General features: G+C 29.2%; 56 protein-coding genes and 2 pseudogenes (1 of these 58 running past the window's edge). 9 read left to right on the forward strand and 49 right to left on the reverse strand.

Features of this window, described 5'->3' with window-relative positions:
• Both L3B96_RS23740 and L3B96_RS23745 read left to right on the forward strand, forming a co-directional pair.
• Positions 1-453, forward strand: a 453-nt coding sequence (locus tag L3B96_RS23740) for a PEP-utilizing enzyme (RefSeq protein WP_238948728.1), incomplete at its 5' end; no start/stop codon positions are given.
• A 393-nt stretch (positions 454-846) separates the two neighbouring features.
• Entirely contained in the window at positions 847-1,170 is a 324-nt protein-coding gene (locus L3B96_RS23745; RefSeq protein ID WP_238948729.1) for a hypothetical protein, read from the forward strand.
• A gap of 371 nt (positions 1,171-1,541) precedes the next feature.
• Here the strand turns inward: L3B96_RS23745 and L3B96_RS23750 are convergent, their stop codons facing one another.
• From L3B96_RS23750 to L3B96_RS23800, 11 genes are all read right to left on the reverse strand, one after another.
• Positions 1,542-5,723, reverse strand: coding sequence for a GH32 C-terminal domain-containing protein (locus L3B96_RS23750; protein WP_238948730.1), 4,182 nt, complete (start codon positions 5,721-5,723; stop codon positions 1,542-1,544).
• A 318-nt stretch (positions 5,724-6,041) separates the two neighbouring features.
• The gene (gene manZ / locus L3B96_RS23755; RefSeq protein WP_238948731.1) at positions 6,042-6,863 is read right to left on the reverse strand and encodes a PTS mannose transporter subunit IID; all 822 of its coding nucleotides are present in this window, start codon (positions 6,861-6,863) and stop codon (positions 6,042-6,044) included.
• A 21-nt stretch (positions 6,864-6,884) separates the two neighbouring features.
• Positions 6,885-7,676 carry a PTS mannose/fructose/sorbose transporter subunit IIC gene (locus L3B96_RS23760; protein ID WP_238948732.1) on the reverse strand — a complete coding sequence of 264 codons (792 nt, stop codon included), beginning with the start codon at positions 7,674-7,676 and terminating at the stop codon, positions 6,885-6,887.
• Positions 7,677-7,728: 52 nt separating this feature from the next.
• Entirely contained in the window at positions 7,729-8,220 is a 492-nt protein-coding gene (locus L3B96_RS23765) for a mannose/fructose/sorbose PTS transporter subunit IIB (protein ID WP_238948733.1), read from the reverse strand.
• A gap of 69 nt (positions 8,221-8,289) precedes the next feature.
• On the reverse strand, positions 8,290-8,712 hold the full coding sequence (locus tag L3B96_RS23770) for a mannose/fructose/sorbose PTS transporter subunit IIA (RefSeq protein ID WP_238948768.1): 423 nt from the start codon (positions 8,710-8,712) through the stop codon (positions 8,290-8,292).
• Positions 8,713-9,180: 468 nt separating this feature from the next.
• Positions 9,181-11,976, reverse strand: coding sequence for a sigma-54-dependent transcriptional regulator (locus L3B96_RS23775; protein WP_238948734.1), 2,796 nt, complete (start codon positions 11,974-11,976; stop codon positions 9,181-9,183).
• 252 nt (positions 11,977-12,228) lie between these two features.
• Positions 12,229-13,176, reverse strand: coding sequence for a carbohydrate kinase (locus tag L3B96_RS23780; protein ID WP_238948735.1), 948 nt, complete (start codon positions 13,174-13,176; stop codon positions 12,229-12,231).
• A gap of 160 nt (positions 13,177-13,336) precedes the next feature.
• A complete protein-coding gene (locus L3B96_RS23785; protein ID WP_238948736.1) occupies positions 13,337-14,824 on the reverse strand; it encodes a glycoside hydrolase family 32 protein in 1,488 nt (495 codons plus the stop codon).
• Between the two features lie 66 nt (positions 14,825-14,890).
• Positions 14,891-16,507 carry an extracellular solute-binding protein gene (locus L3B96_RS23790; RefSeq protein WP_238948737.1) on the reverse strand — a complete coding sequence of 539 codons (1,617 nt, stop codon included), beginning with the start codon at positions 16,505-16,507 and terminating at the stop codon, positions 14,891-14,893.
• 34 nt (positions 16,508-16,541) lie between these two features.
• Positions 16,542-17,444: a carbohydrate ABC transporter permease gene (locus tag L3B96_RS23795; RefSeq protein ID WP_026886975.1), complete on the reverse strand. Its 903-nt coding sequence runs from the start codon at positions 17,442-17,444 to the stop codon at positions 16,542-16,544.
• A 7-nt stretch (positions 17,445-17,451) separates the two neighbouring features.
• Positions 17,452-18,444, reverse strand: a complete 993-nt coding sequence (locus tag L3B96_RS23800; RefSeq protein WP_238948738.1) for an ABC transporter permease subunit — start codon at positions 18,442-18,444, stop codon at positions 17,452-17,454.
• Positions 18,445-18,779: 335 nt separating this feature from the next.
• Between L3B96_RS23800 and L3B96_RS23805 the strand changes: the two genes are divergently transcribed.
• Entirely contained in the window at positions 18,780-19,844 is a 1,065-nt protein-coding gene (locus L3B96_RS23805) for a LacI family DNA-binding transcriptional regulator (protein WP_238948739.1), read from the forward strand.
• A 138-nt stretch (positions 19,845-19,982) separates the two neighbouring features.
• Here the strand turns inward: L3B96_RS23805 and L3B96_RS23810 are convergent, their stop codons facing one another.
• The 4 genes from L3B96_RS23810 to L3B96_RS23825 form a co-directional block, all read right to left on the reverse strand.
• Positions 19,983-21,335 (reverse strand): TolC family protein, encoded by a 1,353-nt coding sequence (locus L3B96_RS23810; protein ID WP_238948740.1) that lies wholly within the window; start codon positions 21,333-21,335, stop codon positions 19,983-19,985.
• A gap of 75 nt (positions 21,336-21,410) precedes the next feature.
• Positions 21,411-22,625: an ABC transporter permease gene (locus tag L3B96_RS23815; protein ID WP_238948741.1), complete on the reverse strand. Its 1,215-nt coding sequence runs from the start codon at positions 22,623-22,625 to the stop codon at positions 21,411-21,413.
• Positions 22,600-23,790 carry an ABC transporter permease gene (locus tag L3B96_RS23820; protein WP_238948742.1) on the reverse strand — a complete coding sequence of 397 codons (1,191 nt, stop codon included), beginning with the start codon at positions 23,788-23,790 and terminating at the stop codon, positions 22,600-22,602. The genes L3B96_RS23815 and L3B96_RS23820 overlap by 26 nt, the downstream gene beginning before the upstream one ends.
• 13 nt (positions 23,791-23,803) lie before the next feature.
• The gene (locus tag L3B96_RS23825; RefSeq protein ID WP_238948743.1) at positions 23,804-24,853 is read right to left on the reverse strand and encodes an efflux RND transporter periplasmic adaptor subunit; all 1,050 of its coding nucleotides are present in this window, start codon (positions 24,851-24,853) and stop codon (positions 23,804-23,806) included.
• Between the two features lie 249 nt (positions 24,854-25,102).
• Between L3B96_RS23825 and L3B96_RS23830 the strand changes: the two genes are divergently transcribed.
• The 3 genes from L3B96_RS23830 to L3B96_RS23840 all read left to right on the forward strand — a co-directional run bounded on the left by L3B96_RS23830 (position 25,103) and on the right by L3B96_RS23840 (position 26,887).
• The gene (locus L3B96_RS23830) at positions 25,103-25,660 is read left to right on the forward strand and encodes a TetR/AcrR family transcriptional regulator (protein WP_238948744.1); all 558 of its coding nucleotides are present in this window, start codon (positions 25,103-25,105) and stop codon (positions 25,658-25,660) included.
• A gap of 368 nt (positions 25,661-26,028) precedes the next feature.
• Positions 26,029-26,442 (forward strand): polyketide cyclase, encoded by a 414-nt coding sequence (locus L3B96_RS23835; protein WP_238948745.1) that lies wholly within the window; start codon positions 26,029-26,031, stop codon positions 26,440-26,442.
• A gap of 1 nt (position 26,443) precedes the next feature.
• Entirely contained in the window at positions 26,444-26,887 is a 444-nt protein-coding gene (locus tag L3B96_RS23840; protein WP_238948746.1) for a MarR family transcriptional regulator, read from the forward strand.
• 230 nt (positions 26,888-27,117) lie between these two features.
• Here L3B96_RS23840 and L3B96_RS23845 read toward each other — a convergent pair whose 3' ends face one another.
• The 10 genes and pseudogenes from L3B96_RS23845 to L3B96_RS23890 form a co-directional block, all read right to left on the reverse strand.
• Entirely contained in the window at positions 27,118-27,672 is a 555-nt protein-coding gene (locus tag L3B96_RS23845; RefSeq protein ID WP_238948747.1) for a GNAT family protein, read from the reverse strand.
• Positions 27,673-27,795: 123 nt separating this feature from the next.
• A pseudogene (locus L3B96_RS23850) lies at positions 27,796-28,098 on the reverse strand (AraC family transcriptional regulator); the annotation flags it as partial.
• A gap of 417 nt (positions 28,099-28,515) precedes the next feature.
• Positions 28,516-29,208 (reverse strand): DUF2812 domain-containing protein, encoded by a 693-nt coding sequence (locus L3B96_RS23855; RefSeq protein WP_238948748.1) that lies wholly within the window; start codon positions 29,206-29,208, stop codon positions 28,516-28,518.
• 24 nt (positions 29,209-29,232) lie between these two features.
• A complete protein-coding gene (locus L3B96_RS23860) occupies positions 29,233-29,565 on the reverse strand; it encodes a PadR family transcriptional regulator (RefSeq protein ID WP_026886994.1) in 333 nt (110 codons plus the stop codon).
• A 473-nt stretch (positions 29,566-30,038) separates the two neighbouring features.
• Positions 30,039-31,130 (reverse strand): DUF4179 domain-containing protein, encoded by a 1,092-nt coding sequence (locus tag L3B96_RS23865; RefSeq protein WP_238948749.1) that lies wholly within the window; start codon positions 31,128-31,130, stop codon positions 30,039-30,041.
• A gap of 13 nt (positions 31,131-31,143) precedes the next feature.
• The gene (locus L3B96_RS23870) at positions 31,144-31,677 is read right to left on the reverse strand and encodes a sigma-70 family RNA polymerase sigma factor (RefSeq protein ID WP_238948750.1); all 534 of its coding nucleotides are present in this window, start codon (positions 31,675-31,677) and stop codon (positions 31,144-31,146) included.
• 441 nt (positions 31,678-32,118) lie between these two features.
• Positions 32,119-32,982: a GNAT family N-acetyltransferase gene (locus L3B96_RS23875; RefSeq protein WP_238948751.1), complete on the reverse strand. Its 864-nt coding sequence runs from the start codon at positions 32,980-32,982 to the stop codon at positions 32,119-32,121.
• Between the two features lie 12 nt (positions 32,983-32,994).
• Entirely contained in the window at positions 32,995-33,759 is a 765-nt protein-coding gene (locus L3B96_RS23880; RefSeq protein ID WP_238948752.1) for a DUF2087 domain-containing protein, read from the reverse strand.
• A 110-nt stretch (positions 33,760-33,869) separates the two neighbouring features.
• Positions 33,870-34,064 (reverse strand): annotated as a pseudogene (locus L3B96_RS23885) (helix-turn-helix transcriptional regulator); the annotation flags it as partial.
• Positions 34,065-34,235: 171 nt separating this feature from the next.
• Positions 34,236-35,171, reverse strand: coding sequence for an AraC family transcriptional regulator (locus tag L3B96_RS23890; protein ID WP_238948753.1), 936 nt, complete (start codon positions 35,169-35,171; stop codon positions 34,236-34,238).
• Positions 35,172-35,376: 205 nt separating this feature from the next.
• On the opposite strand from L3B96_RS23890, the gene L3B96_RS23895 reads away from it, so the two are divergent.
• Entirely contained in the window at positions 35,377-36,117 is a 741-nt protein-coding gene (locus L3B96_RS23895) for an SDR family oxidoreductase (protein ID WP_238948754.1), read from the forward strand.
• Between the two features lie 217 nt (positions 36,118-36,334).
• On the opposite strand, the gene L3B96_RS23900 is transcribed toward L3B96_RS23895, so the two are convergent.
• From L3B96_RS23900 to L3B96_RS23945, 10 genes are all read right to left on the reverse strand, one after another.
• Entirely contained in the window at positions 36,335-36,886 is a 552-nt protein-coding gene (locus L3B96_RS23900; protein ID WP_238900904.1) for a helix-turn-helix transcriptional regulator, read from the reverse strand.
• A 341-nt stretch (positions 36,887-37,227) separates the two neighbouring features.
• Positions 37,228-37,770 carry a nitroreductase family protein gene (locus L3B96_RS23905; protein ID WP_238900905.1) on the reverse strand — a complete coding sequence of 181 codons (543 nt, stop codon included), beginning with the start codon at positions 37,768-37,770 and terminating at the stop codon, positions 37,228-37,230.
• Between the two features lie 107 nt (positions 37,771-37,877).
• Positions 37,878-38,372: a GNAT family protein gene (locus L3B96_RS23910; RefSeq protein WP_238900906.1), complete on the reverse strand. Its 495-nt coding sequence runs from the start codon at positions 38,370-38,372 to the stop codon at positions 37,878-37,880.
• A gap of 36 nt (positions 38,373-38,408) precedes the next feature.
• Entirely contained in the window at positions 38,409-38,642 is a 234-nt protein-coding gene (locus L3B96_RS23915) for a hypothetical protein (RefSeq protein ID WP_238900907.1), read from the reverse strand.
• Positions 38,629-39,228, reverse strand: a complete 600-nt coding sequence (locus L3B96_RS23920; RefSeq protein WP_238900908.1) for a sugar O-acetyltransferase — start codon at positions 39,226-39,228, stop codon at positions 38,629-38,631. The genes L3B96_RS23915 and L3B96_RS23920 overlap by 14 nt, the downstream gene beginning before the upstream one ends.
• A gap of 87 nt (positions 39,229-39,315) precedes the next feature.
• Entirely contained in the window at positions 39,316-40,026 is a 711-nt protein-coding gene (locus tag L3B96_RS23925) for a MurR/RpiR family transcriptional regulator (protein WP_238948755.1), read from the reverse strand.
• Positions 40,027-40,115: 89 nt separating this feature from the next.
• Positions 40,116-40,733 (reverse strand): hypothetical protein, encoded by a 618-nt coding sequence (locus tag L3B96_RS23930; protein ID WP_238948756.1) that lies wholly within the window; start codon positions 40,731-40,733, stop codon positions 40,116-40,118.
• 201 nt (positions 40,734-40,934) lie between these two features.
• Positions 40,935-41,453, reverse strand: coding sequence for a VanZ family protein (locus L3B96_RS23935; RefSeq protein WP_238948757.1), 519 nt, complete (start codon positions 41,451-41,453; stop codon positions 40,935-40,937).
• 420 nt (positions 41,454-41,873) lie between these two features.
• The gene (locus tag L3B96_RS23940; protein WP_077856362.1) at positions 41,874-42,590 is read right to left on the reverse strand and encodes a pentapeptide repeat-containing protein; all 717 of its coding nucleotides are present in this window, start codon (positions 42,588-42,590) and stop codon (positions 41,874-41,876) included.
• Between the two features lie 14 nt (positions 42,591-42,604).
• A complete protein-coding gene (locus tag L3B96_RS23945; RefSeq protein WP_077856361.1) occupies positions 42,605-42,934 on the reverse strand; it encodes a PadR family transcriptional regulator in 330 nt (109 codons plus the stop codon).
• Positions 42,935-43,412: 478 nt separating this feature from the next.
• Between L3B96_RS23945 and L3B96_RS23950 the strand changes: the two genes are divergently transcribed.
• Together L3B96_RS23950 and L3B96_RS23955 are read left to right on the forward strand one after the other, a co-directional pair.
• Positions 43,413-43,835 (forward strand): MarR family transcriptional regulator, encoded by a 423-nt coding sequence (locus L3B96_RS23950; protein ID WP_238948758.1) that lies wholly within the window; start codon positions 43,413-43,415, stop codon positions 43,833-43,835.
• Positions 43,836-43,838: 3 nt separating this feature from the next.
• Positions 43,839-45,041 (forward strand): MFS transporter, encoded by a 1,203-nt coding sequence (locus L3B96_RS23955; RefSeq protein WP_238948759.1) that lies wholly within the window; start codon positions 43,839-43,841, stop codon positions 45,039-45,041.
• Between the two features lie 253 nt (positions 45,042-45,294).
• Here L3B96_RS23955 and L3B96_RS23960 read toward each other — a convergent pair whose 3' ends face one another.
• The 14 genes from L3B96_RS23960 to L3B96_RS24020 all read right to left on the reverse strand — a co-directional run.
• Entirely contained in the window at positions 45,295-45,555 is a 261-nt protein-coding gene (locus L3B96_RS23960; RefSeq protein WP_238948760.1) for a hypothetical protein, read from the reverse strand.
• Between the two features lie 324 nt (positions 45,556-45,879).
• The gene (locus L3B96_RS23965) at positions 45,880-46,563 is read right to left on the reverse strand and encodes a rhamnogalacturonan acetylesterase (RefSeq protein ID WP_238948761.1); all 684 of its coding nucleotides are present in this window, start codon (positions 46,561-46,563) and stop codon (positions 45,880-45,882) included.
• Between the two features lie 55 nt (positions 46,564-46,618).
• Positions 46,619-46,909 carry a hypothetical protein gene (locus L3B96_RS23970; protein ID WP_238948762.1) on the reverse strand — a complete coding sequence of 97 codons (291 nt, stop codon included), beginning with the start codon at positions 46,907-46,909 and terminating at the stop codon, positions 46,619-46,621.
• 665 nt (positions 46,910-47,574) lie between these two features.
• Positions 47,575-48,645 (reverse strand): galactose ABC transporter substrate-binding protein, encoded by a 1,071-nt coding sequence (locus tag L3B96_RS23975; protein WP_238948763.1) that lies wholly within the window; start codon positions 48,643-48,645, stop codon positions 47,575-47,577.
• Between the two features lie 272 nt (positions 48,646-48,917).
• The gene (locus L3B96_RS23980) at positions 48,918-49,493 is read right to left on the reverse strand and encodes a hypothetical protein (protein WP_139355909.1); all 576 of its coding nucleotides are present in this window, start codon (positions 49,491-49,493) and stop codon (positions 48,918-48,920) included.
• 825 nt (positions 49,494-50,318) lie between these two features.
• A complete protein-coding gene (locus tag L3B96_RS23985; protein WP_238948764.1) occupies positions 50,319-51,032 on the reverse strand; it encodes a histidine phosphatase family protein in 714 nt (237 codons plus the stop codon).
• A 582-nt stretch (positions 51,033-51,614) separates the two neighbouring features.
• Positions 51,615-52,874: an ATP-binding protein gene (locus L3B96_RS23990; protein WP_238948769.1), complete on the reverse strand. Its 1,260-nt coding sequence runs from the start codon at positions 52,872-52,874 to the stop codon at positions 51,615-51,617.
• 53 nt (positions 52,875-52,927) lie between these two features.
• Positions 52,928-53,056, reverse strand: a complete 129-nt coding sequence (locus L3B96_RS27375) for a hypothetical protein (protein ID WP_275297346.1) — start codon at positions 53,054-53,056, stop codon at positions 52,928-52,930.
• A 398-nt stretch (positions 53,057-53,454) separates the two neighbouring features.
• Positions 53,455-54,102 carry a cyclase family protein gene (locus L3B96_RS23995; RefSeq protein WP_238948770.1) on the reverse strand — a complete coding sequence of 216 codons (648 nt, stop codon included), beginning with the start codon at positions 54,100-54,102 and terminating at the stop codon, positions 53,455-53,457.
• A gap of 141 nt (positions 54,103-54,243) precedes the next feature.
• Positions 54,244-54,783 (reverse strand): hypothetical protein, encoded by a 540-nt coding sequence (locus tag L3B96_RS24000; protein ID WP_238901111.1) that lies wholly within the window; start codon positions 54,781-54,783, stop codon positions 54,244-54,246.
• Between the two features lie 122 nt (positions 54,784-54,905).
• Positions 54,906-55,427 (reverse strand): GNAT family N-acetyltransferase, encoded by a 522-nt coding sequence (locus L3B96_RS24005; RefSeq protein ID WP_238948765.1) that lies wholly within the window; start codon positions 55,425-55,427, stop codon positions 54,906-54,908.
• A gap of 277 nt (positions 55,428-55,704) precedes the next feature.
• Positions 55,705-56,247 carry a signal peptidase I gene (gene lepB, locus L3B96_RS24010; protein WP_017211890.1) on the reverse strand — a complete coding sequence of 181 codons (543 nt, stop codon included), beginning with the start codon at positions 56,245-56,247 and terminating at the stop codon, positions 55,705-55,707.
• 191 nt (positions 56,248-56,438) lie between these two features.
• Positions 56,439-56,939: a GNAT family N-acetyltransferase gene (locus tag L3B96_RS24015; RefSeq protein WP_238948766.1), complete on the reverse strand. Its 501-nt coding sequence runs from the start codon at positions 56,937-56,939 to the stop codon at positions 56,439-56,441.
• A 174-nt stretch (positions 56,940-57,113) separates the two neighbouring features.
• Positions 57,114-57,671: the 3' portion of an FtsX-like permease family protein gene (locus tag L3B96_RS24020; protein WP_238948767.1), read on the reverse strand. The gene runs 33 nt beyond the window's last position; only the last 558 of its 591 coding nucleotides appear in the window; its start codon lies beyond the right edge, outside the window — the gene reads right to left on this strand; its stop codon occupies positions 57,114-57,116.

Genomic DNA, 57,671 nt, shown 5'->3' on the forward strand with positions numbered 1-57,671 from the left:
CAAGGATTTATCATAGATGTTTTTTTATTTTATTTAGTTGTAAAATTATTCAAGTATTTTTGCACTATTATAGCTAATAGAAGAGTTGATTACTATGATGAATCTATGCCTATTACTACACAAGATTCTGAAACTCTTAAAGGTTTTGCAGGAGCATCAGGAAAAATCGAAGGAGTTGTGCGTATTTTAACAAATCCTGAGGAAGGAGAAAACCTTAAAAAAGGCGAAATCTTGGTTGCGTCAACTACTAATGTTGGATGGACACCTCTTTTTCCTAAGGCTTCAGCAATAATTACTGACATTGGAGCACCGTTATCCCATGCTGCTATAGTAGCCAGAGAGCTTGGTATTCCAGCTGTTGTAGGATGTGGCAATGCGACTACAAGGCTTAAGACAGGAGATAAAGTTATAGTTGACGGCGGTCATGGAGTGGTACAAATTTTAAATAATTGATTAAAATAAATTTACTCTTACCTATCAAGCTCAATGTTCCCAAATGACGTATTCGTTGACTTAAAGCCACTTTGGAGCGCTGACCCAGATGTAAAGATTTATAGCGTAGCATAATTTCTTGAAACATAACGTAATTTATCCGTGCATCACTATTTGATGCACGGATTTTTTATAAGAATAGCTAGACCAAATCACCTTTCGTATTTGTACCTTCCTTTTTGAGCTCACCCATTATATATGTATTTTTCTTTATAATCCCTAATACTTTAACATTGTGCAATAATTTACTTGACATCTTATATTTTCGAATAGTTTTTTTTAAGTTTCACATAATAAGAATTAAATGAGTTAATATGTTATTTATTATAAGGAACTTGAAAGGTGGATAATCTAATGAAAAAATTTATTGCTATATTTTCTATTTTTCTATTTTTGTCATTTAATATAAAAAGTCCAATTGTTATGGCACAACCTTTAAATAAAACCTTGTCTGAAGGTATCTATAGAATGAAAGACTTAGACTTAATGGAAAATATTATATACAATATTCAAAATGGCTCTTCCGCAACCATTTTTATGATCATAATAGATGATAACGAGCAGATAATAGAATCACGTCGCTTGCCAGCAAACTCAGCTAAATACAACATTGGTCCTTTCAAATATGATGATAAACTTGTAATATTAGGTCCAGGTTCAATAACCCTCACAGAGTAATAGCATCAAACTACTTGAAGTATACAAGGATGGTTAGCCACAGATGCTAATGCTAGAAAAGATACTATAAATTTTAGTATTCTAAGAAATGTACACTCAATGTTCGAAACTTTTCCACTAGAACAAATAAATTCAGCGTATGAAAAAATGATGACTGCTAAGGTTTACTTTAGAGCTGTTTTAACTACGGAATAGTTTAATTAGAATTTTTTTTATAGAAACAAATTCAATAAAAACTACAAACTATATGTTTCTTTTCTTCATTACAAAGACAATACTACCTTTCAGTTTGAGATAGTATTGTCTCATTTTCTTACAGTAATTTAAATATAATTAGGCTTAAATTTCTCTACTTCCACACAATCAAAACTTTACTTTTTTATATTTTCATTTACTTTTTCTGCTGTTTCTGTCACGCCGGATTCAGTTGCATCTGCTCCTGTTGTTTTATCTCCTGAAGTATCAGTTCCAGCTACATCTGTTGCTACTATTTCAGCCGATGTAGTTTTATCTCCTGTCATCGCGATTTCCGTTTTCTCTATTCCTGCTGTTTCATCTACTGTTACTGCCGCTCCTGTTGTTGTCTCAGTTTTCGCTATTTCACTTCCTATAGAATTGCTATTAAGTACTATATTCCTGAACTCGGATGCTCCATTCCATACATTTAATCCAAATTTCCCTGTTGTATAATAATCTTGAGTTATATCACATACCTTTTTACTATTTATCCAATAAATAATATGATCTCCATTTAGCTCAACTTTTAAATGATATCTATTATATTGTGCTTCTGGAACATCACCCTCTGCAAATGTAACCTCTTTCATGCCGCCAGTTCCATCCGGAACTTGTCCAAACAATCTATAATGACCCCATTTTCCAACATTAGCTATAATTCCTCCATCTCTAAAGTAATTATCGCCTTGAGCAAGTAATACAACTCCTGCTACATCACCATTTGCTGGATTTTGATTATGCCAGTCACCTAAAATTTTAGAATCTGTATCTAAAATATAAGTTCCTTGGCTTGTATCTATATTCTGGTCTGAAATTGCAAAACCATTGTTGTTCTTGCCACCATCTACTACATAACTATCATCAGAAACATGTAAGTCTTCTGGTGTATTATCAAAAGTTAAACCTGAACCTGAAACACTTGTTTCAGTGCTTGGAGTATTGTTTTTAAGGGTTACATTTTTAAATGATGTAGATCCTCCATAAACATTTAATCCAAATCTTCCTGTTGTAAAATCTTGATTAGTATCGCAAACTAATTCGTTATTAATCCAATACTTAATATGTGTACCATTTACTTCGGCTCTTAATTTATATATATTATCTTCTGTTTTTGGAACTATACCGCTATTTAAATCTTTAACTGTTGGATTGCCATTTGCATCAAGTCCTGTGAATTCAAATACTCTATATTCTCCATTTTTATTTACATTTGCTATAATAGATCCTTCTTTTGGATTTGCAGTTTGAGATAATAGCACAAGACCTGCAGTATTTCCATCTGATACATCTGCATTAACTTCTAATGTGGATGCTACTTCACTATTATAAGTTTGCTCTGCTACCGCAAATCCATCGCCTGAACTATTTCCTATATAGCTATCATCCTTTACATACCAGTCTCCAACAGTAGCAAAATTAGTTAAACTTGCAATTATACTACTTGGGTTACTATCATATACGTTTATATTAATTGTTTTCCTTGACTTTTGATCCTTAGACACAGCAGTTAAAGTTGTGCTTCCTACACTTCTTGTTCTAAATGTTGTTTTTTCATCATCTTGACTTACAATTTCTAAGACATCATGATTAAATTCCCAAGTAACACCTTGCTCTGCTGTTTCTGGAACCGTAGCTGTATAAATAGTAAATTCATCACCTACTTTTTTGCCTAGATCACCTTCACTCAATGATACTAATGCAGAATCTTTACCAGCAACCTCATTATTCCAAATACTACTTAATGGGTAATATTGAATTGTAGCTATTGAACTTCCACCAACTGAATATACTTCAACGCCATCACTAGAACGATTAGGGAAAATTTGAGCTGAACCAGTTACTTCACCATTGTTTCCATACACTTCTACTGACGCTGCATCTACAAAAATGTGTAATTGGATCTTGCCATCAGATGTTTTACCCATCTTTTGACTATAAGCTTGTAAAAATTTATCTGCACTTGGTGACTTTCCTGATTTTGAACGGTCAAGTGTTACTTCTTCAGTTTGAGTATTATATTTAACTATAGTTTCCTGATCTGCAGATTTTCCAACTCTTAATTTAAATCCAACTTCTGTTGTATTTTCATCTGGTGCAAACTCTGCTACAATTTCATATTGGCTACCTGATAAATTACTCATAACATTAGGCTGATCTGGAGAAATTGTAACATTATTAAAAGTCGTAGTTGATTTACGTAAAGTTTTATATTCGTCTATTGGTTGTTGTATTAAACGAATTCCTGCATCTGTGTTAACTAATTTTAATTCAGTTTGTAAATCAAAAGATCCATTAAAAGTCTTTGTTATAGGAGCAACATTATTACAGTAATCCCAGTTATTCATCCAATTAATCATAATTCTTCGTCCATCTGGTGTACCGTTTTCATTCGTACCATAATAAGTTTGGGCAGCATATGAGTCTTTAGCAAAATTCATAGGTAAATGTTCATCATTATCAGTAACGAATTTCCATACGCCATCTACTTCTTTGAAATCTCCAACTCGATAATATCTGCCACCTTCACTTAATACCCATTTATATGTTCCAGTATCTCCAACTTCTAATTTATATATATCTGGACACTCTGTTTGAATTTCATCTTGCATTCCTTCTGGATGCCAATCTTTTAAATTATCTGATGAGAAAAATCTTAATGGACCTCCTGCTACTACCATAAACCATTTTCTAGCTTCTTCATTATAGAATACTTTAGGATCTCTAAATGCAGAATTATTTAATGGATCACTTTCTGCTGCAATAACAGGATTACCTTCATACTTAATCCATGTTCTTCCATTATCCTTACTATAAGCAATACTTTGTTTTTGTCTTTCTGCACCATTATCCATATAATCTTGAGTATAAATCGCGACTAATCCTCCGCCTGCAATTCCATCAAAGAAACCAGTAGTATTATCCTTATCTATAACTGCTGATCCTGAGTAAATTGTTCCACCATCGTCTGGTGCTAAAGCAATAGGTAACTCTGTCCAATGAATCAAATCTTTACTGACAGCATGTCCCCAATGCATTGGCCCCCATACTGAGGCATCTGGATTATACTGATAAAATAAATGATATTCTCCATTAAAGTAAACCATTCCATTTGGGTCATTTGCCCAAGCTTTAGCCGGGGAATAGTGATACTGTTCACGATAATTTTCTAAATAATTAGTTGAAGTACTCGAATCAACATCTTTATTAATACTCTGATTAAATATAGTCGTAGCCGATGCAAGTGCCATTAATGCTGAATCTATATCTTTTTGCGTAGAACCTGTATTATCTGAAACTGCTTGTGCTGCATCAATAGCTGCTTTAAATATGACCTTTGATCCCACTGAATATTGCCCTACATCAGTTCCTTCTACTGCCGCTTCATATTTTGTTTTTGCAATTGTTATTGCATTTATTAGCGCTTCTTTATTAACTTGAGTGCTGCTGCTACCGCTGCTACTATGGTGAGACTTTCCACTACTTGTAGTACTTGTTGAGTTGCTTTGGTCGCTAGCTGTTGTTGTATTTGATTTATTATTATCTGATGTTTTATCGCTGTTACCTTGAGTACTTGTTTCAGCTACTTTAACTCCATTTGAATTAAATGTCTTAGTTGGTACTAAATCTGAACCTATTGCTTCTCCACTCTGTGCAAATGTATGAGTTGTTCCATTTATTGTTATGTCTCCAACCCTCATAGCTCCTGTAGCTTCATCTAAATAATAAGTTTTTCCATCTATTTTTACTACTCCAGTTTGCATTGTTCCTGATGTATCTGAAAAATACCACGTACTATTATCACTAATCCAGCCTGTCTTCATTGCTCCTGATGGCTGCATATAATACCATGTACCACTATCATTTACCCAGCCTGTTTTCATTGTTCCTGAATTATCTAAATAGTACCACGCGCCATTATCGTTAACCCAACCTGTCTTCATTTCTCCTGATGGTTGCATATAGTACCATGTACCACTATCATTTACCCAGCCTGTTTTCATTGTTCCTGAATTATCTAAATAGTACCACGCGCCATTATCGTTAACCCAACCTGTCTTCATTTCTCCTGATGGTTGCATATAGTACCATGTACCACTATCATTTACCCAGCCTATTTTCATTGTTCCTGAATTATCTAGATAGTACCACGCGCCATTATCGTTAACCCAACCTGTCTTCATTTCTCCCGAATCACTTAAATAGTTCCAATTCCCTTTATTTTGTATCCAAGCTGCTGATGCACTTACTGAAGTAAATGTTGCTGTTGTCATGGTTGCAACTGTTATCGCTATTAACTTTAACTTTAATTTTTTCATTTTTTTACCCCTTTTATCATTATTTTTTAGAAGTGTTTATCCTTTGATTCTATAAATATAATTATTTTAGTAATGTTAAATTTGTACTTCATAAGAATTTACTATACTATATGAACTCCTCTACTTTAGGCAACGTTTACTTTACGATTAAATTCACTATATAATCATGAGAATATTGTTGTTAATACAAGTATAGACTACCCTACTAATTTAATTAATGTTAGACTTTTAATCTATAATATTAATTAGGTAATCTATACTGCTATAATAAATTTCAATTTAAAATGGTTTACTTAAAATAAGATTATGAATTAATGTTTATTGTAATATTCCAGACGCAACTCCTAAAATCCCTACTGCGAACAATCCAAAGATTATTAATAATGGATTCACGTTCTTCTTTAATAGATACATACATAAAAATGTTAGTAAAAGTGGAACTAATCCTGGCATTAAGCTGTCTAGTACACTTTGAATAGTTGTAACTACTTCTTTTCCATCAGCTTGTGTATATTTAGAGAGAACAAAAGGTATATTAACAGTTGTCCATTTTGAAACAAGACCACCTATAACAAGTAATCCAAGTACTGAAGCACCTTCTGTAAGATATCTAAGCTTATTTCCTCCCATATCAGCAACTAATTGAGTTCCTTTTTCATATCCATAGAACATTCCATACCAGTTTGTTGCAAGTCTTATTGCATTGAATCCTATGAAGAAAATTAATGGTCCAATTATGCTTCCTGTAAGTGCAAGTCCTGCCCCTAATGCTGCAAGTACAGGTCTTAGTGTTCCCCAGAATATTGGATCTCCAACTCCAGCAAGTGGTCCCATAAGACCAATCTTAACACCACTTATTGATCCCTCATCTATATCTGCCCCATTTGCCTTTTGTTCTTCCATGGCTGCTGTTATTCCCATGATTGGCGTTGCCATAAATGGTTGTGTATTAAAGAATTCTAAATGTCTTTTAAGTGCTGCACTTAATTCGTCACCTTTATATAATTTCTTCAAAGCTGGAATTAATGTAACACAAAAACCTATTGCTTGCATTCTTTCAAAATTAAATGATCCCAATAAGAAATTTGAACGAATAAACATTTTTACTATATCACTTTTATTTAATTTCTTTTCACTCATTATTTTATCTCCTTTCTGTAATTACATTAAGTCTGAATCATCGATATCATCAATACTTCCAGTTCCAGCTACTGCTACTTTACCTTCATTAGCTATTGATTTGATATGGAATATTGCTGCAATAACACCTACAGCACCAAAACCAATTAAATTGAAGTTTGTAAATGCTGCTAACAAGAATCCGATAAAGAAGAATGGTAGTAATGATTTACTATTCATCATATTCATTACCATTGCATAACCAACAACTACTATAAATCCACCTGACACTTGAAGCCCTCTTGTAATAACTTGTGGTATAGCTGCAAGCGCTGCATTTACTGCATCTGTTCCTGCAAGTACTCCTACTATGGCTGCTGGTATAGCTACACGTATTGCTTGAAGTGATAACCCTAGTATATGACACATTTCTATCCCTCTTGTGTTACCCTTTTCAGCATATTTATCAGCTAAGTGTTGGAAAAATACAGTTATTGTTCTCACAAATATAGTAAGAACTTGTCCTGCTGCTGCTATTGGTACCGCTACTGCTATACCTGCTCCAATTGATTGTTTACCGATTATAACAAGTATTGCTGAAATTACACTTGCAAGCGCCGCATCTGGTGCCATAGCTGCACCAACATTCATCCATCCTAATGCTAACATTTCAAGTGTTCCACCTAGTATAATTCCTGTTTTAATATCCCCTAGTACAAATCCAACCAATGTACACGCAATTATTGGTCTATGAAATTGTGCCTCATCAAGTACACTTGCCATACCAGTAATTGCTGCAACTATTACTAATAAAATTAATTGTAAAGTGCTCATTTATAATTCCTCTCTTTCTTTTTTTAATTTATATAAAAAAGTTTTTATATACTTATATAAATTGTAATTCTTTTAATCTGTCCATTAAGTTTATCTTAGTATCTTTTGCTAGTTTCCTTACCTCTAATTCGATACCTTTTTCATTAAGCTTTTTAAACGCCTCAATATCAATATCATTCATGCATAATGCATTTGTAACCTGTTTATCACCAGCCTTATAGCACATCCCTCCAACGTTTACAGATTTAATAGGTACTCCGCCTTCAACCATCCTTAATACATCTGTAGGGTTTGTAAATAAAAATAAAGTTTTAAAACTGTCAAATTTAGGATTATTATATGCTTCAATTGCTTTTGCTATTGGAAGCACATATGCTTTTATTCCTGGAGGTGCTACTTGAATCACTAATTGTTTTCTTAAGTCATCCGCTGCAACTTCATCACTGCAGGCAAATATTCTGTTACACCCACTCTCCTTAGTCCAAACTGTCGCTACTTGTCCATGTATTAATCTGTCGTCTATTCTTATAAAGCTAATTTCCATTTTTTATCTCCTATCTTTCAATTTTTATATTTACTTAAATTGCGATTATCATAATATTTTACAAACAATTTATATAATTTCTTCATCTTCATCTATATTGATATTTTTAGTTAAAACCTTTATAGCCTCTTTTCCAGAGTTTTCTGCTACTCTTAACAATTCTGTTATGCTTGAAAAATCTCTACTTCCTAGAACCTCTAAAATCATTGGCAGATTAACACCTGCTACAATTTCCATATTCTCATGTTGCATTGCAATTATACTTGCCGCATTAAATGGACTTCCTCCAAACAGGTCTACCATAAATAGTACTCCGTCTGTTGAATCTAACTCTTTTATAAGAGTGTTATATTTTTCTACAAGTGATTCAATTCCTTCACCTGGTTTAAATGTAACGGCACCTACATTTTCTTGATCTCCAAAAATCATTTCTGCTGATTTAAGAATTTCCTCTGAAAATATACCATGGGTACCTATAATTACTGAGATCATTACTCTATCATCCTTTCTTGCTACATATATTATTTTCATACTTATATACTTAGCAATTCCCATGCCAATCAAGGATGTAAATAAAAAAATCATCCATAAATAAGGCTATAACTACCTTTTCTGATACTTAAATATTTTTAATTACACTATGAATTTAAGATTTACATACTTCAAATCACATTTAACACAGTTTATTAAATAATTTTGTAGAATTAACACACATGTATATAAAAATTAACTGCCACTAACACACGATCCTTTTAGATCCATGTATTAATGGCAGTTAACTTTTATATTTCGTATTTTTAAGTCATATTTTTTTTATATATTACGATTAAGTTTGTAAATCCTAGTTTTAATCGAGCACTCAGCTTAATGGAGTTTTAAGCTTAAAATTATTATCACAACATATATACTAATTTAAATTTAATTTTAAGTTTTAGTCAAAGTCCTATGCTAAACCAAATTTCATTTAATAATATCAGCAATATAATAAATTTCATCATCTGTTAGATTTATTGATAATGCATTTTTGAAAATCAAACTCGCTTCCTTCAATGCTTCTATAGTTTCTTTGTGAAAATTTATTTTGTCATCATCATATACTAATCCATTATTCAGTACCATTCTTTCTAATGCGCATGCAACATGAAACATGATTCGTAATTTAACTGGATTTTCAAAGTTTACACTCAATAACCTTTCAGTAATATTCAAAAATTCATCTAATAGAGAATAAATTTTTTTTGGATTAAGAAATGTTATAAATTCAGCAATAGTTTGCGTACAGAGATTTTCAAATATTATTTGCTTATCTCCCGTATTTTTTATAGTTTCTATCTTTTTGCCTTTGATAATACTTATTAATATATTCTCCCCTGTTCCATCGATTAATTGTTCTATAGATATAAATGGAATTCCAAGATTAGGATTTGCAATACCTATAATAGCCAAAATATTATTTTCTTCCTGAATCTTCTTAATTGACTTAGTTAAGTTCTTAAGTCCAAGTGAAATAATATTAACATTCTTAACACCTATATTATTTGTAACCATTTCTACCAACTCCTTAAGCTTTATAGCTGCCCCTTTTCCAGTAGAACATACAGTAATTATAACCTTATTTTTTTCCTTAGTTTCTTGAATTGCCTGCGTGTTAATATTATTAGTGTATCCCCTAAAATCAGTAAGTAAATACGAATATACTGAATTTAAATCAACGTCACAAACCGAACACTTTCTAACAGCTTCTAGAACTAGTGGAGTTGAAACCATATCAATACTTTTTATGTTTATCCCTGTTTTTTCTGTAATAACATCTGCAAAACTGTTTAACGATCCCATATCTACTAAAAGCAATACGCCTTTTCCCTCATCAACTTGCTTAACTTTTTCTATAACATTTTCTAAAACATCCGATGGTGATCTTTCAAGAGGCATATCAACAGCAAGAATATTATCAGCTTCAAATAGCTTTTTAGCTACACTAACCATGCTAGTTGCAATTCCTGACCCATGTGATGCTACTACAATTCCAACTCTTTCTTGACGAGATGATTCTCGTATTGAATTTAATAATAATGCTAAATATTCAATCTCAACATTAGGTATACTTAGATTAAAGTTCTTCTCAATGAGTGCATGAATTTCTTTAGCAACCTCATATTCTTTACTTTCAATTGATATCGATAAATCAATATTGGACTCATAAGAAACAGTATTCTTCTTAATCCTATTAAATAGTGCACTAAAATGAAGGCTTGTTGCATAAATAAATCTTTCATTTAATTTTCTATTCAATCTGTTTTCTGCTAGTATTTTTATCTTTTCTGAAAATTCCACAATATTTTTATCAACAATCTTTAATAGGCCTTCTCTACGACTTATATCATTGTTGAATCGATCATAGAATTGTTTTAAGTGAATGCTAATATCTGTAGTAATAAATCTCTTTATTTCTTCATCATTCATGCCCTCTTCTTGAAGCACAGAAGTTTTACTCTCTATTATTCTATAAATATTAAATGGTGTTTCATAATCATCTGTTTCTAAAAATTTTCTATTTCCATCTGGCTGAATAGTAATATTATTAGGAATCATATTCCATATAGTCGTTTTATCTTTAGTTTGATTTCCAAAAGCTAATATTCCACTTTTTATATTTGGAGGTAATGTACTTAAATTTATTTCAATATCCTTATTTGTGTTAATACAATTAAAAAATCCCTTTGCACAAACCAATTGTATATTAGATTTTAGCTGTCCGACATTTCCGTAATTAGTGCTGCCTATGAGAGCTTTAATTGCTTCCGAAGAAATCTTAATAGTTTTGTTCACTCTCTGTGCTTCTTTGGAAAGTAAATATTGTACAAGCTCCAATTTTTCATTAATAGGTCTTTCATCAAAAGGTGGAATAGTTATTGTTATAGGGATTCTTCTAATAAAAGTCTTAAGCAGCGTAGAATTTGGATCCTCTGTTGTAGCTCCAATTAATAGCACATTTGCTTTATGCTGTCTATCTGTTTCGCCTAATTTGTTATAGGTTCCCGTATCCATAAAATAAAATACCATTTCTTGCCCTTCTGGAGGTAATCTATGTATCTCATCTAGAAACAATATACCTCCATCAGCTTTTTCAACTATTCCTTCCTTTTCTTTTTCAGCTCCTGTAAAAGCTCCTTTGACATGTCCAAATATATGTGATAGAAGAAGTTGAGGATTATTAGAATAGTCAGCACAATTAAATATTATAAATGGCGAATCCTCTTGTGACTGTTTTATATTTCTATAGTATTTGTACATCATATTAGCAAATAAACTTTTACCAACACCAGTACTACCGATTATTAGAGTATGCAACCCATTCGGTGGATATAATAAAGCAGCCTTTGCTTGTTCTATTTGATTTTTCAAACTTGTATTAAATCCTATTAACGAGTCGAAAGGTGATTTATCTTCTTTATCCTCTAACAAATTGATAAAATCATTAATTTCTATCCCCTCTTCACATTCATCATTTAAGTTCACATTTAATATTCTAATAAACTGTTCTCTATCAAAATATAGAACAGGTCTATTCCTAATTTTAATTATTTTCCTTTCCCTACAAAGAACATTAAGATCTCTAGAAGCATTGCTTCTTAATATTCCCAAGTGTTCAGCAACTTGCTGAGCACTAAATCCCTTGATTTTAAATAATTTTTCTTTAGTAAATTCCCTAGAATTTGATAATATATACTTATAAATCTTATCAATTTGCTTCATAGCATTATCACTTTCCTCTAATCCCTAGTTTTAATTTTTAGTACTTATCCTTATATATCCAAAGCTATAAATAACACTTCTATTCAATTTTCCAACTAAGTACTTACTTAATTTCTTATTTAAAGCAATTATTGTGCCAAACAAGAGTGTAAATAAAGCATATTATAATAAATTTAAGCTTAAACCAGCTTCACTTAATAAAAATATTTACTCTTTACACTCTTTTTTTAATTTACACAATACAGATTTTCATTAAAATAAATTTCTTACTTCACTTAAAATAGGCATTGATGCTATTGCTCCATAATTTGTACATGTAATAGCACCTACTTTATTTGCAAATAAAATTGTGTCTTTCCATTCTTCAGAACTTATATTTTGTTTATTTTCAATATCAGATACTTGTTTTAATACTGCTCCAACAAATGCATCTCCAGCACCAGTTGAATCTACTTGCTTAATTTCAATGGATGGAATTATTTCATGTTGTCCATCAACACTTAAGTATGTTCCTTCAGATCCTAGCGTAATAGTTACAACCTTAACGCCTAATTCATGCAATTTATTAACTCCTGCTGTTATATCTTTTTCTTTAGTTAATAGAAATAGCTCTTCATCACTTAGCTTAGCAAAATCACTTTTTCTTATGAACTCAACACTATCTTCAATAAACATTTCTAATTTATCTGGTGTTATTAATGCATCACGATAATTTGGATCAAAAGATACATATATATTATTCGATTTTGCATATTCTAATAATTTAAAATATGTTTTCTTTAATTCACCCTCTAAAAATCCTGTAGCAGAACCAAAATGAAGGATATCCGAGTTAGTTATTTTTGATAAGTCAATATTATTAAATGAATATTCTCCATCACTGCCTCTTAGAAAATCAAAATTACGCTCACCATTTGCATCTATGCCGACTAGTGCTATTGTTGTACTACCTTTTTCTACCGCCATTTCAGTATTTATATTTAAATCTTTTAACAATTCTATTAAATGTTTTCCAAAGTAATCGTCGCCAACTTGTCCTAAAAAATAAGCATTTCCATCTAATTTAGAAATACATGCTGCAACATTTGCTGGCGCTCCACCTGCTTTTTTCTCAAACTTTTCTCCATCTTTTAATCCTTTATTATCAACACAAACCATGTCAATTAAAAGCTCTCCTATACAAAAAATGTTTTTACTCATCTTAATCCTCCATATATCTTAGTTTATCTTTATTAAACTATAGAAATTTGCTTTGGAAACTAATATTTATTTGAAATTTTCCACTTATCTATGTATTTAAAAGTGGCTAAATTATAAAGCCTAATTTAGTCACTTTTTTAAACACCTCTAAATATAATCCCTAATTTAAAACAATACTATGCTTTTCAATACTTACTTCTGCCTCCCCCTTAGCACAAAACGAGATATCTGTTGCATCTAAGTTAGTATAAAAAGTAGATGTCATTACTTGTTCACCATCATTTGCAAATATTTCAACAGAATATTTATCTATAATTAATCTTAGCTTAATCTTTCCATTTTGATTTCTTATATTCATTTCTCTCTTATGCAGTGTATCACCAAGTTTCCCTGAATAGCTTCTGTCAAATGAAACGATATCTTTTCTTGGATCAAAAGTAATTAATGTTTCATAGTCTTTATTTTTAGCGATTTTAATTATAAACTCTTCACAGTTTGCACCATCAATTTCTATAGTCATATCTAATTCTCGGCCTGATATTCCTTCTAATTCCACATTATCTTTAATTAATACATTCTCGTATTTAACAGAATTCTTATAGTAATTTCTAATTTCTCTAATTGGATTTTGGATTAATTGTCCATCTTTTATTGTTAGTTCTCTAGGAATGCTCATCATTCCGCACCACTTAAAGTCACTTGGAACAATATTATTTTCCCATGATTGCATCCATCCTATCATAATTCTTCTTCCATCTTCTGCTTCTAGAGTTTGAGGGGCATAAAAATCTAAGCCAAAATCTATAGTCCCATAATTCTCTCTATTAAACTTATGATTTTCCTTATCATATTTCCCAATTAAGTACACCGTATTATGTCCATTATGGAATCTTAGCCCATCTGCCTTTACTTCCATTGGTGAAATAATCATAATATTATTTCCATCAATCTTAAAAAAGTCTGGACATTCCCACATGCTTCCTATCTCATTTTCACTTCTATCAAGAATGCCAACAAAGTTCCATTCTTTTAAATCATTTGATTTATATAAAAGAATTTGTCCACTTCCATCAGCATGCCTGCTAGCTACTACAGAATAAAACCCATCATCTTCTTTCCATATCTTAGGGTCTCTGAAATCTTCTAAATTGCTACCTTCTGGTAAAGAATAACTTGTTATCACAGGATTACAAGTTAGCTTTTCATAATTTACTCCATCTCCAATTGCAATACATTGAGTTTGCCTAATTATATGAGCCCCATCTTCTTGAACTTTGTCCAACACACCAGTATACATAAGTATTTGCTTTCCATCTGACTCTACTGCACTTCCAGAAAAACATCCTCCCATATCATATTCCTGATCTGGCGCAAGAGCTGTTGGTAACTGCTCCCACTTTATAAAGTCCTTTGTCTTACTATGCCCCCAATGCATTGGTCCCCATTTAGTATCATATGGATGATATTGATAGAAAAGATGATATTGTCCTTCGAACTTTGAAAATCCATTTGGATCATTAATCCAGCCTATTGGTGAACATAGATGAAATGATGGTTTCTGTCCCTCCGGAATATGCTTTATAGCTTCTTCTTCAAAAACCCTTGCTTTATTTAAAATTTCACTACTATTTCTCACTATATTATTCATAATCATTTCCTTTCAATCGCCTTAAATATTATATAAGCGACCATTCAAGTCGCTTATATAAGTTTTTTATTTTGCAAAGTATGAATCTAAATATTTTTGTTTAATTTCTAATATTTTTGATAAACCTTGATTATCCATTTCTTTTAAATAAGAGTCCCATTCTTCATCTATACCACCATTTAAAATCCATTCAGCTTTCTTACGTTCTGTATATGCCTTTACTGCTGTTTCATATTGAGTAAGTTTTTCTATATCTTCTTGAGACATAAATACAGGTGGATAATTGTAATCAGCTTTCATATCTTTAACATAAGTTTTATGAAGTATATCTAATCTTTCTTGGGCATCATCTGGAGATGTTGTATACTTTCCATAATAACTATCAAGAACTGCTAATGGTCCTGAAACAAATTGATTTGCACGAACTTCCCATGGTGATGCTGTACCTAATTGTAAATGCTTTAAAGTTTTATTTTCTGTTAACTCAAATACATTTTGATTTTTCTCATCACCATATGTTCCCCAGTTATCTTGTATTGATTGAAGAGGATCATATAACTTATCTATCCATTTTGCTGTTAATTCTAAATTTTTATTTGCCGATGTTACAACACATCTTCCTAAATCAAACCCATATCCATTTGATCTAGTAGCATTAACAGTTCCATTAGGACCTGCAAGTGCTGGAAGTGGAATATAATCATCTTTATTCACAGCTACATTAGCTCTATCCCATGTGAAAAACATACCGTAACGATCATTTTTTCCTTTTGCTACAAAAGTATCCCACTTTTGAGTAAATGCTTCTGGATCTATAAGACCTTCTTCTTGAAGTTTATGAAGCCATTTTATGCCTTCTTTATATCCATCTTGAACTGTTGAATAAACAACTTTTTTATCATTATTTACCATATAATGATCTCCATTGTCTCCCAATCCAAAAGCCCCAAGTATAAATCCTGGATCTTCATTTCCGCCAACAGCATTAATAATAAATGACATTGGAATTACATCTGTTTTCCCTTCAGGGTGTTTATCTTTAAATGCTTTTAAAACTGTAACTAATTCATCAGTTGTTTTTGGTACTTGAAGCCCTAATTCATCAAGCCATTTTTTATTTATCCATGGAATATCTCCAACAGCTTGAATAGCTTCCTTTCCACTTCCTAATTCCTCTATCCATGGGAATGAATAAATATGGCCATCAGGTGCAGTAATCATTTTCTTATACTCTGGTTTTTCTTCTAGAACTTTTGATAAATTTGGCATATCCTTTGTTATTAAATCTTCAACTGGAATAATAACTCCTTGTTTTGAATAACGAAGTAAATCATTATTGTTCATACCAGCATTAAATACTACATCTGGAAGTGTATCTTTTTTTGATAATGCTAAATTCTTTTTATCAGGAAATTGATCATCTGTATAGCACGTCCAATCGATATGCACATTTGTTTCTTTCTCTAATCTTTGAAAAATAATTCTTTCATTTGGGTCTTGAGTCGAAATTGATGGCGCACTTGTAAGCATTTTTAAAGTAGCTGTTTCTTTTAATGGAAATGAAACATCCTTTAATGTAGCTGTATCTGTTTTCTTGCTTGAGCTACCACATGCTGTAAATGATAATACTGTTAACATAGCTAAAGAAATACTAACCAACTTTCTAATTTTATTTTTCCTCATATTATTTCCCCATCCTTTTTCTATATATATTTTTTTATCCCTTCACTGATCCTGCCATTATTCCCTTATCAAAATACTTTTGGAAAAATGGATACATAACTAGTAAAGGTAAACTTGAAACAACAATAGTGGAGTATTTTAGCAATTGTGCCATTTTAGCCATTGCTGCTGCACTTTGAACATCTGCAATCATACCAGGTCTTGGTGTATTTTGAATTAAGATTGATCTAATTACTAATTGCAGAGGTTGCAATTTAGTATCATCTAAATAAATCATAGCATCAAAGTAACTATTCCATTGAGCTACAAATTGATATAAAAGTAATACTGCAATAATTGGTTTACATACTGGAATCATTATTTTAAAGAAATGTGTAATATCACTTGCACCATCTATAGCAGATGCTTCTCTTAACTCTTTTGGTAAGCTTTGAAAATAAGTTCTTGCGAGTATAATATTCCATACATTAATTGCACCTGGAAGTAAAATCGCCCACACTGTGTTAAGAAGCTTTAGATTGTCAACCAAAAGATATGTTGGCATCAACCCTCCGCCAAAAAACATAGTAATAATATATAAAGTAGTAATAATTTTTTTCCCCACAAAATCTGGTCTAGATAATGGGTATGCAGCTAAAAGTGTGGCTCCAACTGAAATTACCGCATAAGCAGTAGAATAGAATACGGAATTCAAAAATCCTCTTAAAAGCATATCGTCTTTAAATACTCTTGTATATCCTTCTATTGACCATTTACTAAAATCAAATGTTATTCCTTGATTGTTTAATGTATTGGGATCCATAAAAGAAGCGACAACTATATATATAAGTGGTATAATAATAGCTAATACAAAAAGTATTACACCTACATAACCACTTATTGTAATAGATTTATCAGAAAATGATAATTTTTTGAATTTTTTCATTTTCATTTTCATATTCATCTTATATTCCTTCTCCCTCGTTTAATTTTTTAACAATTGAATTCACAACTATTAATAGAACTATATTAATAACTGAATTAAACAAACCTACGGCTGTTGAAAAACTATAATCTCCATTTAGAAGACCCATTTTATAAACATATGTTGGTAAAATTTCTGAAGTTGGTAAATTCAAATCTGTTTGCAAAGCTAATGCTTTTTCAAAACCTACGCTCATAATATTTCCTGCTGATAAAATAAATTGAATAACCATAATTGGCTTAATTGCTGGTAAATCAACATTCAAAATTTGTTGAAAAATATTCGCTCCATCTATAACAGCTGCTTCTGTTAATTCTTGACTTGCATTTGAAAGAGCTGCTGTATAAATAATTGATGCCCAACCAGTTGCCTGCCAAACTGAACTAGCTACATATATAGTCCGAAATGCACTAGGCATTGCCATAAAGTTTGTAGCAGTTCCAAAAAATTGATTAACTGGCCCAATCGGTGATAAGAAAACGATAATCATACCTGAAATTACTATTACAGAAATAAAATTAGGAGCATACAAAATTAATTGAATCTTTTTCTTAATTCCCTCACTCTTTATTCTTGCTAAAAGTAAAGCAAGTATAATCGGTAACGGGAATCCCCACAATATTCCATATAAACTTACCTTTAAAGTATTCATTAACAATGTCATAAAATCTGGGGAAGATAAAAATCTTTCAAAATGTTTTAATCCTACCCACTGACTATGGAAAACTCCCAAAATAGCACTATAATCTTCAAATGCAATTAGTACTCCTCCCATAGGAATATACTTAAAAATAATTAACAGTATTAGTGGCGGTAGCGTGAAGAACAGATATAATTGATAATTCTTTTTGATATACTTTAACTTACTATATATTTTAGAGTTCTTTTTATTAATAATAGGATCTCCACCATCTAATCTGTTAAAATTAAATCTTGTACTTTTTACCCCATTCAAACTTATTTCCCCTTTCATTTTATTATTTAGTTTTTTACATTTGTAACAAAAACTCAATTTACCTTTACAAATCCACTCTGCTTGTTAAGTCTTTTTTGTAAACCTTATCTTTAATTTATAAATAGATATTACCAGATTCCCATTACATTTGTCAATATAAATATTACATTTTATCATCATTATATTTTTACATTTGCACACAAAATATATTATATCTCTTTTTATTTGCTAGCATTTATGTATATATAATTATTTTATTTTACATTTGTCACTTCATTTGTTATACTAATGTCAATAACAATACTTAAAATATTGATATAGATTTTATATGACAAAGAAAGGAGCCTTTAATAATGCTAAATAAGAAAATAACGGTTCAAGATATAGCCGATGAATTGGGGATTTCAAGGAATACAGTTTCTAAAGCTTTAAATAATACTGGAACATTAGCAGAAGCTACAAAATCTAAAATTATTCAAAAGGCAATTGAAATGGGTTACAAACAATTTGCATATGTAAACAATGTATCATCCATTTCTCCCAATTCATCTTTAAATAAAGAAATTGCACTATTAACAAGCAGTATGCCAAACAGTTCCCATTTTGGATCTCATCTTTTATCAGGTTTTGAAGAAAAGATGAGCACTCTTGGCTATAGATTATCTATGTATGTTGTTCGTGATAATGAATTAAATTCCTCAAGCTTACCATCGAACTTTAAACCTGAGTTGGTTGATGGCATAATATGCATAGAAATGTTTGATAAAAATTATAGTGAGCTTATATGTGGATTAGACATTCCTACACTATTTATCGATTCACCTAGCACGCACAACAGTAAACCTGTAAATGCTGATATTCTTTTAATGGAAAATTTCCATAGTACTTATAATATTATTAAAACCCTAATTAATAATAATAAAACAAATATAGGGTTTGTAGGAGATATATATCATTGTGAGAGTTTTTACGAACGTTGGAAGGGTTATTGCTCTGCTCTATTAGATTCAAAACTCTCATTTGATATTAATAATTCTATTATCGAAAACGACAAAGAACCTTATGCTGATCCTGAATGGCTTGGGAACAAGATAATGAACCTTTCAGTTCTTCCTCAAGTTCTTGTATGCGCAAACGATTTTATTGCAATTAATGTCATAAGAGCTCTAAAACATAAAAATATTTCTGTACCTGATGATATTTTAGTATGTGGATTTGATGATTCAATGGAATCAAAAATAATTGAACCTCATCTCACTACTGTTAGTATCCCAAGTTATGAGATGGGAGATATTGCCGCAGATTTGTTACTTTCAAGAATAGATAATCCATCCATTCCATTTAGAACAATCCATGTTCGTACTTCACCTAAGTTTAGGGAATCTACTGGAAACTTATTTAATAAAATCAACTGTTAGCCAATTAAAAACACCCTATAAAGATAGACAATTTAATAAAAGTCCATCTTTATAGGGTCCCTTGTATGTGTGATAAAATACATAGTATTTCAATTTAATATTCTCTTTGAATAATTATTAAAAGCAATATTTCAATAACTAATTAGCCCCTAGCACCCAAGGCTCCTGAATCGTAGTCTTTAAATTATTATAAGCATTAATGAGTGTTCTTAGTGATGAATCTAGCTGCTCACTTTTTAGAACTAATGCATTATAATTGTTTTCTGTCATCAGTCCTACATCTACTTGTGTCTTTGCATATTTAAGTTTTGTGTTAGTTGACTTTATTGTATCATTTAAGTCATTTATTTTATTTTCCAAATCAAGCAACGTTGAATAAGCTTGCTTTAATCCATTTTTTAAACTCTTTTTTGAATCATCAAGCTTAACTTGTGCTTCCTCCACTCCATACTTACCATCTACATATGCTCCATACTTAGTAAGGTCCATATAATACTTCAATGCATTTTTTTCATAATTTATAAGTTGAAGAGCATAAGAACTAAGTCCAATAGAATAGGCACCTTCGTCTAATTCAACTGCTCCTGTAGCATCATCTTTTTTCATATATGAAGCTGGAGATGGAATTCCACCAGATGGCATGCTTGGAATATCTTTATTCATAATATCTTTTACGCCATCATCCTTTAAGTCATCTAAATAATCCTTTGTAAGATTAATTAATTTCTGATTATATTTTAAATAATTTTCAATTTTATCATTTATATATTCATCACTTGAACCATCAATTTTAAATAAATTATATTCTATATTTGGGTCTAAAGTATAATTTGATAAATTCAAATTAGTTAAAACTCTCAAATAATCCATACTATCCTTTAATGAATTTTCTTTTGCAATTATATCATTTTTTAAAGAATTAATTTCAATCTGCTTATCTGTTAATTGATTTGATGTTGCCATGCCTATTTGCACTTTTGTTTTAATAGTTTCTAAGTCTTTATTTTTTATATCTAAATTTGTCTTAGCTTGACTTATATCTATTTGCTTTATAATAATTGCATTATACTTATTAGTGATGTCACTTGATATTTGATCTTGTAAAAAATCTTTCGACTGATTTGTTTGTTTTTCTAGAAGCTCAAGCTTATCATATGGAAAATCATATATTTTTTCACCAAGGCTCTCATAAAAATCATTAGTTTTATCCTGAATATCTTCTTTCTTTCTGTACATAGAAATTTGCTGTGACTTTAAATTTAAATCTTCACTATTAGTTATAGCTGCATTTATAACCTGATCTAAAGTAAGAATTGGTTTACCGTTAGATGATTGTCCATTTATTATTAAATTACTTTCATCATTTATTATTTGAGCACTTACTATTTCATTATTTTTCTGATTCTCTATTGCTAAGACTGGATTTATACTTCCGCTCACTATACTTAATCCAATTCCAATCGCAACTATCTTTTTTATATTCTTCTTCATTTATTCTTCCCCCTTGTATTAAATATTTTCAATTATTAGAAACTGGAACAACAGCATAATCCTTATTTCGGCGAGCTATTGCATAAGTTCAGGTCTATCATAAGTTTCTATCGATATTTTTTCATCTTCTTCCCCTGATATTTTCCTATTTCTATATTTACTCAGTGCAATTCTAGCAGAATATAATGCAATTCCCATTAAAAACCATTCTACTGCATACATTATTCCACTTTTTATATACGGTAATATAACATCCCATCCAACAGCTTTTAAGTTTATGAATTTTAATGGAAGTGCTACATTCATAAATGGCCAAATATTTTTAATTATTCTAGGAAGTCCGCTAGGCATTGCATACTCTGGGAATGGAATTCCACTAGCTAAAAAGGTTACTATATTTATCATGGTAAAAAATTGAGTGAAATATATTAAATTATTAAATAACGCTGCAAATAAAACTCCAATAGCTGTAAGATCAATAAGAAATATTGAAGTCAACGTCAAGTATTCTAAGATATTTCCACGAAGAGGCAAATCAAAATATTTTCCTAAAATGCATAATGCAATTAAACTTGAAATTACTGATATGAGAATAATCATTAAAACTCTTGCTAAGAGAATAAGTATGTTTTTCACAGTATCTTTTGATTTAAAATTTATTGAAGTTAACTTTTCTCTATTTTTTATTAATGCAGGCACTAAAAATGTCATAAGAAAGGTTCCTTGTAATAAATATGGTACAAGAGAATACATCAAGTACCTTATATAGCTAAGCTGTGGTTCATAAAGAACACGTTCACTATATGAAAAAGTCGTAATAGCTTTCTTTGCATTATATGGCATCATATTTTTGCCTTCAAATACTTTAAGTTGAATTCCAGCATTTATAGTTCCTGTGACTCCATTACAATATGCATATAAATTACTTCCAACAACAACATTTGTTTCATCTATTAATAGTGCAACACTAGGGGATTTCTTTTTGACAACATCTTTGTTAAAATCTTTAGGAATCACCATTCCCCCACTAACCTTTTTCTCCTTAATTGCCTGTTGTAATTCCTCTTGTGAATCAGCATAATAACTAATATTCACACCTGGACTCTTTTTAAGTTCTTCTATTATAGTTCTGGATAAAGATGAGTTATCCATATCTACTATTCCGAAAGGGATATTTTCAATATAGACTTTGCTGAAAATGCAAGCCACAAAAATCACTATACTAATGTGAAGTAAACTAAGTGAAATAATACTTTTTTTATCTCTAGCTAGAAACTTCAGAAACCTCATCTTTTTTCCTCCTCCTAATAACTTTATTTAAAATTTTCTCTTTAATATTAGTTCTTTTCTTTGAAATACTTTTAATTAGCAGTATAACTAACATAATAATCCATGTAAAAATCATATATTTTATCAAATAATATATATTAGGCACGACATCATTAAAATTTAATCCTAAAAGAGATAGGTCTCTCATTGGAATTCCATAATATAAGAAAGGAATGATTTTAGATAATTTTTTAAACACCTCAGGTGCAGCCATTAGTGGAAATGTATACCCTGACAGTAAAACAAAAGATGAAGCCATAAGACTAGAACTACTCACTGCTTCCAGTTTATTTTTTATAATTAATCTAAATAAAATCCCTAAATTTATCATAGTAATACTAAAAGTTATAGTTAGTGCAATCCCAGCTTTAACTGATCCTCTATAAGGCATTTGAAAATATTTATATTGTATAAACATTAGTAGAAAAATTGACATTGAACCTATTAATCCAAAAATGATACTTTTAACTAGTAAGAAAAAATAATTCTCCTTTTCCTTTACTACTAATACACCAAGTGAAATAATTCCTATCTGGGCAATTCCAATTAACATTCCTTGAAGCAAAAAATTAGCTGTGCTTCTTGCTGAATTCCCTAAAAATATAGAATCAGTTTGTATGGGAATAATATTATTTTTAACTTCCTGAGGCATTATCCCAAGTTTACCTTCCCCAATCTTCATTAAATAACTAACTTTAATAGTCCCCAAAATTTCAGCTATTCTAGTCTTACCTGCACTTACTGCTGACATCTGAGAACCATCATAACAAATCATGATTTTAGGCGCTTTTCCATCGTTTAAGTCTTTATTAAAATTTGCAGGAATGATAATACCAACCACGACTTTCCCTTCATCCATTAAATTTTTAATATCATTATCATTCTCACTATAATTAACTACATTAAATACTTCATTTGTATTTATTTGAGTAATAAAATTTTTACTCAAAGTAGAATCATCATGATCAACTATCATTGTAGGAACATTTTTTACTACATGTTCACTATATGTATAACCTAAAGCATAACTAGAAATAGCTGGTATTATCAAAAGTAACATAACAGAAACTATAATCTCCTTAGACTTTATAAATCTTTCTTTAAGCTTCAATACTATTTCCTTCATACCCATTCTCACATCACTTTCCAAAATCAACAAAAGCAGTCATTCCAGAACGGAGTGGCTTATCGTTATCAGTCAATTCAACTTTAACACCATAAGATAGTACATCAAATTCACCATTATCATTTGTTGCTCTTTTAACTGCAAAATCAGCATCTTTATTAATTCTAACTACTTTCCCCTTAAATTCCTCGTCTTTATATGCTGGAATCTTTACAGAAACTTCTTGTTCTAAGTCTACTTTAGATAAATCTGTTTCCCTAACATTACACAATATTGATGGTTCATCGGTCTTAGTAACTACAATAAGCTGCATTCCTGTTGATATAACTTCTCCTGCTTCAACATTTACTTGTGTTATTGTCCCATCTTCTGGTGCAGTAACTGTAGCATAATTAAGATTTACATTAACTCCTTGAAGTGCTGCTTCTGCCTGTTTTATTTGGCCTTCAACTGCTTCAACTGATGCATTTGCCTGATCCACTTGTGCCTGAGCAGCCTTTATATCTTCTGGTCTTGCACCACTTTGTGCTATATCATACTTATCTTTTGCTACCTGCATTTGAGTTTCAGCATTATCAAAATCTGACTTAGGAATTGAACCTTGATCATATAAAACTTTTAATCTATCTACAGTTATCTTTGCAAGATCATAAGCAGACTTAGCTTGGTCAATTTCTTCTGGTCTTGCACCATTTTGAGCTAACTCAAGCTTTGCACTTGCAGCATCCCTAGCTGCCTGTGCAGCATTTAGCTGAGATTTTGCTGTTTCAATCTGAGCCTCTACTTGAGCTTGTTGAGCTGCCAATGTATCACTATCAACTATAAGTAAAACATCTCCTTTCTTTACATTATCACCTTCCTTAACTTTAATTTCTTTGACCTTTCCAGGAATTAATGTATTTACATTAACATCTGTCATGTCAACATTAGACTGCACTATTAAATTACTCTGAGCCTGCTTTACTAGTTTGTCCCCAGTTAATGTAGATACTGGCGTGCATCCTGTAAATATATTAGCTACAACCATTGAAAATACTACTAATGCTACATTTTTTACTTTCATAAAATTCCTCCTAAAATATAATTTAGAAAACTTTATTTTCTAAACTTTAAACCTCATAAGTTGTATATTTATTGTTAACTTAATTAGAATTAATACATATATTGACATTATATTTTTTATGAATTATCCTTTATATAGACACAAGTCTATTATAGAAATATGTGGATTCTTATTCAATAATCAATATTAATGGATAAGTCTGTTAATAAACTAAAATGATAAATTTGTCTATTAAATGGGGGATTACAAATGACAGATAGGCGTAAAAGAAAAACACAACAAGCTGTTCAAACTGCTTTTGCCAAATTACTATCAAATAAAGATATAAAAGATATTACTATAAAAGAATTATGCGAAGAAGCAGACATTAATAAGAGCACATTTTATTTACACTACAGGGATATTTATGACTGTGCAGATAGTTTTATGAATGATGCTGTCGATAAAACCATTAAAGTCATAGAACCTTATAACTTTACCGAATTAATAAATCACATGCCAGAAATAATAGAAAAAACATTAGATATATTTAGAGAAAATAGGGATCTTTATGTTCCATTTTTTAATTCACCAAGGCACTCTTTTTCTATGTATAAGACAAAACAACTTATAATAAAAAAGCTTTTAGAAAAAACTCAAAATGATGAAAAATCAAGACTTGTAAATAAGAGTAGCATATCCTTTATTGTATTTGGACTTTTTGGTGTTCTTGAAGAAATAGAATTTGATGAAATAACTCCTGAAATAACTTCAGCACTAACATCTAAAATTCAAAATGGATTTATTCATTCTGAAGATATTTATTAACTTAACGCATTTTTGTATTAAACTCTAAAGAACTAAAAAACAACGGAGCGATTATATCCAGTTCTTTATATCTGGTATATTATCCCTCCATAAATTCTAAAATACAATAATTTTGTTTTTCATTCACTTTCTCCATATTATAATTTTCAAAATAAGTCTACATAACTATTTCTCAATTATTATCTTGCTTTAGATGAGAGCTAATTGCTTTTTAAAGATATACCGCTCTAAATATATTTTCCAAACTTCTTAACTAAAATCTCAAATAAATTCCTTTATATAACTTGACAAAAAAAGGAATTAATATTATAAATATATATATAATAAATGTACTTATAATAAATGTATATATTAAAGGAGATGTTAAAATGGAGTTAACATTCAAATTAGAAGTAAATGCACCTAAGGAAGCTATTTGGTCTTATTATGCTGATCTTGAAAAAAGAAATATTTGGGAAGAAGATTTAGAAAGCATTAAATTTAATGGAGAATTAAAAACAGGAACTACTGGAACAATGAAACTAGAGGGAATGCCAGAGATGTCTTTTACTCTTACTAATATCGTTCCTAATTGTTCTTATTGGGACAGAACTGATGTCCCTGGGGTTGGAGGCATATATTTTGGACATGACATATTGCAAAAAGATGGTAAAACTTTTATTCAACATACTGTGAGATTAGATAAAGAAAATCCAACAGAAGATGATTTAAATTTTCTTTGCAATGTATTTTCTGATGTCCCTAAATCCACTATGATAATCAAAAAGGAGGTTGAAAAATAAATTGGATTTTCCATCAAATCGTTTTAAAGAGGATGCTGAATCGTCAACTGGACTTCTTTTTATTCGCGTATATAATAAATGGCACTCTATTATAAATCAAGAATTACGTAAATTAGGGATCACTCATCCTCAATTTGTAGTGCTTACTACCTTAAACTTTCTCAGTCAATCTGACGATAATGTGACGCAAGTGAGTATCTCTAAGATGGCAGATATGGATGTCATGTCAGTATCCCAAATCGTTAAGGGATTAGAAAAGAAGGAATTTATAAGAAAAACTATAAATCCGAAAGATAGTAGAGCAAATGCAATTATACTACTGCCAAAAGGACAAGAAATAGTAAAACTCGCTCTTCCTGCCGTTGAAAAAATAGATGATAATTTTTTTGGTATTTTACAGGAAAATGAAAAACTCTTTCGTAAGTATCTAAATCAACTAGATTAATATTTATTTAAATATCATACCAAAATAAAAAATGGATAGATCGCAAAATATCCATCCATTTTTATATATTTAAATAGGTTATACATTAAATATAATTTTTATATGGAAAACTGGCTTATGTGCTAAATTATATAGTATTCTTAATAAGAACTTTAAATAGTTAAAAGCCCTCTTCCAAGAGTTCTGTCATACATATCTCTCTTTATCCTTTATTTGTACCAAATTCAATTTCACTGAATATTCCATTCTTCTTTTAAAATCGCATATATTACATCATCAACCCACTCATTATTAAACCAAAAATTTTTTTTAAAATGTGCCTCTTTTCTCATTCCAATTCTCTCAAGCAAAGTAATAGATTTTTTATTTTGAGGATCAACCGACGCCGTTATTCTATGTTTATTTAAAACATTAAACAAGTAATCTATCACGCCTGTTACTGCTTCAGTAGCATATCCTTTTCCTTGATATTTTTCAGATAATGTATATCCAATTTCAACTTGCAAATTATCTTCATCACAAAAGTGAATACCAACATCTCCTATGAACTCATTAGTTTCTTTAATTATAATTCCAAGCTGGTACCATGTATCTGGTATATTGGGAATTCTTGATATTTTTTCAGAAATAAATTCTTCTACTTCTTTAAGCAACTTAGGCCTCCAAGTTTGAAATTTACCTATTTTTTCACTTGACCGATATTCAAAAATTGATTCAGCATCTAAAGGCTTAATACACCTTAATTCTAATCTTTCCGTTAAAATATTTATTTCATTTGCATTCATTACTTTTTCCTCCACTAGCATTCCGTGTACTTTGTTTAGTGTTACCTTCATGTGGTAATTATAACATAGTTAAATAATCATTATTAATATGATATTTCTTCTCTATTACCATATAACCCCCTTTGGACAAATACTATATTGCTTACTAAAGGCTGAACTATAATTGGAAGAACTGTATCCATAATTAATTCCAATATCAGTAATAGTTTTATCTTTTTCAACCTTAAGACTTACTGCACTTTGATCAATTTTTATACGTTTGATAAAAGAATATACACTTATTCCTGTTTCTGCTTTAAACATTCTACTAAAATGATATTTTGAAAAGTTACAGTAATTAGCAACATCTTCAATAGAAATTTCCTCATCTATATGCTGCAAAATGTATTCAATGCTTTTATTTATCAAAGATTTTTTAATTATCACTTTAAGGCCCTCTCCCAAATACTTTTTATATAGACTAAAAATTTTGTTTTGATAAAAGTTTACTTTCATTATAAAGAAATATTACTGAAATGCTGATTTTCAATAACAACATTAAATAGAAAATACAAGCTTTTCCAATCATTATTTTCATATTTATTTTATATTTAAAACATCTCTCACTTCTTTAAATTATAACATATTTTGTAAATACATCATCACTTATGACACCTTGCTTTCACTTATAAAAATAGCCTTAGACAATATATAAATGCCTAAAGCTATAAATCATATTTATGATATAAATTCATCGTATCAGTATAAAATACTAAAATCTCCGCATGCTCCATATTGTTAACAAATTAAAAGTTTAGAAGTATCTACATCAAATAGCACTTAAAATATATAAGTCTCTTACTTCTATTTTATAAATTTTCGTCTATATACAGACATTAATATAATAATGTTAAAAACAATTAAATATATTCCCGTATGCATACTTATAACTTTTGAAACCATTAGAACAAGTAACAATATAAATATTATTAAATTTAGTATTAAAAATCTACTTATTTTATGTTTCTTATCTAAATCAGACATTTTTTGAAGTTCGCTTATTTTACTATAATGCTCTAAACATGGTATTGTTGTAAAAATAGAAACTGCCATTATTGGTATAGAAATAATTAAAAGCACTGTATTATATATATCAGGCAAATAGCTATATTTAACAAAAGCCATTAAAATAAAAAGTATACTAAAACAAATAGAAAATGGTATTGCCACCTTTTTTAGCGATTGATACATGCTTATATGCTTTTCTATTTCAGTATCATTATCAGTATAAATTTTTTTTATTCCTTCAGGAGCACTAAATATATGAATTATATTTCCTATCGAACACACATTAGTCCATCCTACTTCATTAAAATATGAAAAATATTCTTCATCTGGATTTATTCTATAATCTAAAGCATATTGCAGTTTTTCAGGCTCAGCTTTTTTTAATTTATATCCCATAAATGCAAATTTCTCTAATTTCCATCCGCTACTAGCATATTCAGATAGCATCTGCATTTCCTCGTACTCAGCATATGATAATCCCTTACTCATAATATATTTTGTACCAAACATCTATTATAACATCTCCCTATCATTAAATGCATTCTCAGCAATTTTAACCATTTTACGCTTTCTTTCAAGCTCATTTTTTAAAGATTCGATCCCTTTATCAGTAATTACATAAACTTTTTTCTTTTCTGATTCTTGCGTAAGTTCTATAAATTCTGCATCAAGAAGTTTTTTTATGCTCGTATATAATGATGCAGGACCTATTGAGAACTCCCCTTCTGACATTTCCTCAACTGATTTCATAATTAAATAACCATGCTTAGGCCTTATTAAAGATAATAAAATATAGTAATACGCATCCGTAAGTTCGCCCATATCTAAAGAATTATTTCTAGCCAGATCTCATACACCTCCACTATATCATTTAACGATATATCATTAAATAAACTATATCATTAAAAGATATATATGTCAATAAATGATATAGTATATTTTTAATATAAATACTATTATTGGTATATTGTCTAAGTAATAGTATTATATTTACAGGGCTTATTATGAATTTTCTTCTTTAAATAAAACAAGAAGTTTTATGCTTCTACTCCAAGTTGGTTATTCTTAATGTCACTATTAATATTACTGTGATTCTTATATAAAAAATCTCAAAAAAAATAGTAGCCCCATTTGCAATTTGGATAGCTACCATTTTTAATAAAAAACAGTTATTTTTGCTTAAACTTACTTATCATCATTTATTTGCGATATGATTCATGGTATCATTAGCAAGTAATAATGCTTTTATAAGAATAGAATATCTGGTTTTGAGACATCATATTTAGAATTATATTTTAATTACCTTTCTTATTTATACTTTATTTTAAATTAACTGTAACAATCTTATCTTCAATTATATATTTTATTCTACCATCATTAGAAACAGATGTAGTATTTGTATTTATTTTGTTAAAAGTATATGGAATAATTTTTATGGAATTTATATTAAAATGTTTTTCAGGTAACTCATGTACATAATTTCTATAAAAATATGCTCCATTCCCTATTTCTGCTCGTAAAGGCACTGAATCACCATTTGCATCAACAATATCATAATAGTAATTTGCATCTTTATTATTTTCATGCGCACTAAAACCCTTTGAATCACCAGAAATAAACACTTTATCTGGTGTAATAGTAATATTGCCCAAAGAAAGTTCATTATCACCAATTATAATATTTTTATCTACCTTGACATCTTTAGTATCTTTTTTATAATTCGTAGAATCATAGACAAAGCTATAAGTAAAATCTGAAGAACTAATACCATATTCTTCAGCTAAAGAAGAAAATACTAACTTTACATCTTCCTTATCAGTTAATGGTAATTCCATCATTTCTACCTCAAGAATCACATTAGTTTCTTTCTCAAGTTCATTATTTTCTACCTTATCGTATCCAACAAAATCCTTATATCCTGCAATACTATATCCAACATAATCAGAACTTCTCTCAATTTTTTTTCCGTTAATATAAATATCTGGAACTAATTTATGGTTAATATCAACAAGGTCATTTTTTTTCTTATTAATATTAAAATTAATAATGATTCTTGAATTATCAGTAAAAAACTCATTTAAAGTAAGCTTAACATCTTTACTCTCCAAAGTTTTCCCTATCTCAGTTGAATAGTTTTCTCCAGTAGTATTAATGCCTAACCATTTATTAATACTATCTTTAAAGCTTGCTGCTCCTGCTAAAACCTCATCTCCATGAATTCCTAAATTTACAATCAAAAGCAAGGCTACTATAGCTGCTAAGGCCTTCTTTTTATTCCAAAACAATGTTTTCTTTTTAGACGTTGTAAATTGTCTCATGAGTTTCTTCTTTTCTAATTCATCAACCTCTTCTATTACATACTGTGAAAAATCTATTTCTACATTATTTAATAAACTATATTCATCTTTCATGGCTTATCCCTCCTTATGGTTTAGAAAATATACTTCTAAGCTTACTCTTTCCTCTAGAAATTCTGTTATATAACACAGAGGGTTTAATATTAAACTCTTCACTAACTTCCTTTACAGATTCTTCTTTTACGAAAAGCTTAATAAAAAGTTGCTTATCAAATAAACTAAGGTATTTTAAAATTTCCTCTGTTTCATATTCTAATTCATTTTTTAAAGCCTCTTTTTCTATTGTGAAGTCACTTTCTATATCTAGTTCAGATATATCCATATGCTCAAGAGTTTTTAAATATTTTCTCTTATAATCTATAGCTCTGTACTTTGCTATTGCGGCTATCCAATTTTTTAAAATATTCTTTTCTTTATCAAAGCTTGTGATATTACTCCATATTTTAAGATATACATCATTAATGCATTCCTCATGATACTGTGGAAAATTGTATAAATGTTTCTTTACTATAGCTTTTATTAATGGTGCATATTCATTAATAAGTAACTCCATGCCTTTTTCACTTCTTTTTTTTATTAATGAATAGATTTCTTTATCCATAGCAAAATCCCCCTTTCTGACAATGCCTTACACTTACTATTACGGATAGGGTAATCCTAATTCTATCAATGAATAAAATTTTTTATTTCTTTGTACCTTATATATAAGTACTTTCATAATAAAAATAAATCTATTAATTGATAACTCCCAATATCTCTATGGAAATTGCATACATTCATTATAATTCCAAGAGATATTTAAAAATTTATATTATTTCTATCCAAGCTGCAAAAATTCTAATATTATACCTTTAATTCTATCATCATAAGACAATATATTATCCAGATTTTAAGCTCCAAAAAATAGTAGCCCCTATTTGCAATTTGTATGGCTACTATTTTTAATAAGAAAACAGTTATTTTTACTTAAACTTACTTATCGTCATTTATTTGTGATATGATTCTCCGTAACTACTTCAAGTGAGGTTTTTCCATTTCATTCTCATGCAATTTCTATCCAGTGACTTAAGATATTATCTATTACAAAGCCTCTTTTTAAATACATATTTAAAGCAATTGAGTTTTTTTCAATAACAGTTAATGTAACCTTATCTACATTAACTCCATTTAAAGTGTATATAGCAGTTTCTAATAATCTCTTGCCATAACCTACACCTCTAAACTCATTACACAAGCCAATATCAAAGCTCCCAACCTTATTCTCTATCTCTATATTCATAAATCCTATTAATTTGTTTTTATCTCTAACTAAATAATATCTATTTTCACTATTATCATTTAAATATTTCTCTATATCCTCCATTTCGTAATAGCAACCATGGGGCATATCACTAAATGATTTATTAAAAACATTAAGATACTCTTCCTTATTTTTCTCTGATAGATTAATTAACTCTAAGGGTTCACTAGTTGTTTTCCTATTTTCAAGTTTCATTTTATAGGAATTATAACTTGAAATATATCCCCACTCATTAAGTAACTTTAAGATTTTCTCATTCCTTACCCCTAATAAGATTTTGCTGCCCCCTTTACATTTACCAATATTAATGGCAGATGTAAGAAGCTCACTTACAATATGAACCTCATTCTCTACATTATTAGCTACAGTTAAGAAATGAATATATACCACTCTTAAATACTTTATAGCTTCTAGGATAACTTTTACTGAACCTACTACCTTATTATCCCTAAAAAAAAATAATATTCCCTCACCAAAATTATAAACCTTTGTATTAAATTCCTCTTTTATTTGTGGTATAGATTTATCATTTTTTTCTAAGCTATTTAAATATAATTGTACCTCTCTTATTTCATCCCCATTTAAATTTCTAAACTCTTTTATCATCTCAGCCCACTCCTATTCCTTAACCCAGTACTTAGTACAATCATTGCTTCTATCTATAAATCCATACTCAATTAAAGCTCTTCTTATGGTTGCATAGTCCTCAAAAATCCTTTTTAATACTCTATTTATTTCCTTCTCAGTATAAATCCCACCTGTAGAGAAGTTTTTCACTATTTCCCCTAAAACTATAATCTTCTTCTTTTCCTTAGCTGGGTAGGATTTTAAAGCATTTGTTTCATCCATATATGCCTTAATAGTTACTTCTCTTTCCTTATCAGTAATATTATATCTATCATCTAAGGTTGTAGCAGTTTTGTGAGGATCTGTTATAACTTCCTTATCTAAAACATTTATCTCCTTTGATGCTGTATCACTTAAAAGCTCCATTACAGCTAAAAATAGCCTAGCTTGCTTTTCCTTTTCCCTTAGCTTAAATCTGTGGTTTCTAATAGTTGATTGGGCTATGCCAAGCTTTGTTGCTATCTCCTTGTCTGAAAACCCTTGAGCCATTAATTTTATTAGTTCTCTATGAATCTCAGATATTCCTGTAAAGTCTGAATTCATATTTAATAAATAACCTAAGGAAGAATTATGCACTTCTTTAATATGGATTTCAGTTATTTTTTTTGCATCATAAAAATCCTCTTCTTTCTTAAATATTCTCCCTTTTTCAAAGCTACTATTGCAAAATATACAAGTAAACTCTTCTGCTCCTTCAATGTAACCTTTTTTAATCTCATCTATAGATGACTCCCATAAAATTTCATTCCCCTTCATTACTCTCACTCCAATCCCAAAACTTTCTAGTTATATTTTATATAACAATTCCATTTTTGTCTATATATAACTAAACATTTTTAATATTTGTTTATATTTTAAAAACTGTGCTTAAATACCAGTAATATATTTAAATCTACTCTTAAAAGTCTTGCTAGTGCTGTTAATATAGTTATATATGAATAGTAACTACCATTTTCCCATTTATTAACTGCTGGTGTTGATATACTCAGATAATCAGCAACTTTTTCTTGAGTTAACCCTTGAGGGTTTTTTCTCTTTTATAATTATAAGTTGAATTTAATTATTACTTGTGATACGATATTTTTGTTTATAAAAATAGCCTTAGGCAAGTTATATCATTGCCTAAGGCTATAAACCGCATTTACTTATGATACAGTTCACCGTATCATAAGTAAAGAGTCAAGCTTTTTTATTATACCTCTCTCACCATTTATATTATTAATTTACCACTCTCAAAAATTGATATAAATAGAGTCCTTAAGCCGTTTTATATCACTTATAGGTGGTAATCCAAACATTCGCGCATACTCACGACTAAATTGAGATGGGCTTTCATAACCAACCTTATAACCTGCCTCCGCTGCTTCTAGCACTTCTGAAAGCAGCAGTCTCCTTGCTTCTTGTAATCTAATCTGCTTTTGATATTGTAGCGGACTCATTGCAGTAACCTTCTTAAAGCAATGGTGCAACGATGAAGAACTCATATTAATTTTCCTTGCTAATTCATCAATCCGCAGTGGTTTCTCAAAATTATTATTAATCAAGTTAATAGCTTTTGAGATAGCCCGTGCATGGCTGCCTATCACAGCAAATTGCTTCAATATGTATCCATGTTTATCTTGTAAAACTCTATAAAGTATTTCTCTAATAAATAGAGGAGCAAGAACTGGAATTTCCTCTGGCGTTTCTAAAAGGCTTACAAGTCTTAGCAATGCATCAAGAAGTGATGCATTACCTTTTGTTACAGTTAATCCTCTTTCCAAGCCAGGCTTTTCTTCAAAATCTTGTTTTGATTCTTTAATGATATCAAGAATTTGATCTGAATTAAAACTAAGCCTGACACATAAATATGGCTTCTCAGGAGTAGCTTCAATTATTTTACCTATAATAGGCAAATTAACAGATGCAACTAAATAAGAGCTTGCATCATATCTATAACTTTCTTTTCCTAGAATTACAGTTTTCGCACCTTGTACAATTACGCATATGGATGGGATGTAAATCGAATGCAGTGGTTCTGAAATATTAGAGGCACGTATTAAATCCAATGATGGTATATCAGTTGATTGAAATCCATCTCTATAAGTAAATTTCTCAACTAGAGATGCCAGACGCCTTTGCTGATTACATAATTTATAATTTTTTATATTGTAAATCCTTTTTTCCATAATAATATCTCCTCATAAAAAAATTATAATTTCTTTTGCAGGATTGTGCAATGATTAGGAATAAATAGGCTACCTATTCATATCTAAATTATCCTATAATCAAATCAATAAATAAAGAATATGCAAGACAAGAATATTTACTCAATGTAAATACTCTCATATATCTTTAATTATAAGTAAATTATTTTAATGGAGGTTTATATCAATGAGAAACTTAGAAGGTAAAGTTGCAATAATAACAGGTGCATCTAGAGGAATAGGAAGTGCTATAGCTAGACAATTATCTGCACTTGGAGCTAAAGTAGTTGTCAATTATTCTAATAATGCAGTAAAAGCAGAAGAAGTTGTAGAAGAAATAACTAAATCAGGTGAGCAAGCTGTTGCAATTAAAGCTGATGTTAGTAATATAAAAGAGGTTGAAAGATTATTTTCAGAAACAATAACTAAATTTGGAAAGGTAGATATATTAGTAAATAATGCAGGCGTAATACTTTATAAATTACTTTCTGATGTAACAGAAGAAGAATTTGATAAGCTTTTTAATATAAATGTAAAAGGTACTTATTTTGCATGCCAACAAGCTATGAAACATATGGAGAATAACGGAAGAATCATTAATTTTTCTACCTCAGTGGTTGGAAGTATGTTTCCTACTTATAGCGTTTATGCAGCTACAAAAGGAGCAGTTGAACAAATAACACGTCAATTAGCAAAGGAATTTGGTCCTAAAAAAATTACAATTAATGCTGTAGCACCCGGTCCAATAAATACTGAACTTTTCAACATTGGAAAGACAGATGAGCAGATAGAAGCAATTAGACAAATGAATTCTTTTGGACGTATTGGTGAACCAGATGATATAGCAAATGCTATTGAATTTTTAGTTAGTGATAAGGCTCAATGGATAACAGGTCAAACTCTTCGAATTAATGGTGGATATGTTTAATACTCTCATCTATAAAAGAAACAAAGTTTTTTAGCCAACATCCCCTAAGACCGCATTATTCCAGCATATTCTGAAGAATATATATTCTAATATTCTTCAGAATAAATATGGCTTAGAATATATATTCTTCACAATATTTATGGTAAAGAATATTAGAATACACTAGTTATCTACAGCAAATAGAGGCCGTTACATCTAAAACAGCCTCTACCTTTTATTAATCTTCATCTATTTTTACTCTCAGCATTCTATTCTTAACTTTTACTGCATATTTTAATTCATATACTGGTATGCCTTTATTAATTGCATCTGCAATTTCATCCATTTCTTTTTTAATATTTTCTTCATCAGCATACCATCCAAGTACAGTTGATTTTTCTCCCCAAAGTGCTCCGCTATTAATACCGATTAACCAATATTTAGGCTCATCTTTTTTTGCTTTATACATTACACTTGACGCTGAAACTTTATAGCAGTTAACAATTGATTTTCCGTCATATGATTTAATAGTAATTTTTCCAGTTGGCAGAATTACATTATTAGATAAAGGCTTATTATTTTCACTAGACCTTATCTCACTCAACATCAAATAATCTAAAGATACATTAAATTCTTTAGATAAGATAAGCAATTTCTCCATTTCTGGATATCCACTTCCCTGCTCCCATTTAGAAACTGCCTGGCGGCTTACTCCAACTATTTCTGCTAGTTTCTCTTGTGAAATATTTCTTTCTTGCCTAATTAATTTTAAATTATCTGAAAAACTCATGACTCCATACCTCTTTTCTTTATTATTATGTGTAAATTATAATGAGTTTTACACTAAAATAACACCAACCTGTAATTGCAAACCCGCAACTTGTATTTGCATTGCCAATAAACTGCATAAAAAACTTAGTTATAAATTACTTCTTATTAAAATTATTTCATTAAATAAAAATAATCACACTACCAACCCGAAATTTTAATAGTGTGATACTTTAATAGAATATTTACTTTTTATATCTTATAAATCATTATACATATTTCTTTAATAGATTTAAATTTAAAGCTCTAGAAAAATAAGTTCCTAATTAAGGCTAGATTTCAATATATTAAATGTTAATATATTTATTGCTCCCAACTTTCGTAATGAACCATATCTTCAAGCTTCTTTCTTGGGCGAGCTTTAGGAGTTTCATCTGGATATCCAATAGTTAAGACTCCAACTACATATTTATCTGACGGTATATTTAATACTGGTCTAATTTCTTCCTGTGTGAATTCTGCAACCCAGCAAACGCCTAGTCCCAAGTTATTAGCTTCCAGTAGCATATATCCTGTTGAAATTGAAGTATCTCTAATTATTCTTTTTAATTCATCCTGAGGACTGTTATCATCTAAATACACATCCCCTTCTTTAATTCTGCAACGTATATCTGCAACACATACAATAAATACTGGAGCTGTAAACATCCATTTTTGATTATGAGAAGCTTCTACTATTTTTTGTCTCATTTCTTCAGATTTAACCACTATGTAATGCCAAGGCTGAGTATTGTTACCTGATGGAGCAAGCCTTGCACTTTCTAGTAATTCATTTATTTTTTCGTTTTCTACTGGTTTATTACTATATTTTCTTATGCTTCTACGCATTTCAATTTCTTTAATCATTTATATAAATCCCTCTCTTCATGGAATTTTAGTACATTTTACACATAATTATAACATATTCAATAGAACACTATTCTTTATTTTAGAAGGACATCTTTTCTAAATAACTACTTTATAATGCTATAAATATATGAATCATGATATGTACCATGATGATAACGATATTTTCTCAATATACCTTCTCTTAGAAATCCTGCTTTTTGCAATACCTTTTGAGCAATGATATTCTCCTCGTCAGTATCAGCTTCTATCCTTACTATTGGGTAATTCTCGAATATATACTTTACTATTAAATTAAGTATAACTGTTCCATTTCCTTTGTTACAATTATCGGAACTTAGAACTAAGCCAATTCTCACAATTCCTTGTCTATAAAAACTTAAGTAGAGCAATCCAATTGTTTGCTCTTCTCTTTCTACATTCAATATTTGAAACTCAGAGGAGCAAAAACCATCTTTCTCATATTCAAGTTGTAGTTTTCGAAATGATTCAAATTGAAATTCTTGATAATTTCCACGTGTCTTTTGTGAATTAAATTTATAAATTACTTTTAAATCACGTTCCTCAATAGTTCTTATATTAATATCTCCTTCTGTAATCATTTTTTATCCTCCTCCAGTATATATCTTTAAAATAATTTAAATTGTTCCTTCTAAAAATATCTTCAAACTACAAACATCATTAAATATATGATTTGCATTAATTTTTTTCAACTCTTCTAAGTCAACACTATTTGACCACGCTACTGATAAACACGTTACGCTTGCTTTTCTACAGGCCACTACATCAGAAAGTGCATCACCCACATAGCAAAATTCATCCTTATTAATACAATATCTTTTTAGAATCTTTATAATGTTATTGTACTCCATTAATTTTCCTAATCACTCTACATGGATTTCCAACTGCTACACTATTTTCAGGAATATCCTTTGTTACTACACTACCTGCCCCTATAACACTTCCATTTCCAATATTAACTCCAGGTAAAATAATAACTCCGCCTCCAATCCAACATCCATAACCTATAGTAATAGGAAGTGCATAAGTATGGCAAAAATATTCCCCAGTTTCTGGATTCCAATTTTCTACTAATCGGTCCTCTAGCTCTATTGGATGAGTTGCTGTATAAATTTGCACATTAGATGCAATTAGTACATTATTGCCTATAATGATTTTATTGCAATCTACAAAAGTACAATTCATATTAACAGATACATTATTACCAATATGGATATTGCGGCCATAATCACATATAAATGGAGATCCGACCGATACATTACTCCCTATTCTACCAAAAAGGTGCCTTAGAATTTCTCTTTTTTCTTCCTTATCCTCATAGCTAAGACTATTATATTTTGAAAGTGATACTCTTGCTGTCTTTTTAAACCCTAAAAAAATTTCATCATGACAGTTATAATTCTCTCCTGCCATACATTTTTCTAATTCTGTTTTCATATTATAATGCTCCTTTTTTCGTAATTGCGTTTATCAATAGTATAAGAAACATCTTGTTACATATCTAGTAACAAGATGTTTCAAAATTCATATTCTTCTTGCCAATGCTTCTATAAGAAATAACACTGGTACTTGTGTAGTAGCATTATATCCACCATTAGCTTGATGCATATCCATATTGTATGAAATATTCCAGTCTGACATCTTAGCAATAGTCGAATTGGACTGATTCGTTATACTCAAAATGTTACATTTACTAACTTTGAATTGATTTATTAAGTCTATAACACCCTTTGTTTCTCCAGAAACTGAAAGTGCAATTACCACTGTAGTCTTCATATCCTTCGTAATTGGATAAAATGTATCTTCCAATCCCATTGAAAATTTCCCCAAGTTAGAGAAATATCTTGCCCCATATTTCGCAAGTGCACCAGATGAACCTGAACCTAAAAATAACACTGTTTCTGATTTTCTAATCACCTCTGCACCTTGCTCTATTTTCAGCTCAAAGGAATTAATGTTAGTTTTCTTAAAGTAATTTAACATCTCAGTCAAATCACTTTGTGGTGGTATTTCCTGCATTCTATGTACATATTTTTCAAGTCTTTCTTTGAATTCCTTATACCCATCACAATCTAACTTATTGCAGAATCTAATAATCGTCGATGTTGATACCTGAATTGCACTAGCTAATTCTCGAATAGTCATATAATGTATTTTTTCTTCATTCTCAATAATATACTTATATATCTTTATTTCAGTTTCATTAAATCTTTGAATATTATCATACGAAAACATTGTCTCCTCCAACAAAGTTACTATTTATCTTTTAATTACCTTAAGATTACGATACACTTCTTGCCTTTACATTTCAAACTCCAGGTAAATTAACACTCGTGAACACTAATGCTTCCTTCTTTGAATGCAAGATATTCTGAACTAGCATCGATTGTGTAGATATAATATTCTCCAGGCTCATCTGCTGTTATTTCATAACTTCCTGATAAATCTTTAAAATTTTCTCCTTTTACCATTTTCCCATTTACTACATGGCCGATTACTGCTGTTTGATTCTTCGTTGCTTTTGATTGATATTTATCAAAATTAAATACTAATGAATCTCCTTTATTTAGTTTCCAACCGCTACCATCATCCTTCGTAAATACACCTATACTGCCATTTGTCTCTATTATCTCTGGAGTTATATATTCATTGTTTTTTTCTTCTGTTACAAAGTCACTAATCAAAACTGAATCCAATAGATTCATTTCATCAGGTATATTTTTTATAGTTTTACTATATTTCAGCATGTTATGCTCATCATATTCTTCTACCCGCCCTTTTCCCTCTGCAACTTCCGCCCCAACTAAGTGCTTATTCTTTTCCGTAATGTACGCGGCACCCTTTATTGTATATTTATTATATTGTGTATTGTGATAAAAAATTAAAAAAGCTATAATGCAACAAACTAAAACACTACAAAATGCAATAATTTTTCTTTTCATAATATCTTCACATCTTTCCACATAATATATGTAAATTATAACATATTTTTGTAACCGCAGTGTCCTATAGTTCCTAGGAATTTTTTCACAGGTACTAATTATATTTTACAAATTTAATGATATTTTATTGTTTAGAAATGACAGAACAATTATATTTGTTTTTAACTCCTTTAAACCTTTAGTTCTATAAAATCCAAATTTCTAATTATTAACCAAAACTAAAAATGCTAACAATAAAATAGCTAAAATCGTTCCAACTAATGCAATAGTATTTATAATTTTATTTGCTTTAAACTCTGTCTTAAATAATTTAAGAAAAATAAGATAAATTGTGATTCCAAAGATTCCTCCAAAGGTATTTCCTATAATATCAGTTATATCTGATGCACCTATTGCGAATATGAACTGTAATACCTCGTATAGCAGACTTACTCCTGCTATCAAAGCTGCTTTTTTCATGGAAGACCATTTACGTTTTATCATACCAATATAGATTCCTAACGGCACAAATACAAGTATGTTATCATATATTTCCGAAAACTCGATCCGTCCATTTACTATTACAGATTCATGAAATGGAACTATGTTAATACTTCGATAGTATCCTAATTCTTTAAATGAGAATTGCATTTTAAATAATATAATCCATGTTAACACTACTAAATATACTAGTAGTAAACAAATTGTTAGTATCTCTTGTTTTGTTTTTTTATTTTCCATATGTATTTCCCACCCCCTTTAATGCTTTTACAAAAATTATTATTAATATTCCGATAATGCTAAAGCTCAATTTTTTTATTCTAAATTTAAATAATCACTTATTCTACTGAAATATTAACTGCAAGTTTATTATTACAGCATATATAACTTACTACTTTTAGTATATTGCTATAACATTAACCATTTATGAGTATAAAATTAAAAATACCTTAATATTTCGATAATTAGTTGCACACATCATTCTATTATTCAAAAAACACAGCTTTATCTTCAAGTAATTTTATATTTCATCTAACTTTAATTAACGAAACCCTATGACTTATAAAACAAAAAAATCCCATCATCATCTTGAATAATGGGATTTTGCTGTTTATTTTTTATTACTTTATATACAAATATTTATTGTAACCATCGCTTCCACTATATTATAGTTACATTGTCTAACTTAGCCTTGAAGCCTTTTAAAATTGCATAAGTAAGTTTATCCATAGTTGCACCATCAAAAATAGCTTTCTTAACTTCTGTCTTAAAGGAAACATTCCTTAAGATTGCATTCTTAAAACTTGTTCCTTTAAGTCCTGAGTAATCAAATATTGTACCATTTAGCTTTTGACCATCAAAGCATAATCCTGATAGATCTGAATAACTAAAATCTGTATTATCTAAAATTGTATCTTTAAAGCTCGCTCCTTTTAGGCTTGCTTTATTTATTTTTGCGCCGCTTAAATTAGCTCCATCAAACTTGGCATTGCTTAAATCACTACATTTAAATGAACTATCTCTTAAGTTAGAATTACTAAAATCGGCGTTCTTAAGAGCACTATAGTTAAATTTTCCTTTAACTATCTCTACACCTTTAAAATCTGAATCTTCCAAAGGGCTCTTGGAAAAATCAATACCAACAAGTTGTTGTAACTCTCTAGTTTTTGAAGTAATACTTTCTACAATTTCTGATACCTCTCCAATAGATTCAATAGTTTTATTATATGCTTCATCTTCATCATATCCATTATTCTTTAAGTCATTTAATTTCTCTTGCAGATCAATAAATAACTCTTCTTTTATTTCCTTAACAGCCATTAAATCATTATATGGAGTAAATATATAATCCAAGTGCTTTCTTAATTTTTCACTCATCTTAATTTCACCTCTTAAATTAAATTATCTAATATCTTCTTTGCATTTTCCCAATTCTTCTTATTTTCAATATATAATTCTTTACCTTTATCAGTAATTTTATAATATTTTCTTCGTCCACCTTGCGTTTCTTCACCCCAATAAGACGTTACACATGCTTCTGATTCTAATCTTTTAAGACTCGAATACATGGTTGCTTCTTTAAGTTCATATTCACCATTAGAAGCCGAATGCACAGTTCTAGATATTTCATAACCATACTTATCGCCTCCAAGCAAAAGTTTTAGGATAATTGTATCTATATGTCCCCTCACTAGATCAGAGGATATTTTAGAATTAAGCAATATACTCACCTCCTTGAATACAATATATAACACATTACTTTGTCTGTCAATGTAATATTGCAGACATACAAAAGAATTCTACTTAAATCCAAATTAAAATTATATATACAAAACTCTCAGTAACACTCACTTCTTCACTTTTTTATTGCTTATTTAATAAAATATATTTTTTCATTCCTTCACCACTTTTATTCTTCCTTCATCGTATCCAAATCCCGCCGCTCTTCACCAAATATAACTTTTTTAATATAAATTTAATTAATTATCAAAAATTTAAACTTATTCTTTAAATATGTATTAACATGATAAAAAACTAAATTATGTGCCTGCATGGTGTATTTTGGCATGTTTATCAATTAAATTTTGATTAGATTTCCAATATTTCTATATAATCAACTTGACATTATAAATAAAAATAGTATAATTACCCTGGGTAATAGTTAACCATGGTAACTATATATTTTCGGGAGGGTATAATATGCAAGGACTATTTCAACGCTTTTTTTCACTACATCGACCTCTTATAAGTAAGCTAAATGAATTACTAGGTGAATATGATCTTTCTTATTCATTATGGCAGGTTATTCTATATCTAAAAAATAACCAACCATCTTCCCTAGTAGATATTGCTAACTACTATAATATCGAAAAGCCTAGCATAACACGAAGAGTTCAACGTTTAGAAGAACGGATAATAGTAAAAACAATATCTGGTAAAGATAGACGTGAAAAAATAATTGAGCTAACTGAAATCGGTGAAAAACTTTATGATGTATGCCGTGAAAGAATAACTCAATTAGAAAATGACGTGGTAAAGGGTATTTCAGAAGATGATCAAATCATAACATTTGAGACACTTCCTAAAATACAAAAAAACATTACGAATGAAAAGGAGATATAAAAAATGGATAAACCTAAATTATGGACAAAAAATTTCTTAATTGTTTCGACGGCAAACTTTTTTCTTTATTTTACATTTTATTTATTAATGGTTACTATAACCACATTTGCAACAGAAAGATTTCATGCATCACCAAGTGAGGCTGGATTAGCTTCTGGTATATTTGTAATAGGAGTACTTCTTTCACGTATTTTCTCTGGAAGATATATTGATCAAGTTGGATGGAAGAAAATGCTTTATATCGGATTTATTTTATTTTTAGCTACTACATTTTTATATTTTTTAGTGAATAGTATGGTATTCTTATTCATTAATCGTTTCTTAAATGGTGCTGCAATGGGAATTGCTTCAACAGCAACTGGAACTATTGTAGCAAAGATAATTCCAAATGAACGCCGTGGAGAAGGTACTGGGTATTATGCATTAAGTCTTACTATTGCTGCTGCAATTGGACCTTTTTTAGGCATGTTTATTACTGAGCATTCAAACTTTTATATGAATTTTGTTGTATGTATTATTTTCTTAATACTTAGTTTTTTTGCTGTCTTTTTTATAAAAATTCCAAAGTTAGAAATTATAAAAGGACATTCAAATAATAATAAAGATTTTTCTTTGCATAATTTCTTTGAAATAAAAGCTATTCCTATTTCAATTATTGCTGGAGTAATTGCTCTTGGTTATTCAAGCATCCTTACTTTTATAAGCTCTTATTCTAAAGAAATTAATTTAATGAGCGTTGGAAGTCTCTTCTTTATCGTTTATGCGGTATTTGTTTTACTTTCAAGACCTTTTACTGGACAAATGTTTGATAAAAAAGGTGAGAATTTTGTTATGTATCCAGCAATAGCATTGTTCGCCTTATCTTTATTTTTCCTTAGTCAAACTCATGGAAGCTTAACTCTTTTATTAGCTGCCGCTATACTAGGTCTTGGTTATGGTACAACTTCATCTAGTGTACAAGCAATTGCAATAAAGGTTTCACCAAAACATCGTATAGGATTAGCTACTTCTACCAATTTTATATTTCAAGATTTAGGGGTTGGCATTGGACCATTTATATTAGGTTACTTTGTCCCATTAATAGGATATCGTGGCTTATATATGATGATGGCAGCAGTTGCAGTTCTCTGCATTTTCTTATATTATTGCCTACACAGCAAAAAAGCAACTTCTATGAATGATGATACCGAATCAATAATGGCTTAGAGCTTTAATATAATTAATAATAACAATCAAGAAATAATTTTGTATTTGCAAATAGAAAAACTAATGGAATTTAATCATATAATCCCATTAGTTCTTTTATTTTTACTATTTTTAATTTCTTATAACAAATCTTATAAACAATATCATTCTTAGTTTTCTTAAAACAATCTGATATTTACTAAAGTATTCTTTGTCTATATTATATTCCTCTCTTAATCGCAAATATCTTACGTAACTTGGAAGTACTCCTCATCTAAGATAACAATCTAACAATATAAGTAATTATTATAAATAAACCTGCGACTATCGCAATTATTCCGCCAGTCTTACTTCCTTTATTAGTATCTTCTGAATCCATACCTTTTAATAAGTTAACTTCATCTAAACCACCAAATAATAGAGAGAATCCCAGAAATATAAATGCAATATCACTATGAATAAAAAATATTGAAATAATTGTGAGTCCGCTAAATATAATGCTTACTATAAGAAATACTTTATTGTTAATTTTCAATTTTAACACCTCTCACACATTATAATTTATACCTATTTTCCTACTTTCTGATTTTTTCCAATGAATATCATCCAATTTTTAAATCATTATAGCAATTTTCATACTAAAATAAATATATATGTTGTAAAAATAATTCTTCATAGTAATTCTAAAAATATTGCAATAATTTTATCCGTAATTTTGAACTGTGCATTGTGAATTGCAATATATTACATAAAATAAAACATATCATCTATACCTTAGAGATCATCTCACTTAGTAACTTTAGAGAAGTAACACACATTATGATGATAATTATTAATGGCTGCATCGTAATACACCTGATTATTTCATATATCCTATCAATAATTCTATGTGATTTTCTTTTATTCCTTCTACTACTAATCTCGCTATCTCCTTTGCTCCTTTTTCCAAAAAGTGAGTATTGTCTTGAATCCCATCGGGATGATTGAGATTTTCACCTGGTTTCACCCATAAGAATATCTCTTTAGTTTTCTCTATTCCTATTTGCTCAAATAAACGCTTACTTTTTTCACCCATATCTATTAATGGTACGCTTAATTCAGCCGCAAGATCTCTTACTGCTACAAGATAATCTCCATGTGTGTCTTTTATAATGCCATTTTCATCAAAATTTCTTCTATGTATAGATGTTAGTAATACTGGGTGCGCACCAGCATTTCTAGCAACTTTAATATATTCAGTTAAATAAGCTTTATATGTAGTAAATGGATCTGTATATAATTCCTCATTTTCTTTTTTATCATTATGGCCAAATTCTATAAATAAAAAATCATCCGCCTTAATTAATTCAGATATCTTTTGTAATATTCCTTCATTTATAAAGCTTTTAGAACTTCTTCCATTGATAGCAAAATTACAAATTTCTATATCACTAGTAAAAAATTCTCCAATTCTTTCTCCCCATCCTGTTTCTGGTTTTTCATCTGGTAATTTTCTAGCAGCTGTAGAATCACCTGCAATAAAAATTTTTATCTTTCTATCCACGTTAATTTAACTCCCTTTCTAATGAATGTATTTCTTGTCCACAATTCACCTAAATTTATCGTAACCGCGCTCTTAATTTCTTATATAACTTTTCAATTATGAAAAAAGTGATTATAAAGAAATCTATTGCAAAGGTAGATAAAAGTAAAAATATTACTCCTCCACCACATCCATCATCTTCTGAAAAATATAAAAGTCCATAAATACCTATAAAAGCAATTATTAATAATAAAATTACATATCCCATTATGTTTTTATTTAATAAACGTTCCAATACTTTCACTGCAAAATATATAATTCCAGATATAATTAATGCAAACACAGGTAAAATTCCAATTAACCCCATAACACAACTCCTTATTAGCGTACAATTATTTGCAAATATTCTTCTTCACGTCTACTTAAATATATAAAATATTTGCTCAGAGTCATCTACTCTCAGCTCTTGTTTCAATTATTGTGAAAACCGTCTGAAATATTACAACTGCAATAACTAAAAAAATGCTATCAATACTGTTATCCCCATGTACATTCCCCCATATATATGCTGAATATTTTAAATCCTAGAACTCTCATGCTAAATAAAAACCCCAAATATAGAAATTTAATTACAATATATAGATCAATTCTCCTTTAATATTGCATGTACACATTATACTATAAATGTATTTTTTTACAAGTATTCTATGTTGAAATTATTAAATATGAACGCTAAGTAACTTGATTCATTCGCATAGAATTATTTGGTTTGTATTCATTTATAATTTAAAGTAGATTCTAATGAAAAATTAAACAAGCTCCTTATTGTTCTTTGTCCATAAAACTTTGCTTATAGCTTTTAAAATAATACTAGAATTAATTATGATGTTTATTCTAATTCATAACTAATGCATTGTTAATTTTTTAACTATGAATTTTATTTACCACTAATTTATAATTATTAACTTCGAGGTAAATAAAATTCATTATCAAAACGACATCATTTTTAAATCCAATAAATATACTTTTAGCCTAAGCCATATATTCTTTAAATGGCAATTGAATTATTCTTCCACTTTCATCACATCGATACTCCTTAGGACATTCAAAACGTATTTTGCCTGATAAATGCATTGCAACGTCAAAAAATGCATTTGCCATAACATCTGGATCCTGGAAAACAGTACCTGCCATATATCCTTTTTGTATGAAATATAGTGATTCTGGAATAGCATCAATTCCAACAACAGGTATATTCTTTGTACCATCACCTTTATTATATCCATGCTTTTGTAAAGCTTTTACAGCACCAACAGCCATAGTATCGTTATTAGCTATTACTACTTCAATTTTATTTCCATATCTAGTTAATAAAGCATCTGTCGCATCTCTAGCTAAATCTTCACTCCAATTACAAAATTCTGATGCAAGTTGTTCAACTTTTATTCCAGCATCTCTGATTGTCATAATGCAATATTTAGTTCTATCTGTTGACTCATTACTATTACTATTACTATTACTATTACTATTAATTCCACCTTGCAATACTATATACTGCATAATATTATCTTTATTTGTATCTATAGTATTTTTATTACCATTCCATAAATTAACCAACAATTTTCCTTGTAGCCTTCCTGCCTGCTCTGAATCTGGAAGTATATAATATGCTTTATCATATGATTTAACTATATTTTCATCTACCTTAAGTATTCTTTTACTAGCAAAAATTACTGGAATATTTTTTTCTTTGATTGAATTAATTAGTTCTTTGGGATCGTTTACTAAATCCACTAAACTTAATATGAGAAGATCAATATTTCCGCTTTCTAGAAGATTATTAATAGTTTGATTTTGTATATCTCTGTTATTTTCACTATTATAAAAATTAAATTTAACTATTCCTTCATTTCGTGATTCAATATCTTCTAGGCTATGCCTTAAATCAATAACATAAGGATCATCGAATCTATAAAAAACCACTCCTACATTTACTGGATTTGTTGAATCATTATGGCTATTTAGTGGGACTGCTTCAATTAAGGTTTCCATTACTATAACTGTTACTGTAATTATTATTATAATTTTTTTTAATAGCTTCATTCTAAAACCTCCTGTAATTCTATCTAATTTATAGGATTACTTTTAAAAAGAAAATTATTCTAAATTCTATATTAATAATTATAAATACGTTCTTATAATATGATATTTAAGTTTTTTATACTTCTTTTATATATCAATTGATATTCACTTTAATTTTAAAGAATACTTCATATTTAACATTCTAAACCTACATTTTATAGAATTTCTATATGAAAGCAAAAAATATGGTAAATTCATTTCTGAATATTACCATATTTAAGTAATCCTCTAAATTATTTTTTTTTATATACGGCATATAATTTTATAAATACTTTTCTTATTATTAATAAAACGTAATAAAGAATCACTATATCAAGGAATAAATTTACTATATTAATGTTCATTCCAATATTTCCATTAAATAAGTTACTGAATAAATAAGAACTTCCTCCGTCTCCTTGATATACAGACCAATAATTTAAAGGAAAGCCAAACGCGTACTCAAAAAAGCTTCCCATATTCTGTTCTATTTTCCCTGGCAAAACAAAGGTGCTTGTTAAAACTATAAATATACTTAATTTACATTCCAAAGTCTCTATTCTTCTCTTACCATTCATATTTTCTAATTCTAAAGTTTCTTTTAAGAACATATATCCAAAAACAACTGCCGGTATTAAAAATATTAAAGATATAATTGCTGTATAATGTAGTCCTGTATCGATATTTGACCATGGACCTAAACCTATAGACTTTAATATAAGATCCCCGTAACTAGGATTTCCGCCCAATGAAATTCCAAATAATATTCCTAAAGCAAACAACATTAATGAAGTTATTCCTAGCAATACCTTTCTGTTAATTTTACTCAAAATTCACACCTCTATTTAAACAACATTTTAACTTTAATTACTTATATATACATTATATTCTTTAAATCCATGTTTCACAATATATCTGCCAACATCTATACGACTCTACGGATAATAGTTTTACTTATGTTTATAATAATTAAGAGATAAATATATTGAAATACCAAATCAGAATGCATATCTTATTATACCAAAGCACTTAATGAATATTTCCAGGGGAATATTAAAGGTACAATGTTTAATTTAGGCGCAACTTGCCACCTAATTCATGACTTTACAGTTCCTCAACATGCTAATGCTCGCTTCTTTGCTTTCATTAATCTAATTCTATCAACCAATTGTGATTTATAATATTCCATTTTAAATCCAATACATATAAGGACTGAACTAATGAAGTTCAGTCCTTATATTTTCAATGCTACGTATGAGTTTGTAATACTATCCACTATATAGATAAACAATTCAAGAATTAGACTTATTAGATGAACATATTTACAAATTTTCTAAAACTTCGAGTTCATATCTTCACTAGAAATCATAAATATATTTGTGAAGAAAACATTTGAAAATGGGCTGTTAAAGGTTCTTAGCTGTAGGTTGTTCCAATTTAGCTTGTCAAACTGAAAGTTGGAGCATGCTAAATTGGATACAATCTGCCGCTTAGAAACTTCAGCGATATTTTCATAGCTTTTCGGAACAAAATATTTATGATTTCGGTAAGTTATCACATAAGTTTAGTTTTAAATTTGGATATCTATAGATACCAAATAAACTAAGATCTGAACTTATTCATATAGCTCGCCGAAATAAGTACTAAGCATCTCACTATTTTAGTATTTGTCTCATAGCTTTACCTTTTTCACTATAACTACTATCATTTACAGATTGAACCTCAAATTTTCCGTTTTCATATGCAACTTTTGATATACTTGAATTATCCATATTCCTTATGTCGAAATTTTTATCTAAATGTTCAATAAATACTCTAAGCATTCCTCCATGAACTACTATTAGAATATTCCCTCCACCATCTTCTTCATTTTCAATACATATATTATTTATAGTTGTTACAAATCTTTTTAAAGCTGTATTATAATCTTCAGCCTCATGCGTTTCATCTAATGCAGCACATGAATCACAATATGCCCTTTGAAAATCATATTTTTCTGCCATTTCTTCAAATGAAGTTACATTAAGGAAATCAAGTATCGCCTTAAACTTTATCTTCTCAAACTCTCCTTCATATTTTCCAAAATATACTTCTCTTAAGCCTTCAAATTCTTTTAGTTCTAAGTCCACACTTGCCTTATTCTCTTTTATGACAATTTGAGCTGTTTTTATTGCTCTTCCTAAATCACTGCTGTAAACTGCTTTAAACTTCACATCACTAAGTCCTAATCCCGTATTTACGGCTACTTCAATTCCTTCCTTAGTTAGAACTCCATCACACCATCCTTGAGTCCTTCCTACTTTATTTAAGATAGTTTGCCCGTGCCTCATCAAATATAAAGTAACTCTTCCCTTATTTTTATCACTCATTTTTTCCCCCATACTGCAAAATCATCTACCTCTTCTAATTTATATAAATAAATTATATCATAAATTGTAAATACTGGCATAACTAATCTTTAATTATGAGCTATAGTATGATATTGAATCTATTTATTTAATTCAATATGCTAAATTATTTTAGCTGCTCCCCCTTGATTTCTATAGATGACTTAAGTTATACTAATTTTGCAAAATGGACTTGGTGGCAACGAAAGTTGCTGCCTTTTTTATTCTTAAGGAATTTATATTCCGATAGAATCTGTGAACATTTTGCCCCTTGATGATATGAATCATGGAAAAGACTGATTTAGAAGGTTACGATTCGTAAAGAGAATAAAAAAGCAGCTATTGGATTTCCACTTTCAGATACACCAGAAAAGTCCAATAGCTGTTTTTATTAAAAAGATATTCCTTTATTATCTAAATTCTATAGGTTCTAAATTACTTAAATCATTTTATTTGTTGTATTAATGACTACATTTTAAATTTGGTTTTAATCAATTAAACTTTTAGAATATATAAAATTTAGCATAAGTTTCTATGAACTAACTTTTCCAAATATACATGTAATTATGCGTCCACATTTATTGGCAATACAATTGTAAATTCAGTCATATATTCATTGCTTTCAACTTTAATTCTTCCATTATTCTTTTCAATTAATTCTCTTACTATACTTAAACCATAGCCATGATTCTTGTTATTATTATTTTTAGTAGTAAATCCAGAATCAAAAATTTTATTAATTATTTTATCGGGAATCTTTTCCCCGTCATTTGCTATATTTATAACTATATTATTTAAATCCTCGTATGATTCAGCAATTATAGTCCCCTTATTCTTCATAGCCTTTACCGCATTGTTGACTATATTAATTATTATTCGATATAAATCCATCTCTTTCATTGTTGTTAACCTAAAATTGGCATTATCGGATACAATAACTTTTATATCATCTCTTATAACATGCTTAGTAGCTAGTGATAGAAGTGAAGAGCCTTCAGCATCTTTTTCATAAACATTTCCGCTGTTTTGATATGTATTTATAATTCTTTTCAATAAGTTGGACGCATCTTGATACATGTTCATATCACAGAGTTCATATAAACTTAAAATATTTAGATTGTAATTATCTTTTATATTTTTAAGCTCAATATTTTTTGATGTTAAAATTCCATTCAATTTATATATTTCATCCGAATCTTTTTTAATCTTTCTAAAATCTATTATATTAAATATTATAAATCCAATTAAAGCTATAACTATAATATTTCTTGATAATACCGGCTCAATATCGTATGAAATATTATATAAAGAAATCAAAAAATCAGGAAAGAAACTTATTATAATTATGTATTTTACAGAGTTACTTTCATCTAGTAATAGCTTATAAATCTGCTTAATTTTGCTTTTAAATAAAAAGCATAAAATAAATAAGAGTATCTGAGAGAGATACACAAGTGTAATGTATATATTCGCTATATAATCTTCCAATGAATTAACATCTAGCATTACATATAGTATGTTACCAAATGTCGACACCCATATAAGTACTATTGAATATATTAAACTGTATGCTATTATTGGATTCAGCACATTTTTTCTAAAAGTAAAATATATAATTAATATTCCTAAAGCATGTGTTATAAATATACATATTGATAAATTTCCGAGTAAGTATGTTATATAAAAGCCATCTACCGATAGAAGTATAACACTTAATATCAATTCTTTTATTTTTACTATTTTGTCCTCTTCCAAGCAATAATTAACTATATAAATAAACAATATACTTTGAAAAATAGTAATTAATGCATCAATGTATTGCACTTCCAATTTACATCTCCTTTTATAATGTTAAATAATCATATAAACAAGTTTTATTATCTTAACTTTTTCATTGACTCTGGCATATCTTCAATACCAGCGAAACAAAATGATACCATAGGTGATTTATTCATAGATTTAGAAAGATTTAATAGTAAATTTGCAATCATTTTTTTTATTCCCATAATACCCACCTCTTAATTATTATTTAAATTAACTTATTTAGAATAATTAAATTGATATATGAAAAGAAATAATTCTATCTAAGAAATCAGAGATGTAAAATTGGAAATGTGTATCTATCAAGTTTTATCTTGTGTTAGACTATCAAATAAATTCCCTTTACTTCCTTATCAACCTAATTATTCCATTAATTACATTATAATATTTATTGTGCAATTATTCAACATTTATAGTCATATTAACCAAAATCATTGTTACATTTTATTTTTAAATAACACCAAATATATTCATATTGAGGCAAATTGTACATAAAAATCAATTGCCCTATTCATATCTTTAACGCATAAGTATAACGATTTAATACTACAATTCATTTTAATCCTCTTTTCTGCTTAAATAATTAATCCTCTAGAATAGCAATAGCACGAACAGGCGCTCCATCTGAATCTTTAAATTTTATTGGAAGAGCACAGAATGTAAAAATGTCATTTCCCACTTTATCTAAAGATGTCAGATTTTCTATTACAACTATGTCTGTTTCAGCAAAAAGCTTTTTATGAATAGTTAAATTTTCATCTTTAATAGGATCAATTCCTATAACATCTATCCCTACCCCTTTCTTCTTACTTTTTATTAAGTATTCAGCTACTTCTTCTGTAATATATGGGTAATTTCCAAAATAAGCGTCTGTCCCCCAGTATTTATCCCAACCTGTATAAAACAAAATATACTGTGCTATATCTGCTTTTTCTTTTACAGCTTCAATATACTTCATCGTAATCTTTTGGCCTTCTTTTAAATTACTGCAATCAATTACTATGCCTTTTCCAACAAACTGTTCTGCACTAAATGAATCCAAAGTTGTTCTTTGAGAGAATAAGTGTGCCGGAGAATCCATATGCGTTCCTGTATGAGAAAACATAGTTAGCAATGTTTCCTTAAAGCCATCTTTCTCATAGGTACTTGCGACTTCTAATTTAGGTTTCTCTGTTCCTGGATATACCGGCATATTCTCTGAAATGGTATGTGTTAAATCTATTACTTTCATATTAATCCCCACTTTCTTTACATGTTTTAATGTAATATCTTTCATTCTATAAGTATTGTAATATAAAAAGATCGCATATCATTCTAAGTGATGCGATCCTTGAATATAAAATTATAAATTTGTTTATAATTTTCTTTAAGTTTAATCTGGTAATGTAAAATAGTTATCAATATACGCTGTCATTTGATCTCCTAAAGTTAGATAATAATATACTGGTATTAAATAACTTGAATAAAATAGCCTTTTTGACTCTTCTTCAGTACCTTGAAGTGCTCTTATCAAATTTTGCTGATGCCTTAAACTTATAACAAAACTTTGGGCTATAAATGATATTTGATCCGAAAAAAATACATCTGAAATTGAATCACTATAAGTTCTTTTATGTTCTTCTAAATTACGAATAACTTGTTGATATTCATTAATATAATTTCTTATACTCGTATTTACTGCAATTAATTGTTCATTTGTTGAATTTTCTCTTATATTTATGGTGGCTATATTGGTTCGTATAGTTTTGATATCTTGAAAATTTTTTATAATATCTTGTTTATTCTTTAATTCTGATATTTTAGGCCCATATTGTATATTCTGCTTAGGTATTGGCTGTGCATATGCTAAATTCGTCATTGCTAATAATATAACTACTATTAGTACTACTAATCTGTTTATTTTTTTCCTCATCACTAATTCGCTCCTTTTATAGAAATTATACTAACTATATAAAACTAAATGATATTTATATTTAGCTATTATAAGAATTCTATTCTATATAAGAATTAGTAATATTTGAAACTCTACAGATATTATAAATAAACCCAATACCTTTGTGTAATCCTATTTCCTTCATCCACTTCATTTTCCAATATTCCATTATTATTTACTATTGTTTTTGCAGAGCCAATATTATTTTTGTTGCAAGTGATTAATACTTTCTTAATTCCTAGTTTTACACATTCCCTTAGTGCTAGTCCTAACATCTCTGTTGCATATCCTTGTCGTCTTTCTGATTTTCTAACACTATAGCCTATATGACCACCAAAGTTTAAAAGATAGTCATTTAATCGGTGTCTAATATCAATCATTCCAATTAAATGCCCATCGCTAACAGAAACAGCCATGTATGTAGTTGCTGGAACTAAGCCATCTCTTACAGTTTCTTCTTTTGAATTATCACAAAATGCGCTATACCATTCTTCAAAAGTCTTAGCACTACCTAATCCAGCTGTACCATCCATGCTGTCATTATTTTCAATAAACTCTCTTTTATAATCCATGAGTTTTTCCTTATCTTCTAAAGTTGGTAAAATTAAATTTAATCTGTTCATTCTCTCCTCCAATTATTCTATTATATTAGTTTTAATCATTTACTATATATACTTAGATTAGATTTCTATATTTTAGTCTCATCTACAACAATTTTATTTGTTAATAAACTCCAAATTATTTTTAGAATTTTACATCTAAATAATAAAAAATCACACATTCACTTACAATCTATTCTCTATTAAAGTATATAGATAGAAAAATCAAACTCTGCTACTTTAAATAGAATATATTATTTATGAATACTGCGATTTTTAATATGTTATTTACTCTTATTTTTTATTGTGATAACGAACCTATTTTACTAAATGGATAAAATCTAAATACAGCCTTACCTTTTATATTGCTTTTATCTATATATGGGTTTTTCCATCTTCTTGAGTCACGAGAATCAGGTCTATTATCGCCTAAAAAGAAAAACTTGTCTTCTGGAACATCAAATGTTCTATTATATTTTTCATTGTTTTTTACATAATCTTCTTTAATATCATTTCCATTTATATTAACAATACCATCATGTATTACAATATGATCTCCTGGCAATCCAATAACTCTTTTAATAAGTGTTTCCTTTAATTCATCAGAATAGAATACAATAATGTCTCCTCTTTTAATATTGCCCATATTATATATTTTTGTAACAACCATCTTATCATTGACGTTTATAGTAGGTACCATTGATTCACTAGGAACATATATGTTAAAAAACAAGAAATTTTTTATTAACATAGCTATTATAAGTGCTACTGCTATTGGAATTACCCATTCCTTAAAAAATTTTATACCTTGATTCTTATAATTGTGATTAACTGCACTGTCCATTACTTCTCTCCTTTTGTGTTCATCCTTTTTTTTATCTTGTAATTATTATATCACATATCAAGAATATGGTATTATTCATTGATATTTTAAGTCTATCTTAAATAATACTGTCTTCTCTAATTCATCGCTATAAATAAAATATAGACTCATTTATAATTAATAGTTGTTAACTCTTAGCACTGTCATCTTTTCTATATACCTACTATTTTACTTCGTCTTTCCATAAGGATAGTATCATGCCATATTCCATCAGCATCACATCCAATTTTTTCTCTTACCCCAACAACTCTAAAACCACATTTTTTATGTAATTCAATACTTGCTTCATTAATAGAAAATATTCCTGATTGCAGAGTCCATATATTTTCTTTTTCAGTTTCCTCTATTACTCTATTCATAAGTTCATATCCAACATTATTCCTCCTACAAGATTCACTAATATAGATGCTGACTTCTGCAACACCTTTATACACACATCTACTGCTTGTTGGGCTTAGCGCTATCCAACCAATAATTCTATTATCACTATTAGTAGCAACAAACCTACCTACACTTAAATGTCCCTTGTCCCAATCTTCATACCTAGGAAGTTCTGCTTGAAATGTAGCCTTTTTAGTTTTTATTCCTTCCATATAAATATCAGCAACACTATCCCAATCTTCTTCTGTCATTTTTCGAATAATAAATTCCATACTTATTTCCTTCTTTCAGTTAACTTAATTATTAAAACATTGCATACAAATTTCTTTCCTATTAAGTAGTGGGATTTCTTAGAAATAACACTAATTTATCTGCAAATCATCATATCATTTTTCCAATTTATATAATAGTAAATCTTCAAACAATTAATCCCTTAAGTATCCAATCTATACATTTAAGAATTTTCTTAAAGCTATTATACTTCCTATAACCCCTATTAAGATACCAGATCCTCCAAATGGAAAAAGCATTATATTGGTTATAAAGGTAGGTTGTACAAGACTAAATTCTGGTGCATACTCCATTGCTTTAGTATAAATAAAGCTATATACGAAAAACAGAGATAAATATCCTACAAAAGCACCTGCAATTCCTATAATTCCTCCTTCAATAATAAATGGCCATCTAATAAACCAATTAGTAGCTCCAATAAGTTTCATTATACTTATTTCACTCCTTCTGGAGAATAGAACCATTTTAATCGCATTTACAATTAAAAGTACTGAAACTAATGGTATTACAATAAAAATTGCAAATTTAAAACATCTTAGAATCATAATCATTTCTTTCATAGCCTGATTATTAGTGTAAATACTTTCAAAGCTTCTGCCAATTGATAGCAAAAATAATAAAAATAATCCATTAATAAAGAAAGTTGCAGATATAGTAGTTACTGAAAAGATTGTTGTTGTAGAATTTCGTTTCAGACTCTTTACTGCATCTAA

The sequence above is a fragment of the Clostridium sp. YIM B02569 genome (assembly GCF_022320765.1).
GTDB classification, from domain to species: Bacteria; Bacillota; Clostridia; order Clostridiales; family Clostridiaceae; genus Clostridium; species Clostridium beijerinckii.

Coding starts and splice junctions, on each gene's coding strand:
- L3B96_RS23780 (WP_238948735.1), bottom strand. CDS start 13,176: ATGAGTAAAAACATTTTTTGTATAGGAGAGCTTTTAATTGACATGGTT.
- L3B96_RS23865 (WP_238948749.1), bottom strand. CDS start 31,130: ATGAAAGATGAATATAGTTTATTAAATAATGTAGAAATAGATTTTTCA.
- L3B96_RS23775 (WP_238948734.1), bottom strand. CDS start 11,976: ATGAAGCAAATTGATAAGATTTATAAGTATATATTATCAAATTCTAGG.
- L3B96_RS23795 (WP_026886975.1), bottom strand. CDS start 17,444: ATGAAAATGAAAATGAAAAAATTCAAAAAATTATCATTTTCTGATAAA.
- L3B96_RS23790 (WP_238948737.1), bottom strand. CDS start 16,507: ATGAGGAAAAATAAAATTAGAAAGTTGGTTAGTATTTCTTTAGCTATG.
- L3B96_RS23900 (WP_238900904.1), bottom strand. CDS start 36,886: ATGAGTTTTTCAGATAATTTAAAATTAATTAGGCAAGAAAGAAATATT.
- L3B96_RS23890 (WP_238948753.1), bottom strand. CDS start 35,171: ATGGAAAAAAGGATTTACAATATAAAAAATTATAAATTATGTAATCAG.
- L3B96_RS23805 (WP_238948739.1), top strand. CDS start 18,780: ATGCTAAATAAGAAAATAACGGTTCAAGATATAGCCGATGAATTGGGG.
- L3B96_RS23785 (WP_238948736.1), bottom strand. CDS start 14,824: ATGAATAATATAGTGAGAAATAGTAGTGAAATTTTAAATAAAGCAAGG.
- L3B96_RS23815 (WP_238948741.1), bottom strand. CDS start 22,625: ATGAGGTTTCTGAAGTTTCTAGCTAGAGATAAAAAAAGTATTATTTCA.
- L3B96_RS23830 (WP_238948744.1), top strand. CDS start 25,103: ATGACAGATAGGCGTAAAAGAAAAACACAACAAGCTGTTCAAACTGCT.
- L3B96_RS23930 (WP_238948756.1), bottom strand. CDS start 40,733: ATGAAAAGAAAAATTATTGCATTTTGTAGTGTTTTAGTTTGTTGCATT.
- L3B96_RS23920 (WP_238900908.1), bottom strand. CDS start 39,228: ATGAAAACAGAATTAGAAAAATGTATGGCAGGAGAGAATTATAACTGT.
- L3B96_RS24005 (WP_238948765.1), bottom strand. CDS start 55,427: ATGAACAGATTAAATTTAATTTTACCAACTTTAGAAGATAAGGAAAAA.
- L3B96_RS23845 (WP_238948747.1), bottom strand. CDS start 27,672: ATGAATGCAAATGAAATAAATATTTTAACGGAAAGATTAGAATTAAGG.
- L3B96_RS23880 (WP_238948752.1), bottom strand. CDS start 33,759: ATGAAGGGGAATGAAATTTTATGGGAGTCATCTATAGATGAGATTAAA.
- L3B96_RS23950 (WP_238948758.1), top strand. CDS start 43,413: ATGCAAGGACTATTTCAACGCTTTTTTTCACTACATCGACCTCTTATA.
- L3B96_RS23905 (WP_238900905.1), bottom strand. CDS start 37,770: ATGATTAAAGAAATTGAAATGCGTAGAAGCATAAGAAAATATAGTAAT.
- L3B96_RS23760 (WP_238948732.1), bottom strand. CDS start 7,676: ATGAGCACTTTACAATTAATTTTATTAGTAATAGTTGCAGCAATTACT.
- L3B96_RS23770 (WP_238948768.1), bottom strand. CDS start 8,712: ATGATCTCAGTAATTATAGGTACCCATGGTATATTTTCAGAGGAAATT.
- L3B96_RS23970 (WP_238948762.1), bottom strand. CDS start 46,909: ATGGGGTTAATTGGAATTTTACCTGTGTTTGCATTAATTATATCTGGA.
- L3B96_RS23765 (WP_238948733.1), bottom strand. CDS start 8,220: ATGGAAATTAGCTTTATAAGAATAGACGACAGATTAATACATGGACAA.
- L3B96_RS23995 (WP_238948770.1), bottom strand. CDS start 54,102: ATGAAAGTAATAGATTTAACACATACCATTTCAGAGAATATGCCGGTA.
- L3B96_RS27375 (WP_275297346.1), bottom strand. CDS start 53,056: ATGGGAATAAAAAAAATGATTGCAAATTTACTATTAAATCTTTCTAAA.
- L3B96_RS23955 (WP_238948759.1), top strand. CDS start 43,839: ATGGATAAACCTAAATTATGGACAAAAAATTTCTTAATTGTTTCGACG.
- L3B96_RS23975 (WP_238948763.1), bottom strand. CDS start 48,645: ATGAAGCTATTAAAAAAAATTATAATAATAATTACAGTAACAGTTATA.
- L3B96_RS23895 (WP_238948754.1), top strand. CDS start 35,377: ATGAGAAACTTAGAAGGTAAAGTTGCAATAATAACAGGTGCATCTAGA.
- lepB (WP_017211890.1), bottom strand. CDS start 56,247: ATGGACAGTGCAGTTAATCACAATTATAAGAATCAAGGTATAAAATTT.
- L3B96_RS23910 (WP_238900906.1), bottom strand. CDS start 38,372: ATGATTACAGAAGGAGATATTAATATAAGAACTATTGAGGAACGTGAT.
- manZ (WP_238948731.1), bottom strand. CDS start 6,863: ATGAGTGAAAAGAAATTAAATAAAAGTGATATAGTAAAAATGTTTATT.
- L3B96_RS23810 (WP_238948740.1), bottom strand. CDS start 21,335: ATGAAGAAGAATATAAAAAAGATAGTTGCGATTGGAATTGGATTAAGT.
- L3B96_RS23915 (WP_238900907.1), bottom strand. CDS start 38,642: ATGGAGTACAATAACATTATAAAGATTCTAAAAAGATATTGTATTAAT.
- L3B96_RS23925 (WP_238948755.1), bottom strand. CDS start 40,026: ATGTTTTCGTATGATAATATTCAAAGATTTAATGAAACTGAAATAAAG.
- L3B96_RS23935 (WP_238948757.1), bottom strand. CDS start 41,453: ATGGAAAATAAAAAAACAAAACAAGAGATACTAACAATTTGTTTACTA.
- L3B96_RS23750 (WP_238948730.1), bottom strand. CDS start 5,723: ATGAAAAAATTAAAGTTAAAGTTAATAGCGATAACAGTTGCAACCATG.
- L3B96_RS23820 (WP_238948742.1), bottom strand. CDS start 23,790: ATGAAGGAAATAGTATTGAAGCTTAAAGAAAGATTTATAAAGTCTAAG.
- L3B96_RS23745 (WP_238948729.1), top strand. CDS start 847: ATGAAAAAATTTATTGCTATATTTTCTATTTTTCTATTTTTGTCATTT.
- L3B96_RS23870 (WP_238948750.1), bottom strand. CDS start 31,677: ATGGATAAAGAAATCTATTCATTAATAAAAAAAAGAAGTGAAAAAGGC.
- L3B96_RS23855 (WP_238948748.1), bottom strand. CDS start 29,208: ATGAGTAAGGGATTATCATATGCTGAGTACGAGGAAATGCAGATGCTA.
- L3B96_RS23825 (WP_238948743.1), bottom strand. CDS start 24,853: ATGAAAGTAAAAAATGTAGCATTAGTAGTATTTTCAATGGTTGTAGCT.
- L3B96_RS23940 (WP_077856362.1), bottom strand. CDS start 42,590: ATGAGTGAAAAATTAAGAAAGCACTTGGATTATATATTTACTCCATAT.
- L3B96_RS23875 (WP_238948751.1), bottom strand. CDS start 32,982: ATGATAAAAGAGTTTAGAAATTTAAATGGGGATGAAATAAGAGAGGTA.
- L3B96_RS23835 (WP_238948745.1), top strand. CDS start 26,029: ATGGAGTTAACATTCAAATTAGAAGTAAATGCACCTAAGGAAGCTATT.
- L3B96_RS23800 (WP_238948738.1), bottom strand. CDS start 18,444: ATGAAAGGGGAAATAAGTTTGAATGGGGTAAAAAGTACAAGATTTAAT.
- L3B96_RS23985 (WP_238948764.1), bottom strand. CDS start 51,032: ATGAGTGATAAAAATAAGGGAAGAGTTACTTTATATTTGATGAGGCAC.
- L3B96_RS24000 (WP_238901111.1), bottom strand. CDS start 54,783: ATGAGGAAAAAAATAAACAGATTAGTAGTACTAATAGTAGTTATATTA.
- L3B96_RS24015 (WP_238948766.1), bottom strand. CDS start 56,939: ATGGAATTTATTATTCGAAAAATGACAGAAGAAGATTGGGATAGTGTT.